Consider the following 56694-nt stretch of genomic DNA (forward strand, 5'->3'; position numbering starts at 1 on the left):
AGCGATCGAAAACATCGAGAACTCCGTGCTGGACGAACTGGTGGTGACTAACACCATCCCGTTGTCCGCCGCAGCTCAAGCCTGTGCACGTATCCGCCAACTGGATATTGCACCGGTCGTTGCCGAAGCGGTTCGCCGCATCAGCAATGAAGAATCGATCAGCGCGATGTTCCGTTAAGGGTCAAACCAACGGATCACCTCACTGACGAAAAGCGCCCCGCCCCAGCATTCCGCTGGGGCGGGGCTTTTTTGCCCATATCGAGTTCGGCGCTGGTCGCAAACGCCCCTCGATGATGGCTATTTTGGAGATACAACATGAACGAATTTACTCTGAACGCCCAAGCGCGTACTGACCTGGGGAAAGGTGCGAGCCGCCGCCTGCGTCACGCCGCCAACATCCCAGCCGTTGTCTACGGTGGTAACAAGCCTGCTGAATCCGTGACCATCCTGGCCAAGGAAATCGCCAAGCTGTTCGAAAACGAAGCTGCCTACAGCCACGTTATCGAGCTGAACGTCGACGGCGCCAAGCAGAACGTCATCGTTAAAGCGATGCAGCGTCACCCTTCCAAGCAGTTCATCATGCACGCTGACTTCGTTCGCGTTGTAGCTGGCCAGAAACTGACCGCCATCGTGCCTGTGCACTTTGTGGGTGAAGAAGCTCCGGTCAAGAAAGGCGGCGAGATCTCTCACGTCCTGAACGAAATCGAAGTGACCTGCCTGCCGAAAGACCTGCCTGAGTTCATCGAAGTCGACCTGTCGGCTCTGGAAATCGGCGCCATCGTTCACCTGTCCGACCTCAAGGCCCCTAAAGGCGTTGAGTTTGTCGCACTGGCTCACAGTGATGACAAAGCTGTTGCCAACGTTCACGCTCCACGCGTTGCTCCAGAAGAAGCTGAAGAAGGCGCTGCAGAGTAATTCACTCTGTATTGCCGGAGCTTGAGGAAACATCGCGGACCGAAACGTAGCGAGAAAGCGGGCGATAACGCGGCGTTTACTCTTGAGTAAATGATGTAGTGTCGTCCACTTTCGCCGCACCTGGGTACGGCGATGTTATCCACAACTCCAAAGGAAGGGCTCCTGTCGTGACTGCCATTAAACTGATCGTTGGCCTGGGAAATCCAGGCGCCGAATACGAACAGACCCGGCATAACGCGGGGGCCCTTTTTGTTGAGCGCATCGCCCACGCCCAAGGCGTCAACCTGGTGGCCGATCGCAAATATTTTGGCCTGACCGGGCGCTTCTCGCACCAGGGTCAGGATGTTCGTCTACTGATTCCCACCACCTATATGAACCGCAGCGGCCAGGCTGTCGCGGCGCTTGCGGGCTTCTTCCGGATCAAACCCGAAGAAATCCTGGTGGCCCATGACGAACTGGACTTGCCACCCGGCGTAGCCAAGCTCAAGCTCGGCGGCGGGCATGGTGGGCACAATGGCCTGCGTGACATCATCGCGCAGTTGGGCAATCAGAATAATTTTTACCGTCTGCGGCTCGGCATTGGCCACCCAGGCGTTGCCAGTATGGTTTCAAATTTCGTCCTGGGTCGTGCGCCACGCGCCGAACAGGAAAAACTCGATGCCAGCATCGATTTTGCCCTCGGCGTGCTGCCGGATATCTTCGCCGGTGAATGGAACCGTGCGATGAAAAACCTGCACAGCCAGAAGGCCTGACTCTTATCCGAGGGGAAACACCATGGGATTCAATTGCGGCATCGTCGGCCTGCCCAACGTCGGCAAGTCCACCCTGTTCAACGCCCTGACCAAGTCCGGTATTGCGGCGGAGAACTTCCCCTTCTGCACCATCGAACCCAACAGCGGCATCGTGCCGATGCCGGACCCGCGTCTTGACGCACTGGCGGCCATCGTCAATCCCAAGCGCATCCTGCCGACCACCATGGAGTTCGTCGACATCGCGGGCCTCGTCGCCGGCGCCTCGAAAGGTGAAGGCCTGGGCAACAAGTTCCTGGCCAACATCCGCGAAACCGATGCTATCGCCCATGTGGTCCGCTGCTTTGAAGACGAGAACGTGATTCACGTCTCCAACAGCGTCGACCCCAAGCGCGACATCGAGATCATCGACCTGGAACTGATCTTCGCCGACCTCGACAGCTGCGAAAAGCAACTGCAGAAAGTCGCGCGTAACGCCAAGGGCGGCGACAAGGATGCAGTGGTCCAGAAGGGCCTGCTGGAGCAGCTGATCGCGCACTTCACCGAAGGCAAGCCTGCGCGCAGCCTGATGAAGAACATGGGGGCCGATGAGAAGGCCGTGATCAAGGGCTTCCACCTGCTGACCACCAAGCCTGTGATGTACATCGCCAACGTTGCCGAAGACGGCTTCGAGAACAACCCGCTGCTCGACGTGGTCAAGGCTATTGCCGACGAAGAAGGCGCCATCGTTGTTCCGGTGTGCAACAAGATCGAAGCGGAAATCGCCGAGCTCGATGACGGCGAAGAAAAGGACATGTTCCTCGAGGCCCTGGGCCTGGAAGAGCCTGGCCTGAACCGCGTGATCCGCGCAGGCTACGAAATGCTCAACCTGCAGACCTACTTCACCGCCGGTGTCGAAGAAGTCCGCGCCTGGACCGTCAAGGTCGGCGCCACCGCGCCACAGGCTGCTGGCGTGATCCACACCGACTTTGAGAAAGGCTTTATCCGAGCTGAGGTGATCGCCTACAACGACTTCATCCAGTTCAAGGGTGAAGCCGGTGCCAAGGAAGCCGGTAAATGGCGCCTGGAAGGCAAGGACTACATTGTTAAAGATGGCGATGTGATGCACTTCCGCTTTAACGTGTAAGCACCACCGCAGTATTGACTGCGAACAAAAAGCCGATGCATTGCATCGGCTTTTTTGTGGCCGGCATTTAAGCTTACAAATAAAAACACATATCCAAATACTCAACTATCTCAGAATTCTCCTACTTACCTTTTTCGACGCTTTAACCAAACTAAAGCCGAGCACATTAAAAACTTAAACTTACAGTCATTTTCCTACATTATTCCGGCACATAACTACCTCTTCGCCGGGTGACAACTTTTATATTCTGCGTTCTACTGAGTTGGCGCTTGCACACCGTCCTTCTACAGTGAAGTACTAGCGAACAGGGAGTACACATCGATGTCGGCCTACGTCCAGAAGGATAATACAACAGACGTTTCACTCATCGATGGTCAGGAAATTGAAACCACACTTAACAACACTGCCGCGCTTAACGTTGACATCCTGCTGTTGGGAGAAACGGGTACCGGCAAAGATACGCTTGCACAACGGATTCATCGCTTATCGGGTCGACGAGGTAATTTTGTCGCCGTGAACTGTGCGGCCATCCCTGAAAGCCTGGCGGAAAGCCAGCTGTTCGGTGTCAACAGCGGCGCCTACACCGGGGCAGTGCAATCAAGGGCTGGATTTGTCGAAGCCGCCCACTTGGGTACTCTGTACCTTGATGAGATCGACAGCATGCCCTTGAGCCTGCAAGCCAAGCTACTGCGTGTGCTGGAGTGCCGCGGGGTGGAGCGCCTGGGTTCGACTCGGTTCATTTCCGTGGACATGCGCGTCATTGCATCGGCCCAGCAATCCCTGCAAATCATGGTCGACCAAGGCGCCTTCAGGCGTGATCTCTACTTTCGGCTGAATGTCGTGAACATCGAACTGCCCGCCCTGCGCGATCGGCGCGAGCGCATCATCCCGTTGTTTCTGCAGATGATTCAGGAAGAAGCAGACCAGTTCAATTGCACACCTCCATCGCCTTCTGACGGCCTGTTGCATGAACTGCTCTGCCACCCCTGGCTGGGTAATGTTCGCGAGCTACGCTCGGCGGCGAAACGGTTCGTCCTGGGCCTCCCGCCGCTCTCAGCGCCCGCCTGCCGTCAGCCGCCCCCTCAGACGGACCTGAAGGCACGCCTTCAACAAATTGAAAAAGCGTTGATTGAAGAGTCGATGTACCGTCACCAACACTGTGTGGATACCGTAGCCATTGAGCTGGGGGTTGCGAAGCGCACGCTGTATTACAGAATGAAACAATTGAACATATCATTGGCATAAGCTTGATCACGCCCGGTTCAAAAATCTTATAGTCAAAACCTCAATGATACGAGCCAGCACATGAAGAGCTGATAGTTTCTCAAATATTGAGGATCATATTTCGTTACACCTCCGCTCAAAACTTTTGGAACGCATCCGTTTTATAGGCCACACAATTATAGCTGCAAAATATGTCAACAGCGTCATATCTATGATGATGTTACGGGCAGCGAATACAATTCTTAATTCACAAAGGACCCTTATATGTCAACTATTACCTCAGGTTCGATCTATTCACAAGCGTTGGCAAACACGTCTAACCCATTCACTAAATTTAACGGAGGCACAGGAGACGGATTTGCTGGAGGTGGCGAAGATGGCGCCGAAGGCATCTTCGAAAAGATGAAGGCTGATGCCATAAAAAACGGCTGGAGAAGCGCTGAAGTGAAAAACATTCAAGGGTTGATCCGGTCGGGGTCCGGTCAATAATTATCGGGTGATCGATTACCTTTCAGGCTCTCTAGTCCGAAAGGTAATCATCCCCCCTCCCGACAGGCCAGTGTGTACGCCTGTAAAGCTGCGCCCACTTTGATCGAGTAAACCGCCATGCGAATAGCAAACGACCCTTTCTCACAGAAAGGCAGCAGTACGGAACATACCCGTGCAGCCCAGGAACAGTCGCCAGACGGTATGGATGCCAGTTTTTTCACATCGATGCTTGAACGCCCCACCAACACGACTTCTGCCAAGCCTGAAGTCTCGCTCCTTTTGACAGAGGCCTCAAAGCACCTCAGTCACTCAAGAGATGGCTTCGCAAAAATAATCCGCTCAACTAAAAAAGGTATAGATGTTGAGGCCATCAGTACTTACCCACGAGAGTTATATAGCGCACAACTCACATCACAACTCATGGTGAAATGTCTGGCCAAGACAACACAGTGCATCGACAAGATCAGTAACATGCAGTCCTGAGCATGAATAACTCTCTGCGTGTCGTTTTAGTTTTGATCATGGCTTTTATACTGAGCGGATGCGGTGACCGAGTGGAACTTCATCGCCAATTGTCCGAGCAAGAAGCCAATGAGGTCGTCGCCGAATTGGCTGATAAACATATTCGTGCGCAAAAGACCCCGGCCAAAGATGGCGTCGTCGTAACGGTCAATACAAACGACATCGGGCGCGCCGTACGTACCTTGGAAGCGGCAGGCCTTCCTCGACTTGCCCGGACCACCATGGGGGATACATTTCGCAAGGAAGGGGTCATTTCCACCCCCCTGGAAGAGCGTGCCCGCTACATCTATGCCTTATCCCAAGAGCTTGAAACCACCTTGTCCAAGATCGATGGCGTTATTGTCGCACGCGTGCATGTGGTGTTGCCCGAGCGCATTGCGCCAGGAGAGCCGGTCCAACCTGCATCTGCCTCCGTGTTTATCAAGCATGATCCACGCCTGGATCCCGACAACATCCGTGCGCGGGTCCGCAGAATGGTGGCAAGCAGTATTCCCGGGATGACCACAGCGGTGGATAACCCGCAAAAACTCACTGTGGTGTTTGTACCTGCCTCCACTTATCAGGAACAGCAACGCCTGGTGTATTTCGGCCCCTTCCTGGTGCCTGGCGACGATCTCGGCTTCTGGCGAACCAGCATAATGATTGTGCTGCTCGCTCTGGTTTCGGCCGTGGCCGCCATGATCTTCCTCCAAGCGCGGCGCAAGCGTCACTCCCAGGAGCCGGCCATTAAAGGCGACTCAGCGGGGTCAACGCATGGCACCTAGACCCGACCCCCTCATGCGTGAACAACTGGCCTGGGCTCAGTGGTGGGCTTTTCCCTGGAAGCAGGCCCACGAAGACTGGCGAGGTGAGGAGTATCGTGCGATTGAAAGGCTTTTTTACAACGGCCGGTCAGTGCCCGACAACCTGACGGGTTTTAAAGCCTGCTTGCCTGCTGCGCCTCACGCTACCGTGCTTCGGTTGGCCCTGGCCACGACGGATCAACTGAACCTGGGGCTGGCATTGGTCACGCACATATTCAATCCCGAAGCGCCATCACCATTGAGTGAAAGTCATCACCAGTGGTGCATGCGCCTCTCCATGGCGCTGCACCCCTCCATGCTGCCCCCACATTCCGATCCACTGCGACTGCTTCATAGCTGGGTTGAACCGGCTATCTGGCAGCGTCTTCGATTGCGCTTTCCCCGTACACGTGTGAGCGAGGCTGAAATAGCAAACGCCCCACTCGAACATGCAAGCGGCCGATTGAACACTCTCTGGCAGGCCGTCGTCTGGCGCGTCACGACCATGGCGAGCGGCAACACGCCCCTGTCTCGCACAGGTGAGGAAAACAGTAATGTTATGCCGACATACTATTGAGTTACGCAATGACGCATCCGGCGCACGAGGAAGCCTTATCAAGCGCGAAGAGCTTGCCCATTGGGAACACGCCAACCACCTCTTGAGCCACGCCAAGGCCCAGGCCGACGAATTGATAAGTATGGCCGAGAAAAAATGCGAGGCCATGCTTGAACAAGCCTCATTGGAAATCTGGCAACGCGCAGATGCACAACTCAAGCAATGGGAACGCGACCGTCAAACGATGCGCGACAACCTTGAACACTATGCGACCTCCATAACCAACCAGGCCATTCGCTGCTTGCTCGGCGAGACGACTGCCCCGCAAAGGCTCGCAGCACTGTTAAAGCACTTGCTGGAGAGCCAAGTTCAGGAAGTCAGCGCGACGCTGCTCTGTCATCCCCTTGATCTTGAGGAAATAAGGCAGAGCCTTGCACGCCACAAGAGCAACGCCTGGAAGTTAAGCGCCGACGACACAGTTCATCTTCAGACCCTCGTACTGAAAACAGATGAGGGCGACTTCCGTATCAGCTGGAACGCCATGCTCGACACTTTTTTCAAGCAGGATAAAGAGTACTTGATCGAGATTTAATCCTACGAACATAGAGACTTTCTTTATGTTAATCACTCAGAGCTGACTGTTTAAATTCATCCATCGACAATAGAAAACCGAGGAAAAATCATGGATTTTTTCAAAGAACTGACTCATTCGATTGCCCGAAATAAAACATCGACATACAAGGAGTTCAAAGCCGGCTTCGAAGAAAGCCTGGCCGCCGAAGACAGCGAACTATTTCACAACTTGGTAACGCGTAGAGAGGTCACCTTTGCGCTTTATAACGAGCACGGTAAAACCGTCAACCAAATGCTTAAAACAACTATTGAAAGCTTCCAGTAGATGAAGGCGCTCGTAAGTGACTGGTTGAGCAGCGGAAAGGAAAAAATCGCTCTATTTGAGGGCGACGACGAAGTCACCCTGCAACGTCAGGGAGACACCGTTTTATTGGGGGCTCAACTGACCTCTTCTCTACCCGATAACTCAGCCTTGCAAGGCTGGCTGCGCCTGGGCGCGGCCAGCTTGAATCATTTTCAAGGTGCATTGGCTCAAAAAGCCGACACGGGAGCGCTATGGGTGATTAACAGCCTGCGCGCCGACCGTGGAGAAGCCGGCCTGCTTGGCTGCCTTGAAGCCCTGCTCAACCAACGCGACACATGGCGCGCAATCAATGCACGACTTGCTCGCCCAGTTCAAAACCTCAAACCCACCCCGCTAAGTTCACGTTCGTACTAATCAGAGAACTGTCTATGTCTAACAAGACCCATAAGGGCAATCGCTCGTACCTTGGCTCGCCTGCCGTTACAGCCAAAAGAACCCACTGGCGGAATGTGTTTTTGTTTTCCTGGTTGCTGGTTTCAGCACAAAGCGCGCTGGCCGCCATCCCTTCGGAATGGAAAAACACCGCCTACGCTTATGAAGCCGAGCATAAGCCGGTGCGCGAGGTACTCGAAGATTTCGCCCAGACCTTCGGTACACAGCTGCAGATCGAGGGCCTGCTGGAAGGCATCGTCAATGGCAAGATACGCGCTAACACCCCGCAGTCATTGCTCGACCGCCTGGGGGTAGAGCATCGCTTCCAATGGTACCTGTACAACAACACGCTCTACGTCAGTACTCTGGACCAGCAAGAGTCAGCGCGCCTGGAGGTCTCCTCCGAGACCATTGCCGACCTCAAGCAAGCCCTCACTGATATCGGCCTGCTCGACAGCCGCTTCGGTTGGGGTGAGTTGCCCGACGATGGCATCGTGTTGGTCTCAGGGCCTCGGCGCTATATCGAGCAAGTCAAACAGTTCAGCAGCCAACGCCGCTCGGTGGACGAAAAACAGAGCGTGCTGAGTTTCCCGCTGAAGTTTGCCAATGCAGCGGATCGCCACGTGGATTATCGCGGCCAGAAGATCACCATTGCCGGTGTTTCCAGCATTGTGCGGGGCTTACTGGAGCCACGCTCCAACGCGACCCCCCCTGCGTTAGCCCAGCGCCCCGCCTCACAGCCCGCCCCTCTCGTACCCAACGTTCCCCGCTTGAGCAACCCGTTGCTGGGGCAGATGCTCGCTACAAACAGCACTCCCATGCCAATGGATATTGGCGCCACACTCACCCCGCGGGCGCCGGCCCCCACCAGTCGCATTCGCGTCGAAGCCGATATGCGCAATAACGCGGTGCTCATTTATGACCTGCCAGAGCGCCAGGCCATGTACCGCGAGTTGATCGCTCAACTCGATGTGGCGCGCAAGTTGGTGGAAATCGATACGATCATTCTGGATATCGAGCGCACCCAATTGCGTGAATTCGGCGTGAACTGGGGGTTTCAGAACAGCCGTTTCCGTGGTGGTGCAAATATGGCGCCCGGCACATCGCAGCAGTTGTCGATCGAGAATCGCGACCGTTTCTATGCTGACATACGCGCCCTGGAAGCCAAGGGGCTGGCGACCATGGTGTCCAACCCCTCCGTGCTCACCCTGGAAAACCAACCGGCGGTGATCGACTTCAACCGCACTCAGTACCTGACACCCGGTCGTCAGAACGCAACCATCCTGCCGGTCACCGTGGGTACCAGCGTGCAGGTCGTGCCCCGCGTCATCACCAGCCGAGGCAGCCATCAGATTCACTTGGTGGTGGATATCGAGGACGGTACGTTCGATGAGTCCAACCCCAATCGTGACCTCAATAACTTGGATGTGCGCCGCGGTAACGTCAGTACCCAGGCGGTCATGGCGGAAAAACGCTCAATGGTGGTGGGCGGATTCCATGTCACGGAAAGCACCGACAAGCACAACAAGGTGCCGCTGCTGGGCGATATCCCACTGCTGGGCAAGGCGTTGTTCTCTTCAAGCGAACGGCAGAACAATCGGCGTGAACGCCTGTTCATCATCACCCCACGCGTCATCGGCGACCAGGCCGATCCGTCCCGCTACTTGCCTCAGGCAGACCAGGCCGAGTTGCAGACGGCCCTTGCACCACTGGCCAGGCGCAACGCCCCTCACCAGCCCGAGATCAAGCGTAGCGACATCATCAGCACGTTGGCGCATCTGGTGACGGGAGAAGTGCCCAAGGCCTTCAAGTTGGCGCCCATGCCCCTGGGATTGAACACGCTGTGCAGCCCCCGCGACTTGCTGGCGCTGAACACCGAGCGCAGCCAATGGTACGCAGGCCCCGAGTACAACGTCGCCGTCGTGGTGATGCGCAACCAGTTCAACCGCAATGTGCGCATCGATGAAAAAGAATGCAGCAACTCGCAGACTTTGGCCGTCACCGTGTGGCCACGCGCCTGGTTGAAGCCGGGAGAAGAAGCCGAAGTCTTTATCGCCATGCGCCCGGTGAAGAAGGATGAACACCTCAGCGTACCGCGCCCTACCTTGATTACTCCTGTCAAAAAGGCCCGACCATGAAGCATCAATTGTTGTGCGTCACCCTGATCGGTGCGGCGCTGCTCGTCAGCGCTTGTACCCCAACATGCAAAGGCGACTCCTGCTCACGCCCGCAGTCGACCGCGCAGAAGATGGTGATCTGGTGGCCATCGCACATGCGCGTCCAGCCTGGACCGTCCGGGGAGCGCGCGGACTACCAGACGGTATCGCTGGAGCGATGAGCACGACGCAAATGCCCGGCAACCAACCCCAGGTAGTGCTGAACGACCTGGTGAGCGGCGCTGCCGCTCACCAGTCCCTCGCGCCCGGTATCAAAGTGTGCACGTTGCAGGCGGGCAATCGCCCGGGGCTGGCTCTGCATGTCGCTCGCGAAGCGTTGCAAGCCGGGCAATTGCAACGGATATTACAGCGCCGCTTTGAGCAGGCCCTGGTCTTCGAGGGGTGCTTTGTCTACCTCGATGCCCAGGGCGCCATGGTGATCTGGCACGCGCTGCCAACACCGCCCGGCAATCTGGACAGGATGCTGAGCCGGATGCTCTCGCTGGCAGGTCTCAGTGTCCTGGACCCAGGATCCATTCGCTGATCAGCGCTGGTCAAGCTCCGGGAGCTCCAGCGTCTCGCGTTTGGCGTCATCGTCCAGCTCGCGCAAGGTGCGATAGATCAACGCCACGGCCTGCAGGGTTTCGCGAGGAATGCTGGCTCCCAACTTTTTGGTGTAGATCGTACGCGCCAACCACACACACTGAATCACGGGCACCTCGGCGGCCTTCGCGCGCGCGATCAGTTTTCGCGCCTCGTCGTCCGTGCCTTTACTGATCAGCAGGGGCAGAGGCGTCTTGCCAGGACGGTAATACAGGGCGACCGCAAAGTGCGTCGGGTTGACTACCAGCATGTCTGCCTCTTCCAGCTTGGGCAGTTTGACCTTCGGTTCCTCCTGGGCCAATTGCTGCGCCAACTGACGGCGCTGCCCCTTCACATGAGGGTCGCCTTCCATGTCTTTGTATTCTTTGACGACCTCAACCTGTGTCATGCGCATACGCTTGGCGAAGAAGTGCTTCTGCAACGTCAGATCGATCAACGCCAACACCAGCAACAGCCCCAGGCAGGCATGCAGCAAGTGACGGAACAACGCGATCAGCGCCAGTAGGTAACTCTGCAGATCGCTGTTGGCAAGATTGATCAACGCCCCCAAAGAGGGCCAAACCACCACGTACACAATCAGGCCCAGGAGGAACGCCTTGGCTATGCTCATCAACAGATTCATCAAAGACTGGGCAGAAAACATCTGCTTGATCTGGCTGATAGGGTTGAGGCGATTGAAATCCAGCTTGAGCGTTTGCGGGGCGAACAACAAGCCGAACTGCATCCAGCTGCCAATCAGCTTCGCAGCAATTGCAAGCCCGGCCATCAGCAGAGAGAACGAGAAAAACATGACCAGGCCCTCCACCAGTACTTCTTCCAGCACTCGCACAAACGGCTGGCTCAAGCGCGACATCGGGAACACCATCAGTTGCTGAAAGCGCTGCAAACTGGTCTCGGCAGTGAACAAGGCGACTTCACTGATAGCCGTCAGTGCCAACAGCTTGCTCACATCCTGGCTTTGCGCGACCTGACCTTTCTTGCGTTGGTCACGCAGTTTCTTGGCGGACGCCGGGTGCTTTTTTTCCCCCGAATCACTCACGATGCCGAGACCGAGAACAAAAGCCCCAGATAGTGCTTAAGGTCACCCAGCTGGCTCATACGCCCGACAATAAGATCCTGCAACAATGCAAAGTACAGCAACAAAATACCGATTCCCGCCAGGCATTTGACCGGTGGCGCCAAGGTACTCACTTGCAATTGCTGGCTGTAGACGCCCAGCAACGCGATGCCAAACTCCAACAGCAACAACACGGCAATAAAGGGCGCAGCGTAAAGCATCATGTGCATGAACGTGTCACTCAGCATCCCGACAAATACGCTCATGCCATCAGCCGCTGGAAACGGAAACCACACGGTGGGTGGCCAGATCAGATAACTGTCCCAGATCACCTGGGTCAGCGTGCCCAACCCCAGAACGGCCATCAACAGGTAAATCGCCAGTTGCTTGAACATGTGCCCGATCGGTGTCGCGTCCGGCCCCAGTGACGGGTTAAGTTGGCCACCTGCCAAGGCTCCACGCTGGTTGTCCAGCAGTGCCCCGACCGACTCGAACATCCAGAACGGCATCGCCAGCAACACCCCGAGCAGCAACCCCAGGACCACTTCCTTGATCATCAGCGCACCGAGCATGATTGCTGAAGGGTCCTGCCCTGCCAAAGCTGCGTGAATACCCGGCGCGGGCAGCAGCGCCAGGACCATCACGATGGTGTGCCGAGGCAGGCCTCGCACGTGCTGAAAACAAAACGCCGCCACCAAAATGCCACAGGGGTAAATACGCGCCATGCCAATCACCAGGCTGGGCAGGTAGTCAAGATAAAGCAGCACAGGCAACGCCTCAGTTCAGGGCCGAACGGCCGATCATTTCAAACGTCAGGTTGATCAGCTGGATCAACTCAACGCCAATCCAGCGGCCCGTCAGGATCAATGTGACACCCACCGCCACCAGCTTGATACCAAAGGGTAATGTCTGGTCCTGGATCTGCATCAGTGCTTGTACCAGGGAAGTCAGTACCCCCACCACCACCGCCACGATCAGCGGCGGCGCCGACAGTACAACCACCAGCAACATGCCCTGCTTGAACAGCACGATAGGTTCCATACGCCACTCAGAGATAAGAAAGGAACAGGCTGTCGAGCAACCGCGACCAGCCAGACACCAGCACGAACAGCAGCAGCTTGAGCGGCAGGGAAATGGTCATCGGCGAGACCATCTGCATACCCAGCGCCAGCAGCAGGTTGGAAACAATAAGGTCGATCACGATGAAGGGGATGTAGATCAGGAACCCGATCTCGAACCCCGCCTGCAATTGCGAAAGCACAAAGGCCGGAATCAGCAGGATAAGATCCTCACGCTGCACCTCCTGCGCCATTTTCGCTGGCCACAGACGTGCGGTATTTTCCAATAGATGGGTCAGCACATCCGGGTCCACATTACGCAGCATGAAGGCACGCAAGGGGTTGATGGCCTCATTGCCGGTACTCAGAAACGTTTGCACGTTGGTCATGTCCAGAGGCGAAGCCTTGAGGTTCTCGGCGATCTCATACCCCACCGGTGCCATGATGAACAAGGTGGCAGCCAGGGCGATTCCGTTGATGGCCATGCTTGGAGGCACCTGTTGTACGCCGATGGCATTGCGGGTAATCATCAGCACAATCACGATTTTCAAGAAGGCTGTGCAGACAACCAACAGCATGGGCATCAACGACAACGCCCCCAGAAATACCGCCAGGACTACCGGGTCCAGCCCCTGAAGAATCATCGACCGAACACCACTCGGGACAACTGCAACCCCAGACGCCCGTCAACTTCCACCAACTGTCCCTGGCCGATGGGTCGATCACCGTAATACAGTCCCGCCGTGCCCGGGGCGAAACCGGCAATGCCCAATACCGAGCCGGGCACGAGGTTACGCAGCTCCCCCAGGGTAAGGTTCAGTGTTCCGCAGCGTACGTTCAGCGTCATGCTCAACTCATCGAACGGCTCGGGGCCGAATACGTCCATGACAGGTTCATCGTTTTCATGCCCCGAGTAATGAGGTACAGCTAAATCTTCGTCCACGGACATGTCCTCGATAGAAGTAAGAATGAAACGTAACCGCCCGTTGTCATCGTCAATGCCCCCGTGCAGGCGCTCTCTGCCAACCTGCACATAGCCGCTGCCCAGGGCCTGGAAAAAGGTCTGTTCAAGCACCAGCACATCACCGGTCCGCAGGCTACTGGCCTGTACAATCGGTAACCGCAGCCGCCCAAGGGTCACGGCAATTGCCAATTGAAACGACAACGGCAGTGGCGCAGCCGTGGCCCGCCAGGAACTCGCCTCGTGCAAGGCCAAAAAGCTTTCGGGGCTCAACCAGGCATAACCCTCAGCCCAGGATGCCCCCAGGGTCACGGTGAGGCGGCAGCCAAACCCCCTTGGTCGCTCGGTGTGCAGCAATCTCACATAACCCAACAACGACCGCACTTCGGGGCTCAGGTAATACTGGAACAACGCCCAGAACCAGGAGTCTGGTTCGTTGTCGGCCCCAGCGAGGGTCACCGGACACTCGCCCATCAGGCTGAGCAACGGCCCTGCCTTAGCGAGCGCCAGCACGCCGCACTGCGTGTCAAAGCACACCGCTTCACTGCCAACTGGCGCACGTCCAGGCTCAAGCCGCAGCTCACCGGCCTGACCCGCGACATGGAACGGCAGGTACAGGCCGCGCCCCAGTCGGTTGCGTGCGGCAACCAAGTCGCTCTTGATCGACGGGAATGTCAGTAGCGGTACGATCATAGGTTGCCGACGCTTGGCACAAGTACGCTGACTGGCCGCCCCAGCGCTTGCGCAAAACGTTCCTCACACTGCTGTCGTACGCCACTGAGCCACCGTGCCGTGGCGCCCTGTTCTGCTTCCAGCTCAATGGTCCAGGCGCTCTGTTCTCGGCGCACGCTGGCATTGATCCGTCCCAGACGTGGCAAGTACAACACTGCCTGCAACGGCCATTGCGAACCGGCCAATACACGCGGCGCCAGCTGTTCGGCGAGCGCCTCGATCATGGCGATACCGGATGCTGATTTTTTTCCCGATAAGGAGGCTCCCGTCCCTGTGCCCTCACGCTCATCAGCAAACAGCCGCGCAAACAGTCGCCCTTGCTCCCAGGGCACCACGCCCGCTGTTCCCGGCTCACGTTCTTCCCGTGGCTCACGCAGGGGCGGTCTTTGAGGGGGTTTATTAGCAACCTTAGTCATGCCGGCTCCCGTGCCAGTAAAAGTGATAACTCCTGTAACTTTTCGACCTGTCGCAAGCATTCGGTGGCTTGCCTCTGGGCTTTGCCAACGTGGCTTTCTTTTACTGGCCGTTGGCTGCGCAACGCCTCAAGCTGCCCCTCTTCTCGCTGGGTGCTGGCGGATAAGGAGTGTTCCTGCGCGCGCCAGGATTTCAGCCCCTTCAAGGTCAGGGTCTGGCCCTGATGCTGACTGAGCAACTGCGCACTTTGCCGGGCTTCCTCCTGCCGAGTCTGTTCAAGTGCTTCCTGGGCCTGCTGGATGTGCGCAAGCAGGGCCTGCTGCGCACGCTTGGCCTCACGCAGGGCACGCTCGGCCCGATCGGCCCGGTGCCTGCGCAGGCGCCGCAGCGTCTCCACCTCACCGAGCAGTACGTCAGAATGGGACATGGGCGGTCAGCTCCTTGAGTTGCTCCAGCGTGACAGCCATCGGTGTCGGCTCACGCAAATCCTGGCGCAGGAAACCATCCACCGCTTGGCGACTGTTCACCGCCAGGTCCGTCAGGGCATCGCTGCCAGGCTGGTACTCGCCCAGCTTGAGCATCAACTCAATCTGCTGGTACGCCGATAGCAAACGCCGCAACGCCGTGCCCGCCTGGATATCCGCAGGTTCTGCGACGTTGCTCAATATTCGTGAAAGGCTCGCCAGCACATCCACCGCCGGATAGTGCCCACGCTCGGCCAATTTGCGCGACAGCACGATATGGCCGTCAAGCAACGAACGCACTTCGTCGGCCACTGGGTCGTTCATGGAGTCCTGCTCGATCAGCACCGTGTAGATCGCTGTGATCACACCGTCACGGGTCAACCCGGCGCGTTCCACCAGACGCGGCAGCAAGCTGTACACCGAAGGCGGCAGACCACCGCGTCCCAGGGGCTCACCGGCAGCCAGGCCAATTTCGCGCTGGGCCCTGGCGAAACGAGTCAGGGAATCAATCAGCAACAACACCCGTTGACCCTTGCGCCGGAAACCTTCAGCCAACGCCGTGGCGGTGAATGCAGCGCGAGCGCGCTCCATGCTGGAGCGATCAGACGTAGCACACACCAATACCGCTTTGGAGCGCAGTTGCTCATCCAGCTCATGGTCGAGAAACTCACGCAACTCGCGGCCTCGCTCGCCGATCAGGCCGAACACGATGACGTCGCATTCGACGTTACGGGCGATCTCGGCCAACAAGGTCGTCTTGCCGCAACCGGCCCCGGCGAACAGACCGACGCGCTGGCCTTCACCCAGCGTCATCAAGCCATCAATGGAACGCACCCCAGTGGCCAGGGCACGGTTGATCCGCGGGCGCTCGGTGGGTAACGGCGCTTCACACAGCACCGCACTGGTATCGGGCAGTTCAGCTTCGACAAACGCACTGGCGCCCTGCCCCGTAATCGGTCGCCCGAAACCATCCAGTACTTGGCCCAACAGCGCCTCGCTGACCTGCACACGATGCGAAACGCCCAGGCGCTCAACGCCAGCGCCCACTCGTACGCCTTCCAGATTACCCAGGGCACTGAGTACTGCATCCTGCTGATCAAAGCCGATGATTTCGGCGAGCATGAAATCGCCCGGCCCTTTTTCCACTTGGCACAAATCGCCGATGCGCGCCTGAGGCAATCGGCATTGCAGCAACATGCCATTGACGCGCTGGATGCGACCACGCATCGCCACTGGCGCAAAGCTGCTCAGCGCCTGGGCCTGGCGCTGTTGCCAGGCGTCGAGACGCGCTTGCAATTGCGTACTCACCAAAGCACCTCATAACGCTGCGCACCGTCGAAAACCACCTTGCTGTTGTCGATCAGCACCAGGCGCAGGCCGTCTATCTGATCCCCCAGAAAAAGCCGGCTGCCCTCTTCCAGAACCACGTGGCCGTTCGGTCCGCCCACTATCTGCACAATCCTGAACGGCAAGGCCTCATCGCGCACACGGACACGACTGATCACCGGCACCGCACTGTCGAATTGCTCACCAAAACGGCTGAGCATCCGCGACACCAACTCCACATCCTCCTGGGAAACATCCCCGCTCAGCACGACTTGGCCGTTGATCACCTGCAAGCCGATGCGCGGGCTCAACTCACGCTCGCCAAGCATCTTCACCAACTGTTGGCGCACATCAATCGGTGAGGCCAGTTCCTGTTTGCCAGCCACCGCAGGCATCAGCGAAGCCTGGGCCTCATGCTCCCCTGTCGAGACCATGCCCACTACGGCGATGATGATCGCCATCACCAGCACCAGGCTGATCAAGCGCTTTTGCTGCGAGGGCGCAATGGCGGACAACATCAGTGCCTGCGCGGGTTCATCCGGCGATGGCACCGCTGCGGCCGCCGGCGCCACAGGCTCGGGCCACGGTTGATCCGCCAGGGTGACGCACAACCTTACGCTGCCCACCAGAAAGGGCACGTTCAATGCCAGATTCGGGATCTGCGCCATGGCTTGCCCAGCAGCCCCGTACAACAGTTCCGCCTGGGCCTGCACCGACCAGTTAGCCTCAAAAAAGCGCAGCAACGCATGCTGCTCGGCAACCCCTGGATCGTTCAGCACCAAGTCAGCATCTGCCTGGGCGCCAATGCTCCATTGCTCGCCAAACAACGGCAACGCAGCGCCCTGGCGCTGGCCATCAAGCACCCTTAGCTCATACATTATCGAGCCCTCTTTCGTATTAACCATGGCCGCAGGCTCATGCCGCCGCCCCCCGCATCAAGGCTTCCTGGCCCAGGTCTATGCGCCCCAGGACCTTGACCTTGGATGTGCTTCCCAACTCAGCGAAAGACAGCACCGGTACATGGTTGAACTCTTCCAGCAGCAAGGTCCGCAATGGGCTGCGCAAGTCTTGCGCCACCAACATCACACTTTTGCTCTTGGCCCTTAGAACAAAGGCTTGGTTGAGCAAACTGATAAAGGCCGCGCTGTGGTTCTCGTCCAGCGCGAAAAACACGCCGGTCTGGGTCTGGCGCAGCGCCTCGCGCAGGATGTTTTCGCTCTGCGGAGATAACAGCCAGGCATGCAGGCCATCGGCCTCGCTGTACTGGTGGTAGATCTGTGCCTTGAGGGCAATGCGCGCATAGTCGGCCAGGGCTTCCGGCTCACGCTCATGCTGCCCGTACTCGATCAGCGACTCGACAATCAGCCGCACTGCTCGCAGCGGTACGCCTTCACTGGCCAGGCGTTGCAACACCGCCGAAAAACGCGAGAGCGGCATGATGCGCTGCAGTTCCTGCACCAGTTCCGGCTGGTTATGCTCAAGCCAACTCAAGATCGACTTGCTCTCCTGAATCCCCAGGAACTGCGGCCCGCTGAGCATCATTGCCTGCCTCATGCGTTCCAGGATCAGGTGCGTAGCCGTGAAGCGCTCCAGCTCTGGGTCCTCCAGCAGCGGGTCATCAGGAGGCAACCAGAGCCAATCCTGTTCATCCCGCTCAGCCAGCCCCGGTATGGCGTGCTCAGGCTCAACCGTCAGCGCCTTGCGCTCAACAGCCACATGGTTGACCACTGACGCCCTGACCATGGGCACCTCATGCACGCAAAAGCGCATTTCATCGGCGGCCAGGGAATCATCGAGTTCAACTTCGAACGGCGGCAATGTCAGGCCGATATTGGCGACCAGCGAGTTTCGCGCCTGGCGAATCCCATGAATCAGGTCCGTCACCTCAGGCGTTCCGCGCAGCACGGGGGAAAACTGCAACAGGTAGGGGCGCGACGGATCAAATCCGCGCAAGTCCTCTTTACCGTTCTCTTCAGGTCGAACGACCTCGGCGGCTTCGTTGGCGGGCTCTGCCTGTCGTTGACGCTGGCGTACCAGGTAGTAACCCACACAGCCGGTGATCAGCGCGATAAGAATAAACACCAGGGTAGGCATGCCCGGCACTAGGGCAAACGCAAGCATTCCCACCGAGGCAATCACCCAGCTCTTGGGCTCGCTGGTCATTTGCCGAGCAATTTCGACGCCCATGTTACTGACGCCTTTGCGTCCATCCGGCGCCACGCGGGTGATGATCATGCCCGCAGTCAGAGAGATCAGCAGCGCTGGAATCTGTGCTATCAGGCCATCGCCAATCGTCAGCACCGAATACAACGAAATGGAATCGGCAGCGCTCAACCCGTGCTGGAACATGCCCGTGGAGAAGCCGCCCAACAGGTTGACCACGACGATGATCAAACCGGCGATGGCGTCGCCTTTGACGAACTTCATGGCGCCATCCATGGCCCCAAACAGCTGGCTTTCACGCGACAGCTGATCGCGTTTGTCGCGCGCCTGCACACCGTCAATCAACCCGGCACGCAAATCGCTGTCGATAGACATCTGCTTACCCGGCATTGCATCCAGGCTAAATCGCGCCGCGACCTCGGCAACCCGCTCCGAACCCTTGGTGATCACCAGGAAGTTGACCAGGGTCAGGATCAGGAAGATCACCATCCCCACCGCCAGGTTTCCCCCCACCACAAAATTGCCGAACGCCTCAACGATGTCACCGGCGTCCTGTTCCAACAAGATCAGGCGCGTGGTCGCGATCGACAGCGCCAATCGAAACATAGTGGTCAACAACAGGATCGACGGGAACGACGAGAACGCCAAAGGGCCCGGTAGATAAAGCGCCAGTACGATCAACAGGCAAGATATGCAGATATTGAGAGCAATCAGAATATCTACCAGCCAGGTCGGCAGTGGAACGATAAAGATAAAGATAATGGCCATGACCACCACAGCGCCCAGCACTTCAGCTCGCTGTGCCACTTTGAGCAGTAAGCCATTGATGGTCGACAGCAGGGTCACGTCATAGCCTCGGCCAGCTCAGGAGAACGCTGGGTTCCGCCATCGATCCGGTTCAGTTCGTCCATCACCGCTACAAACTTGAACAAGGTTTCCTCACGGACTCTGGTGTCAGGCCACAAGGCCAAAGGTAACTGCCGGATCAGAGGGTAAAGCGCGTTGAGAGCTGTCAATTGCCTGGTAGGCGAACCACTCCCCATCTCATTCCCCAACCGCAGAATTTCATCGGCGCCTATGCCGCTGCTGGCATATCCGAGCAGGCGCTGCAGCAGCGTAACGGCCTCATCCTCCATCTCCAGGCGCTGCTTGCACGTCACGCAACTGGCCAGCACTGCGCTCAACTGCCCGCAGCTTCGCAGCCCCACCAGCAAGGAGCGCAGCAATGGTGTAGGCACCGAGGACACCAAGGCGGCAATATCGTCTGCCAGGGCTTTACGCATCACGTTAAGCCCTTCTTGAAACCCATCACCGCCGTATACACCCAGCAGGGCTTGCATCATTGTTGCCAGGGATTGGCGCGTGACCACGCTGGCGTAGTAGAGCGCACGTAGGGCCTGGCGCTCCTCGGGGTCCACGCTGGCGGCTTGCAGTGTTAAGGCGATGTTCAGGCCGGCCTGGATTTCGCCCTTGAAACGCGCCTCCAGCTTGGCGATGGCTGCGTGTGCCAGGGCCGCTTCGGATTTACGGACTTCAGCGTCCGCCTCGCTCACCACATGCTTGAGCACCACGAAAGCACGCGCCGGGTCGCCTCCGGCGAGGTCGAGCAATTTTTCGAGACTGGCGCTTTGCAGCAACTGCATCCTGATTCGGCGCGAAACCGAAGCCATGCTCGCCTGGGCCGGGTGACCCAACTGGTCATAAAGCTCCACCAGCTTTTCAGCCGCAGGCACGCGCACGCCCATTTGCCGATGGGCCAGCGGGAGCTTATTGAGCTCCACTTCCTGATTGAACAGATGGGCCAGTTCGTCGACACCCTTCGCAGGTGCAGGCACGGAGCCAGTGTTGATAACAGGTTGATCCGAGCTTTGGACCGTTTGCACATCGTTGCGAGATTCGACTTTCATGGACAGGCCAGTTCAGGAAGAGTGTTTTCCCTGTGTGGCGAGGCCCACCCATACGGTTCCATAGAAATTTGAGGCTGAGCCGGGTTTGAAAAGACTTGCACAGGCACCTGTTCCCCCGTGCAAAAGTCTGCGTAAAAACACCTCCATTCAAAATATTTATCTATGTATATCAAGCTATTAAACGATTTTTTCTCTTTGGCACACGCAGTGCAATCGGGTTCCTGTCGATACGTTTTCGACTGCGTCTACCTTAAGGAAAAAATCATGAATATCCCTATTGAAGCCTTAGTTCACCTTGGTGGCAATTCGCCTCAATTCATGCTCCATCTGACAGACGATCAACAGAAAAAACTGCGGCGCTTCATTCACAAACGGGTCCTCAACCCGGAAGACGCGGATGATCTATTGCAACTGACTTACTTGGAGGCCTGGCGCAATCGCGAGCGCTTCAGTGGTACCGCGACGCTCAGCACCTGGATGTGCGGTATCGCGCAGAACCTGATCCGCAATCACTTCCGGCGCCTGTATGCCAAGCCCTCTCATTGCGAATTCGACGAGTCGCTGTGGCATGGCCATGAAGAAAACCACAGCCTGGATTGGGAATTCGAGGTCAACCGACGCCTGGAAAATACCCTGAGCGCAATTGATCACTTGCCCACAGAGATGCGCAGAACACTGTATGCCTCCCTGGAAACCGACGGCAGTTACCAGGACACCGCCGACGTACTGGACATTCCTATCGGCACCGTGCGCTCGCGCCTGTCACGGGCACGCGAACAGCTCAAGCGCGTCACCCACACCCCACTGCATCAGTAAGTTGAACTAGCCAGTCAAGCGTTGGGCGACAGGGATATCTGCCCAACACTGTCGGACTGGGCCCGTGAGTAGACCCTCGAAGACGCTTAGCGCTTGCGCTCCCCTCATGCACGGTGCATTCGCCACCGCCCGTCGCCAAAATCAGCGCTTTGGCTTAAACAGTTGAAAGCGTAGAAAAATTTTCAACAAAAACGCTTGACGCATTGCCGTTCCAAGCGAATAATGCGCGCCACTTGGCTACATAGCTCAGTTGGTTAGAGCATAGCATTCATAATGCTGGGGTCCGGGGTTCAAGTCCCTGTGTAGCCACCAAGTACTAAAAACGGCTTACCGAAAGGTAGGCCGTTTTTTTATGCGCGCAAAAAAACTCCCCAACTGTATTTTGACGCCCCCCAACCCCACTGTTAGTGTCCTGCCTCCCCTAAACACGGAGTGCCCCGATGCAACTGGACATCTACCAAGTCGACGCTTTCAGCCACCATCCCTTCGGCGGCAACCCGGCAGCGGTGTGCCCACTCACTGAGTGGCTGGCCGACGAGCAACTGCAGCAGATTGCAGCCGAGAATAATCTTTCGGAAACCGCGTTCTTTGTACCCCGTGGCGAGTTCTATGAGTTGCGTTGGCTCACGCCGGAAGTTGAGGTGGACCTGTGCGGCCATGCCACGTTGGCAGCCGCGTGGGTATTGATCCACAAGTTGGCGGACGCCCCGCAGGTTCTGCGCTTTGCCACCCGTAGCGGCGAGTTGCGGGTAACGCGCAACGGCGATGAGCTGGCGATGGATTTTCCGGCCAAAAAACCCGAACGCTGCGAGCCGCCCCACGGCATGTTGAGCGCCCTGGGGCTTGAAAACGCCGAGGTGTTTGGCACCGACGACTACATCGTGCTGGTGGAAGATGAAGCACAGGTGGCGGCTCTCACACCGGACTTTGCGCGGCTCAAAGGCCTGCCTAAACGCGGGGTTGCGGTGACCGCTAAAAGCACTCGGTTTGATTTTTTCTCGCGCTGGTTCGGCCCGAATGTGGGCGTTAATGAAGACCCGGTTACCGGCTCGGCGCACACGTCGCTGGCACCTTTCTGGGCCGAGCGCCTGGGCAAATCGCAATTGAGCGCCGAGCAAGGCGGCCAGCGTAAGGGCCAGCTGCGCTGTGAACTGCAGGGTGACCGGGTGATTATTTCCGGCAAGGCCGTGCTGTACATGCAAGGCACGATTTACCTGTAAACAACGCAGTAGCCCAAGGACCACAGCACCTTCTCAACATGAACGGAGTTCAGCGCGTGTTTTTGATTTCCCGCCGCAGTCTGACAGTCATCGCCGCAACCCTGGCCCTCGCCGCCTGCCACACGCCCGTCAACGAACAGCCTCCGGCGCCAGAGCTGGGCTCGGGCTACCGCACCGACCTGAGCACCCGCCACGCCGAGCGCCATATGGCCGCCGCCGCCAACCCGCTGGCCGCTGAAGCCGGGCGTGAAATGCTGCGTCAAGGCGGTTCAGCCATTGATGCGGCGATTGCCATGCAAGCGGTATTGACCCTGGTGGAACCGCAGTCTTCCGGCATCGGCGGCGGTGCGTTCATCATGCTGTGGGATGGGCACAACGTGCAGGCTTATGACGGCCGCGAAACTGCGCCGGCCGGGGCCACGGAGCGTCTTTTCCTGAAGGCCGACGGTACGCCGATGGCGTTCACGGATGCGCAGATTGGCGGGCGCTCGGTGGGCACTCCAGGGGTATTGCGCGCCCTGGAGATGGCGCACCAAAAGAGCGGCCGCTTGCCATGGGCCAAGCTGTTTGAACCGGCGATTCGCCTGTCGGAGCAAGGCTTCGCCATTTCCCCACGCTTGCACAGCTTGATCGCGACTGACCGCTTTATCGCGCAATCGCCCGACATGGCGGCGTACTTCCTGAATGCCGATGGCTCGCCAAAAGCCACCGGCACGCTGTTGAAAAACCCGGCTCTGGCCGCGGTGTTCAAGCGCATCGCCAAGGAAGGGCCGGATGCGTTGTACCAAGGATCGATTGCCGATGAGATCGCACGCAAGGTGCAGGGTCATCGCAATGCCGGCAGCCTGTCCCAGGCTGATCTCAAGAGCTACACCGCCAAGCAACGCGCACCGCTGTGCACCGACTACAAACAATGGAAGGTCTGCGGCATGCCACCGCCGTCCTCGGGCGGGATTGCCGTGGCGCAGATCCTCGGGACACTGCAGGCGCTGGAAACCCGCACCCCGCGCCTGGCCATCGCCCCTATGACACCGGTCAAGAGTGCCTCGCCGGCCGGGCTTGAGCCGACACCCGAGGCCGTGCACCTGCTCGCCGAAGCCGGGCGCCTGGCCTTTGCCGACCGCGCGCTGTACGTGGCCGATGCAGACTTCACCCCCGTACCCGTCGCCGGCCTCGTCGCACCGAGTTACCTGGCGCAGCGCGCCACGCTGATCGGCGAACGCAGCATGGGCATCGCCAAGCCCGGCCAACCCGCCGGTATTCAGGTAGCGTATGCGCCAGACCGCTCGCCGCTGCGCATCTCCACCTCACAGGTGGTGGCAGTGGACGACCAGGGCGGCGCCGTGTCGATGACCACCACGGTTGAAGCAGCATTCGGCTCTCATGTGATGGTCCAGGGCTTTTTGCTCAACAACCAGATGACCGACTTCTCGTTCATCCCCGCAGAAAACGGCCAGCCTGTAGCCAACCGCGTACAACCGGGCAAACGCCCACGCTCGGCCATGGCGCCGACCTTGGTGTTCGACCGCAACTCGGGCGAACTGCTGGCTACCGTCGGCTCCCCCGGCGGCTCGCAGATCATCGAGTACGTGAGTAAATCCCTGGTGGCCATGCTCGACTGGAAGCTCGACCCGCAGGCGGCCATCAGCCTGCCCAACTTCGGCAGTCGCAATGGTGCTACCGAGTTGGAAGCTGGGCTGTTCAGCCCGGCGCTTAAACAGGCGCTCAAGGACAAGGGCCACGCCCTGAGCGAGATCGAGATGACCAGCGGCGTGCAGGCCATCGTGCGCACACGGGATGCCCAGGGTAAGGTGACGCTCAGTGGTGGCGCGGACCCTCGGCGTGAAGGTGAGGCGTTGGGTGATTAAGGTGTTGATCTATCCGTACAGGCTTATAAAAAAAGACCTGCACCCTTACGCCTTAAATCCTACGCGGAGCGCCAGAACTCAAAGTGCCATGTCATCTTTTGCGATAAAAACCTTCTTGAGCAGCCCCATCTCACCTGCGATTTTCTGGCCCGCCCTTTCTTGCCAGAGGCTACGTCAAAGACGTAGAATTTCGCGTGTTCACTCTCATAGAATCCCCTCTCTTCAGCAGGCAATGGCCTGACTATTGGACTGAAGATGAAAAAGGTATCTTCATGGCGTTTCTCGCCAGCCATCCTGATGCTGGAAATGTCATTCCGCGCTCGGGAGGTTGCCGAAAGATACGCTGGAGCATGGAGGGCCGGGGTAAAAGTGGATCAGTGCGGGTCACCTACACCACACAACTGGAGTGCGGAGCAGTCGTCGCGCTACTGATTTATGGCAAGAGCGCCACGGAGAATATTCCGGCACATATCCTGTACAAAATCGCAAAGGAAATGAACCATGCCACTCACTGATAAAGAACTGAAGGAACGTGACGCCAAACGCAATATAGGCGAAGAACTACTCACAGCCATTCAGGATGTCAAAGCGGGACGTTACGGTGCCGTGCAGCACGTTGAGGTCACTCAGGCTGCCGAAGCAAGAAGCAAGACAGGGCTCTCACAACCCAAATTTGCCGAGCTTCTGGGCGTGTCAGTAAGAACCCTTCAAGAATGGGAGCAAGGGCGTCGCGCACCTTCCGGAGCAGCACGTTCGCTACTGCATATTGCGGCCATAAGGCCGGACGTTTTTCGCGAAGTACTCAGTAACGCCTGATCGCGTTACTGCTTCGGGCCAATCACTGGCGGTTGATCTTCAAGCCCTTGCGCCCCGCATGCCGCTCCAGCGCCAGCTCGATCAACCGGCTCACCAGCTCGCTGTAGCTCATGCCCGCTGCCTGCCACAGCTTGGGGTACATGCTGATGCGGGTAAAACCGGGCAGTGAGTTGATCTCGTTGATCAGCACTTCGCCGTCCTGCGTCAGGAACACATCCACCCGCGCCAACCCGGCGCAGCCCAACACTTCAAACGCCTCAATGGCCAGGCTGCGGATCCGCTCGCTGGCGTCATGACTGATCGCCGCCGGCACCACTACCTGGGCGGCCTGGCCATCGATGTATTTGCTGTCGTAGGAATAGAAACCACTGCTCACCACGATCTCGCCACAACCGCTGGCGATGGGCTGGTCATTGCCCAGCACGGCGCATTCGATCTCACGGCCCTGGACGGCGGACTCCACCAGCACCTTCTCATCAAACCCCAACGCCAGTTCAACGGCAGCGCGGTACTCGGCTTCGCTGCCGACTTTGCTTACCCCCACCGACGAACCCTGGTTGGCGGGCTTGACGAACATCGGCACACCGAGCTTGCCAGCGGCCGTTTCAAAAGAGGTGCGCGCCGCATTAGCTCGCGTAAGGGTGATGAACGGCGTGACCGCAATGCCCGCGTCGCGCAGCAAGCGCTTGCTGATGTCTTTGTCCATGCACACCGCCGAGCCGAGCACGTCGGAACCGACGAAGGGCAAGTCCGCCATGCGCAGCAAGCCTTGCAGGCAACCGTCTTCACCGAGGGTGCCGTGGACAATCGGGAAGATCACGTCGATGTGTTCCAGCATGCCCTGCCCGGAAGTTTCCACCACTTGCTGGCTGGCCTTGCCGGGCACCACGGCCAATTCACGGTTGGACTGGTTGAGGGCGATGAGCGCCGGGTTTTCCTGGTTGAGCAGGAAGTTCGAGGTGTCATTAAGGTGCCAGTGACCGGCCTTGTCGATACCGATCAAAACCGGCTCGAAGCGTGAGCGATCAAGGGCATCGACAATGTTGCGCGCCGATTGCAGCGAGACCTCATGCTCAGCCGAACGCCCCCCAAAAATAATCCCTACCCGCACCTTGCTCATGACCCGGCCTCACTGTTGAAAGTAAGGCTTCTTACCATGGGTGGTCAGCGATTCGCTACCCGATGTGCATTGCCCAATACCTGCACAATCGTACAAGACCCCAGCAGACAACCGGTGCAGACTCAGTTAACGTGTTTCCACCTCCTTTTGTGACAAGTCACCATGGGCAACCCCATCCACTCCCTCGACTGGCTGCACCGCGCGCCCCACGCCAGTGGCCTTGACCGTATCGAGGCGTACTTTGCCGGCTTTGCCTTCGACCCTCATCGCCATGACACCTACGCCATCGGGCGCACGTTGTTCGGCGTACAGAGTTTTCATTATCGCGGCGGCACGACCCACAGCCTGCCTGGCACCACCATGGTGATCCACCCCGATGAAACCCATGACGGTCGCGCCGGCAGCGACGAAGGCTTCAAGTATCGGATGATTTATGTGGAACCGGCGCTGATCCAGCAGATCCTCGGTGGCCAGCCGTTGCCGTTTATCCCCGGCGGCTTGTCCACCGACCCACGGCTGCACCGCGCCAGCGAAGTGTTGCTGCAGAGCCTGGATTGCCCGATAGACCCGATGCAAGAACAAGACGCTATGTTCGACCTGGCCCACGCGCTGAGCGCTGCGTCCGGGGCCCTCATTCGCCCTAAATCCTTCGACTACGTCGCGGCCGAACGCGCCCGTGAATTCATCCACAGCGCCCTGGGCCGCAGCATCACCCTCGATGAAATTGCCGACCATGCCGGCCGCGACCGCTGGGCGTTATCGCGGGATTTTCGTCTGTTGTTCGGCACCAGCCCCTACCGCTACCTGACCATGCGCCGGCTGGACCTGGTGCGCCACTTATTGGCCCAGGGCCAATCGTTGGTGGATGCGGCGATGACCGCAGGCTTTACCGACCAAAGCCACATGACCCGCCAATTTCGCAGCACCTACGGCATGCCGCCATCGCGTTGGGTGAAAATGCTCGGACGCTGAGTACTGGGTTGGACTGTGGGAGCTGGCTTGCCTGCGATGCAGACACCGCGGTGTATCAGACATACCTTATTGATGCCATCGCAGGCAAGCCAGCTCCCACAGTTGGATGAGGTGGCGTTGCTGGCATTTGGTCATGGTTTGTAAAGGGCCAGCAAGCTGCGTCCCTTTAAATTGCAGGACGTTTCCGAGACAATCCCTGCCGCCTTGTGCCTGTTGGAATCGATGGCTAGTCTTCGGCCCGTCACTGCCTTTTCAGTGATCGGGTTTAGTCGCCCGGACTCTAATCAGGCGCATGGTCCTCCATGAGGTTTTATGGTGGCTGTGCGCAGGGCACCCTCGGGTGCGCCGGATTTTCCTGATTAGCCGGTCGACTAACCTGCGTACAGCCGCCACCCTTCGTTTAGTCGCGACTGGGCCGGCTTCTGCCTTAATCAGGAGTTACACCATGACCAAAGCACTTCCCGATCCACCCATGGATTGCCTAGTCGTCAATGAAGAACTCAGCTTCGAAGACGCTCAACTCTATATTTCCCATCTGATCAACAGCGCATCGGCCACGGTGTGGGACTGTTGCGATCACCTGCAACCCCACGACCGCGCCCGAATCCATGCCGCATGGCACTTGCTGGAGATGGCCAAGACCGTAGTAAACCGCACCCTCGAGTGCATGCCACGAACCTGAAGACACCATAAACCCCATGTGGGAGCTGGCTTGCCTGCGATGCAGACACCTCGGTACATCAGGTACACCAAGATGATGCCATCGCAGGCAAGCCAGCTCCCACAGTTGATCTTCGTGGCTTTGCGCCTCTGTCAGAGCTGGCGCCCGACAACCGGTTGACCAATGGCCAGGAAGTTTCCGCCCGCCACATGGTGCAACGTGCGCAGTTCATCATGCCCCTCAAAATGCCAGCGGCCCTCGCTGAATACCCGCTCATCAGCATAGGCCGCGACCACTTCGCCCAGGAACAGGTCATAGGCCTGCTGATTATGCGGCTCGGGCAGCAGGCGGCATTCCAGCCAAGCCACGCAGCCTTCCAGCATCGGCGCCCCGGTGTGCTCACCGCTGAAAGTGTGCAGGCCGTAGGCTGCGAATTTGTCGGTTTCAACGCCGCGGGTATTGCCCACCGTCTGCACCAGATCAGCCTGCACAACACAAGGCACCTGCAGCACAAAAGTGCCGGCGCCTTCCAGTAGTTGGCGGGTCCAGGTGGCCTTGTCGAGCACCACCGCGACTTTCGGTGGTTCGAAATCCAGCGGCATGGCCCAGGCAGCGGCCATGATATTGCGCTGGCCGTTGTGGGCTGCACTCACCAACACGGTCGGCCCGTGGTTGAGCAAACGGTAAGCCTTGGACAGTGGTACGGGGCGACGGAACGTAGGGCTCATGGTCGATCAGCTCTGCAAGCGAGAAAAGACCTACGATACCTCAAGCACAAGCCCGACAGGTCAGCTCGACAGCTGATTGGCAAACTGCCCGACCGCACTCACCACCTTTTGCGCACCGTCCTGAATCTCGACGATCACGGTACCCGCCTCCGCCGCCAGGGCCAGGCCCTGCTCGGCTTGCGCACGACCGTCGGCCATCAAGGCCACCGCGTCGCGGGCCATGTCCTGGTTCTGGCGCACCACACCGACAATTTCCTCGGTGGCTTTGCTGGTGCGTGACGCCAATTGCCGCACTTCATCGGCCACCACCGCAAAGCCCCGCCCCTGTTCACCGGCACGCGCCGCTTCGATGGCGGCGTTGAGCGCCAAAAGGTTGGTTTGCTCGGCAATGCCGCTGATGGTCTTGACGATGCTGCCGATCACTTGGGACTGGGCATTCAGCGCCTCGATACCTTCGCCGGCCTGCTGCATGTGCTGGGCCAGGTCGCGCATCACGTCCACGGCCTGGGTGACTACAGTGGTACCGCGCTGGGCGCTGTCGTCGGTTTGCAACGAGGTGCTGTAGGCAATATTGGCGGCCTCGGCCACCGCCTGCTCGCGGTTGACCTGGTCGGTAATGACCGTGGCGAACTTGACCACTTTGTACAACCGCTCATTGGCGTCCAGCACCGGGTTGTAGGTGGCCTCCAACCACACCAGGCGGCCGTGGCTGTCCACGCGTTTGAAGCGCGCGGCGACGAACTCACCGGCGTTCAGGCGCTTCCAGAACTGTTGGTATTCGGCACTGTTGTATTCCTGTGGTTCACAGAACATACGATGATGTTTGCCTTCGATCTGCGCCAGACTGTAACCCATGGCGCCGAGGAAGCGGTCATTGGCGGTGAGTACATGCCCCTCCAGATCGAACTCGATCAACGCAGTAGAACGCATCAGCGCGGTGATCAGGTTTTCATGTTCACGCGAACTCTCGATGGTGCGAGTAAGGTCGCTGGAGAACATCGAAAACTGCTTGATGCGCCCCTCAGAACTGCGCACCGGCTGCACGATTGAGCGCAACCAGGCTTCCTTGCCATTGCCGCGCATCAGGCGCACGGCGCCGGCAAAGTGTTCGCCGCGGGCCAGCGCGTGCTTGAAGCGCAGCTGGAACTCGTCCTGGCGCACGTGGGCCGGCACCAAGTCTTCGATCGCGCGCCCGACAATCTCGCCCAGCGAGTAAGCCAGCTCCTGCAGGAAGTTGGCATTGGCCCACTCCACACGGCCTTCAGGGTCCAGCGTCAGGCAGAGCATTTCGCTTTCCAGGCTCTCTTTCACCTGAAGCAAGCTCGACAATTCTTCGCGCAGAGCGGTCAGCTCCTGCTTCAGGCGGGTATTGAACATGGGGCACCGTTAGGCAAGTGAGGTGGGTGTACTCCCTTGCATCGGCGCTGCCGGGGTTTTCTGAAGAGCGCTTGAGCCCTGGGCCGAACTATATTTTCAACCGCCATTGTTACGGCATACGCCCATGACCTGATATTCCAGGGTATTGAGCTTGCCGCTGGAGTCTTCATAGGTCATGCGCGACGGCACGGCGTTGCACGAGCGGATCGGCGGCGTCACGTTGACGACCTTGGCAATGTCCAGGTCCATGCCATAGCGGTACGCCTGGACTTCGGGCACCGGCTTGCCTTTTTTGATGGCGTAGGCGGCCATGGCTTTCTCATTGCGCTCCATCATCAGGGCAAAGGTGCGATCCCCACCCCCTTCGGCCAGTGCGCCGAATGACAACACAGCCGTTAATACAGCCAAACCTGCTTTATAAAAGTTCATCGCGGTTTCCTCGACTGAAAAGTTCAGTGTCGAGATTAACCAACCCACCCTGACGCCAGGTTCACCAGAACATTACTTATTTGTTAGATGGCCGTTAGTTTCCAGAATTGTAATCTTCGCGCCATGCAGCTGTTATCCGTCGTTTGCAACTATCAGCCAGGGCCAGATCAATAAAAACGCCCGCCTCTATAAGAAGCCGATAACTGCCATCACCGAGGAGCGCATCATGAGCATTCGTCATTACACCCTTCCCTTTTCACTGATGGCTGCACTGCCCATGGCCGCCATGGCGGTGGAGGACAAGCCCGAGGGTTTTATCGAGGGCAGTCGCATCAACGTGCTGGCACGCAATTTCTACTTCAACCGCGATGACCGCAAAGGCCAGTCCAGCCCCACTGGCAATGGTTACTCCGAAGCCTGGGCCCAGGGCTTTATCGGCAAATTCGAATCCGGTTTTACCCAGGGCACCGTGGGTTTTGGCCTGGACGCGTTCGCCATGTACGGCCTGACGCTTGACTCGGGCAGCGGCCGCAGCGGCGGCAAAGGCTCGTTCGGCGTGCTGCCGGTGAACAGCGACAACCAGCCGGAAGACAGCTACAGCAAAATCGGCGGCGCGGCGAAACTGCGCGTGCTGGACACGGTGATCAAGGCCGGCGACGTGTTCCCACTCACCCCGGTGGTGGCCTACGGCGACTCTCGCCTGTTGCCCGAGAGCTTTCGCGGCGTCACCCTGCAAAACACCAGCGTGGAAGGCTTGAGCCTGCAAGGCGGGCGCCTGAGCGGCATGAGCCAGCCCAGTGAAAGCGGCATGAAAAAAGGCTTTGCCACCTTCTATGCAGGCAAGGTCGACTCGCCCTGGATCGCCTACTTCGGCGGTGACTACCAGCTCAACAGCCATCTGGGCTTTAGCCTGTACAGCAGCCGCTTGAAGGACGCCTGGGATCAGTACTACTTCGGCAGCAATGCCAATTACGCATTGACCGACGACGTGTCATTGTTCGGCGACTTCAACTACTACAAGGCCGTGGACGAAGGCCAGAAACGGCTCGGCGAGTTCGACAACAACATCTGGAGCGCCAGGCTCGGGGTCAAGGTCGGTGCCCACAGCCTGGCCGTGTCGCACCAGCGTAACAACGGAGACGATGACTTCGACTACCTGCGCCAGTCTGATTCGATCTTCCTCAACAACTCCATCCAGTACAGCGACTTCAACGCGCCCAAGGAGCGCTCATGGATGCTGCGCTACGACCTGGACATGCAGGCCTTCGGCATTCCCGGCCTGTCGTTCATGACCCGCTACGGCAAAGGCACCGGCGCCGACTATAGCAACGCCAATGCCGTGTATATGCGCCGCGATGCAGCGGGTAACCCCTTGACCGATCAACGCCGCTGGGAACGGGATATCGAGGCCAAGTACGTGGTGCAAAGTGGGCGTTTGAAAGATTTGTCCCTGCGCTTGCGCCAGGCCACCGTGCGCTCCAGTGCGTTCGAGTCAGACCTGGAAGAAGTTCGTCTGATTGCCGAATACCCATTGGTCGTGCTGTAGCCCTTACATTCGCTCGCGATTAACTAACATCTGCTCACAAATAGCCAGTTATCAAAATTGTAATATTGGCCTCAGCTTCTCGTTAAGTGGAACTTTCTATACTCGCTTCAACTTATTCACCCGAGCACATTCATCTCTGAAGCTTTTGTGTAGCTCCTTTGGAAAGAGATGAATTTTTAACGCCCCGCTTGGGGCGTTTTTTTTGCCTGCGGTGCGGTGCGACCGACGGTCGCAGTTGACCCTAGAGTTACTTCAGCCTTCAGACTTTTCCCACTTCCGAACCGCCGCCATAGGGACATGGGCGCCTTCTCTCCCCCTAATTCAAGAGGTAACCCCCATGCGTATTCTTGTGGTTGAAGACGAGCAGAAAACCGCCGACTACCTGCAACAGGGCCTGAACGAAAGTGGCTACGTGGTCGACTGCGCCGCCAATGGCGTCGACGGCCTGCACCTGGCAGGGCAACACGCCTATGAACTGGTGATTCTGGACGTCAACCTGCCGGGCAAGGATGGCTGGCAAGTACTGGAAGAATTGCGCCGCAACGGCACCCAGCGCGTGATGATGCTCACCGCCCGTGGCCGGCTGGCTGACAAGATCAAGGGCCTGGACATGGGCGCCGACGATTACCTGGTCAAGCCGTTCGAGTTTCCCGAACTGCTGGCCCGCGTGCGCACCCTGATGCGTCGCAGCGAGCACATTCCACAGCCGGAAGTGTTCCGCGTCTCGGACCTGGAACTGGACCCGCGCCGCCACCGCGCTTATCGCGGCACCCGGCGCATCGACCTGACCACCAAGGAGTTCGCCCTGTTGCAAGTGCTGATGCGCCAGGCCGGCGAAGTGCTGACCCGCACACAGATTATTTCCCTGGTCTGGGACATGAATTTCGACTGCGACACCAACGTGGTCGAAGTCTCCATCAGCCGCCTGCGCGCCAAGGTGGATGACCAGAGCGAGGTCAAGCTGATCCACACCATTCGCGGCGTGGGCTACGTGCTGGAAGCGCGCCCATGAAGACCGGCAGCCTGTCGATGCGCCTGGGCTTGACGGTCAGCCTGATGGGCGCGGGCCTGGTGTTGCTGCTGGCGACCCTGGCCTACCTGGCCCTCACCCATGAGCTGGAAAAACTCGCGCGCAAGAACCTGGAAAGCAAGATGGAACAGATCCAGCACAGCCTGGCCCTGGGCCTGGACGCCCATGCCATCCGCGCCCGCCCGCACTCGCTGATGGACCTGGTGATCGGCCACGACAATTTCCACCTGACCATCGTCGGTACCGCGCCCGATAACAGCGTGCTGCTGAACGTCGGCAGCAAGCCCCAGGAGCCACTGCTCACCGACTTCAAGCCACGGGAAACCCTGGGCTATCTCAATTGGGTCGACAGCTACGGCAACCAGATACTCAGTGCCTCCAGCTTGATGCGCCTGGCCAACGGTGAACGCGTGCGGGTGCTGCTGTCCCTGGACCGCATGGACGACCAGGCATTGCTCAGTGCCTACCTGCGCGCCACGCTGATTGCGTTGCCGCTACTGCTGATACTGATTGGCATGGGCGCCTGGTGGCTGGTGCAACGGGGCCTGGCACCGTTGAAGCAGTTCAGCCAGGTGGCGGCGAAAGTCACCACCCAAGACCTCACCCATCGCTTGTCTGTGGACAACCTGCCCCACGAACTGGGTGAACTGGCCCACGGCATCAACGTGATGCTCGACCGCCTGGACGCCGGGGTGCAGCAACTCTCGCAATTCTCCGATGACCTGGCCCACGAACTGCGCGCGCCCTTGACCAACCTGATGGGCAAGGCCCAGTTGACCCTGTCGCGCCAGCGCCCGCCGCAGGAATACAAGGCGGTGCTGGAATCCAACACCGAAGAGCTCGAACGCCTGGCGCGGATTGTCAGCGACATGCTGTTTCTGGCGCAGGTCAGCCACCCGGCGGCCCGGGCCTCATTCACCGAGGTGTCCCTGGCGCAGGAAGCCCAGCGGGTGATGGAGTTGTTTGCCCTGAGTGCCGAAGACAAACACATCACCCTGAGCCTGCGCGGCGATGCCTGGGTGACGGGCGATCGGCTGATGATCCAGCGGGCGATTTCCAACTTGCTCTCCAATGCCATTCGCCACACACCCGAGGCCTCTACCGTGTTGCTGTTGGTGGAGACCTACGAGCAGAGCGTATCGCTGTCGGTGGGCAACCCGGGGCGAGGCATTGAAGCGCACCACCTGCCGCACCTGTTCGAACGTTTCTACCGCGCCGACAGCAGCCGTACCCGTGCCGAGGGCGGCACCGGGCTGGGGCTGGCCATCGTGAAATCGATCATGCATTTGCATCAGGGGCATGCTCATGTCACCAGCCAGCCTGGGCGTTTTACGCGGTTCAGCCTGGTGTTTCCCCAGGCTCTGGAAGCACCGTTGGCCCCCTGTGGGAGCGGGCTTGCCCGCGAAGGCGGTGTATCCGTCAGTAAAGGTATCGACTGACCCGGCGCATCCGCGAGCAAGCCCGCTCCCCCAGGGGGGTTGCGGCGTTTTCACGGTTGTCAGGCGGTCTCTTCATCGCGGCGATGAGCCCATTGGTACAACGCCGGCAGCACCAGCAAGGTCAGCAAGGTCGAAGAAATAATCCCGCCAATCACCACTGTCGCCAATGGGCGCTGCACTTCGGCACCGGTGCCGGTGGCGAGCGCCATGGGGATAAACCCCAGGGACGCCACCAGCGCGGTCATCAGCACCGGGCGCAGACGGGTCAACGCGCCTTCGTGGATCGCCACCGATAATGAGCGACCTTCCTCGCGCAGGTTTCGGATGAAGGCGATCATCACCAGGCCATTAAGCACCGCAACGCCCGACAAGGCGATAAAGCCCACCCCCGCTGAAATCGACAACGGAATATCGCGCAGCCACAGCGCCATGATCCCGCCGGTGAGCGCGAATGGGATGCCGGTAAACACCAGCAGACCGTCCTTGAGGTTGTTGAACATCATGAACAGCAACCCGAACACCAACAGCAAGGCCACCGGCACCACGATGCGCAAGCGTTCAGAAGCCTCCTTCAACTGTTCGAACTGGCCGCCCCAGGTGGTCCAGTAACCGGCAGGGACTTTCACCTGGGTGGTGATGGCGGCTTCGGCCTCCTCGACAAACGAGCCGATATCGCGCCCGCGCACGTTGGCGCTGACGATCACCAGGCGCTTGCCGTTCTCGCGGCTGATCTGGTTGGGGCCCAGCACCAGGTCGAGGCTGGCAACCTGGGACAAGGCGATAAAGCCCAACTGCCCCGAGGTACTACTCGCCAGCGCCGGCACCGGGATCAACAGGCGTGACAAGCCGTCGATATCGGTGCGCAACGTATCGGACAAGCGCACCACCATATCAAAACGCCGATCACCCTCGTACAGCGTACCGGCCTGGCGCCCACCGACCGCGACGGCGATGGTGTCCTGCACATCACCTACATTCAGGCCAAAGCGAGCGGCCTTGTCGCGGTCGATATTGATGGTCAGCACCGGCAGGCCGGAGGTCTGTTCCACCTTCACTTCCGAGGCGCCGTTGAGCTTCTGCAAGGTCTCGGCGATTTCCCCGGCAGTCTGGTTGAGCACCGCCATATCATCGCCAAACACCTTCACCGCCACATCGCTGCGCACTCCGGAAATCAGCTCATTGAAACGCAACTGGATCGGCTGCGACAGCTCATACACGCTGCCCGGCACAATCGCGCTGGCCCGTTGGATGTCTGCGATAATTGCCTCGCGGGACTTCTTCGGGTTCGGCCATTGGTCCTTGGGTTTGAGCATCACGTAGCTGTCGGAAATATTCGGCGGCATCGGGTCGGAGGCGATTTCCGCCGTACCGGTGCGCGCAAACACCCGCTCGATTTCCGGCACTTGGGCCAGTAAGGTTTTTTCCAGTTGCTGCTGCATCTGCACTGATTGGGTCAGGCTGGTGCCAGGCACACGCAGCGCCTGTTGGGCAAAGTCGCCTTCGCTGAGGCTGGGGATAAATTCACTGCCCATGCGGCTGGCAACCAGACCCGAGACGACGATGGTGAGTGCGGCCAGGCCGAACACCAAGGGCCGACGCACCATCACCCAGTTGAGCACCGGGTCATACACCCGGCGTGCACTGCGCATCACAATGTTTTCTTCTTCCTTGACCTTGCCGGTGACAAACAACGCAATCGCCGCCGGTACGAAGGTCACCGACAGAATCATCGCGCCGAGCAAGGCAATCACCACCGTGAAGGCCATGGGGTGGAACATCTTCCCGGCCACGCCCGTGAGGGCGAAGATCGGCAGGTACACCACCATGATGATCAACTGCCCGAAGATCAGCGCGCGTCGCGCCTCCTTGGCCGCGGCGAACACTTCGTGCAGGCGTTCACTGCGGGTCAGCAACCGGCCATGACGGTGTTGCGCATGAGCCAGACGGCGGATGGCGTTCTCGACGATCACCACCGCACCGTCAACGATAATGCCGAAGTCCAGCGCGCCCAGGCTCATCAGGTTGGCGCTGACTTTGTTGGTGAACATGCCGGTGAAGGTGAACAGCATCGCCAGCGGAATCACCATCGCCGTGATCAGCGCTGCACGGATATTACCCAAGAACAGGAACAACACCGCCACCACCAGCAACGCACCTTCGAAGAGGTTTTTCTTCACCGTGGCGATGGCTTTTTCCACCAGGTTGGTGCGGTCGTAGACGGTGACGGCCACCACACCTTCGGGCAGCGAGCGGTTGATCTCCTCAAGCTTTTTCGCCACCGCCTGGGACACGCTGCGGCTGTTCTCGCCGATCAACATGAACACCGTGCCCAGCACCACCTCACGGCCGTTTTCGGTGGCAGCGCCGGTACGCAGCTCACGACCAATGTCGACCTGGGCCACATTGCGCACGCGGATCGGCGTGCCGTCCGAGGTGGTGATGACAATGTTGGCGATGTCGTCGATAGACGCCACCTGGCCCGGCGCGCGGATCAACAACTGTTCGCCGCTGCGCTCGATGTAACCGGCGCCGACGTTGGCATTGTTGCGCTCCAGCGCCGTGACCAGATCGTTGAGCGTCAGGTTGTAGGCGGCCAGGCGCTTGAGGTCTGGCGCAATCTGGTATTCCTTGGCGAAGCCGCCGATGGTATTGATCTCGGCCACGCCTGGCACGTTGCGCAGCTGCGGTTTGATGATCCAATCCTGGATCACCCGCAGGTCGGTGGGGGTGTAAGGCGTACCGTCCTCTTTGCGCACACCGTCCTCGGCTTCGACGGTCCATAGGAAAATTTCCCCCAGGCCAGTGGAAATCGGCCCCATCGCAGTTTCGATGCCGTCGGGCAATTGCTCGCGCGCCACTTGCAGACGCTCGTTGACCAGTTGGCGGGCAAAGAACAGGTCGGTGCCGTCCTTGAAAATCACCGTGACCTGGGACAAACCGGAACGCGACAGCGAACGCGTCTGCTGCAGGCCCGGCAGGCCGGCCATGGCCGTCTCGATGGGAAAGGTAATGCGCTGCTCGGTTTCCAGCGGCGAAAAACCGGCCGCCGCCGAGTTGATCTGCACCTGTACGTTGGTGATGTCAGGCACTGCGTCGATGGGCAGTTTCTGATAGCTGGCGATGCCGACACCGGCCATCAACAGCACCGCCAGCAACACGATGATGCGCTGCTCGATGGCGAATTGGATAAGGCGCTCAAACATGGGGAATCACTCGCAGGATCAATGGGCGTGTTCGGCCGAGCCTTTGCCCAGTTCGGACTTGAGGATGAAGCTGCCAGCCGTCGCCACCTGCGCGCCGGCCTCCAGGCCTTTACGCACTTCGACGTAGCCGTTTTCACTGACGCCCAGTTCAAGATGGCGGGTGATAAAGCCGTCCGCCGTGCGCACAAACACCGAGGGTTTGTCCTCGACGGTCTGGATAGCGGTTTGCGGCACGGTCACCTTGGCCTGGTAGGTATCGGTGGCCACTTGCACGGCCACGAACAAGCCCGGGCGCCAGGCGTCGTCAGGGTTGGGGACCGTCACCCGCACGGTAGCGGTGCGCGTCTGCTCACCGAGCAAGTTGCCCACATAGGCCACGGTACCCAGCACTTCGGTGCCCATTTCCGTCGAGCTGACTTTCACCGGTTTGCCCACGCGAACCTTGTTCAAGTCTTTGGGAAATACGCCGAAGGTGACCCACACCTGGGACAGGTCCGAGAGGGTGAAGGCATTGCTGGTTTCACTGACCACCTCGCCCACCCCCAGGTGTTTTTCCACCACCACACCGGCGAAGGGCGCACGCAGTTCATAACGATTGCCGCCGGCCAATACGGCGCTGCCGCTGAGGGCGGTCATCTTTTGCCGCGCATTGTTCAGGGCGATTTCGGCTTCTTGCAGGGTCTGCCGCGCCAGCAGGTAATCCTGTTCGGCAGAGATTTTGTCCTGCCACAACTGACGCTCGCGCTGGAAGGTGGTACGCGCCAGTTCGACCCGGCGCTCACTGGCGGCCAATTCGCTGCGCTGGTCGGAAATCTGCTGGCTGGCGATCACCGCCAACAGTTCGCCCTTCTTCACCGACTGGCCCAGGTTGACCTTCACCGCCTCCACCACGCCCGCCGCACGGGGCACGATGTGGGAGGTACGGTCTTCATCAAAACGCACCTCGCCCGGCAGCGTCAGCACGGTGCTGATGGCGCGCGGTTGCGCCTGGGCCAACTGGATGCCGGCGGCTTGAATCTGCTGCTCGGTGAGTTCGAGCTTGCCTTCTTCTTCCTCGGCGTGGGCGAAGCCCGACAGCATCAGGCCCAGGGCGACGGCGAGCGCCATGCCATGTTTTTTGTTCATCAGGAGACTCCAGGAAAAATCAAAAGCGGGCGAGGTCGCCGTAAATGCGTTCGATGCGTACCCAGGCCTCGGTGGCCTGGGCGGTGGCAGCAAGGTATTGGGTACGGGCCGCGATCAAGGTGCGCTGGGCGTCGAGCACGTCGAGGAAGTTGAACTTGCCCATCTCGAAGCCACGGGTGGCGCTGTCTACCGCACTTTGTGCGGCGGGCAGGATCTGCTGGTTGAACGCGCGCACTTCGGTGTTCGCGGTTTGCCACAGGTCCAGGGCCTGGCGGGTTTCGGTGCGCAGGCGCAGTTCGGCGGCGTTGCGCAGGTCGCGGGCCTGGTCGGCGCGTCGAGTGGCCGCGAGGATGTTGCCCTGGTTGCGGTTGAACAACGGGATCGGCATCGACACGCCCACCAGGTTCACCCGTTCGCGCACGCTGGCGTCGTATTGGCTGCCGATGGACACGTCCAGGTCCGGAATGCGCTGGGCTTTTTCCAGGCCCACGCTGGCTTCGTTCTGCACAATGTTGAGTTCGGCCAGGCGCAATTCGGCGGTCTGCTCAAGGCGTGCCAACAATGGCGCGGCGGCGGGTAACGCCGGTACGGAAGTGCTTGGCGTGGCGACGACCTGGAAGTCGGTGGCGGCGCTGCCGGTGCTGGTGGCCAGACGACGGTAGGCGTCAGTGAGGCCGATCTGTGCGCGGTTCAATTCCAGACGGATTTGCGACACCTGCACCTGGGCGCGAGTGGCTTCCACGGGTGACGACTTGCCAGCAGTGACGCGCCCGTTGGCGACCACCAGGCCGCGTTCGGCAAGCGTCATGGAGCGTTGCGCCAGGTCGAGGCGTTCCTGGGCACGCAGGGCGCCGTAGTAGCTGTCGATGACCTCGGCGCGCAACAAGTTGCGACGCTGCTCCAGGGTCAGCGCGGCGGCATCCTGGGCGCGGGTGGCCACTTCGATACGCGCACCGCGCTTGCCGCCCAGTTCCAGGGTCTGGCTGAGTTTGATGCTGGTGGTGCGGCTGTTGCGGCGGGTGTCTTCGGCGTCCCAGGAGGCCACCGGATTGGGGATCAAGCCGGCCTGTTGGCGGCCGCCTTCGGCGATGTCGATTTCCCATTGTGCGGCCGCCAGGTCCGGGTTGTTGGCGAAGGCGGTTTGCAAGGCAGCATCGAGGGTGAGGGGTTGTGTCTGGGCGGCGTTTGCGGATATCCACACTACCAATGCCGCCGCCCCCAACAGTGTTCTAACAAAAATTGCCATAACGAGAGTTCCACGCCCATGAAGTCGCTGAGGTTTCCCAGCGGGGGCAATGTAGCTTTCGGTACTTATCAGGGCCGTGGGCGAAAGATTACAAATCCGTTAGCCAGGCTCAGGCATGCACTTCGTCGTGATCGTCATGTTGAAAACCCTCGCCCTCGACCTGGATCGTGGCGTGGGAAATATCGAACTGTTCGTGCAGTAACTCCGTCACTCGGCTGAGGATCTGTTGCTCAGTGCCCTGGGACGCATCCGCGACCAGATGCGTACTCAGCACGTTCTTGCCACTGGTGAGGGCCCAGATATGCAGGTCGTGCACGTCCCTGACCCCCGGCACGCTGCGGATGGCCTGCTCCACCTGCTCGATGTCCACACCCTCCGGCACACCTTGCAGCAGGATGTTCATGCTCGCCTTGAGCAACGTCCAGGTGCGCGGCAATACCCAAAAGCCGATGGCGGCCGCGACCACGGAGTCAACCCAACCCCAGCCGGTGAACATGATCACCAGCGCGGCAATGATCACGCCGACGGAGCCCAGCATGTCGCTCCAGACTTCCAGATAGGCTCCCTTGACGTTGAGGCTCTCGCCGCTGGCGGCGCTGAGCAGACGCATGGAGATCAGGTTGACCACCAGCCCCAGCAGCGCAATCACCAGCATGCCGGTGGACTGGATCTCGGCGGGCGCCTGCAGCCGCTGGTAAGCCTCGTACAAGATGTAGAACGCCACGGCAAACAGCAGTAATGCGTTGAAGGCGGCCGCCAGGATCTCGAAGCGCGCATAACCGAAGGTGCGCTTGCGGTCTGCCGGGCGCTTGGCGACCTGGATCGCCACCAAGGAAATCGCCAGGGCCAGGGCGTCGGTCATCATGTGCGCCGCATCGGACAACAACGCCAGGCTGCCGGTGACAAAGGCACCGATGACTTCGGCCAGCATGAAACTGCCGGTCAGCCCCAGGGCGATCCATAACTTGCGTTCGTGGCCGGCGCGTACTTGGGCGTGGCTGTGTCCTGCGCTCATGAAATGTCCTCGTGGGTTGGGATGGGGCGGATCATAGAGCTATAGGCCAGTTCCACTGGCATGGTTTGCAAAATTGTCATCTGAGCGCCAGAGCGTCGTTAGCTTCGGGCGCACCAAAATCGTTCATGCACGCGTTGGGGGAGCGCTATCAGGTATGCTTTTCAGGCTGAAACAAAAAGAAACATATTAGCCAACCTGCTCGATAAGGAGTCCCGTCTTGGAGTTATCGACTGCCGCGTGGATGGTTCACGACACCCGCCTCATGCTCTGCGTGCTGTTGGCGATCGCCAGCATCATTGTGCTAATCAGCGCGACCAAACTGCCGCCATTCCTGTCGATTTTGATCGGCACCTTTATCGCCGGGGTCGGCGCCGGCCTGCCGCCGGAAGAAGTGGCAAAGGCGTTCAGTAAAGGCGCCGGGGCGATTCTCGGCGAAGCCGGGATCATCATTGCCCTGGGTGCGATGCTCGGCGCGCTGATGGCCGAATCCGGCGCGGCCGACCGTATTGCCACCACGTTGCTCGGGCTGGGCAAAGGCAAGTCATTGCCCTGGGTGATGGCGTTGGTTGCCATGGTGATCGGCCTGCCGCTGTTCTTCGAAGTGGGCCTGGTGATGATGGTGCCGATCATCTTTGTGATGGCCAAGCGTTCAAACCAGCCATTGCTGAAAATCGCCATCCCTGCGCTGGCGGGCATGACCACCCTGCATGCCTTGATGCCGCCGCATCCGGGGCCGCTAATCGCCGTGGGCGCATTGCACGCCGACCTGGGCCTGACCATGTTGCTGGGCTTTTGCCTGGCGGTGCCGGCCGTGATCCTGGCCGGGCCGCTGTATGGCAACTGGCTGTCCAAGCGCCTGCACGTGGATGAACCGGCGGATATCGGCGCCTTGTTCAGCGCACCGCCCAAGGCCCCGCGCCAGCCGAGCTTCGGTGTGTCATTGCTGATCATTCTGTTGCCGGTGATCCTGATGCTCGGCAGCACCTTGGCCAAAGTCGCGTTGGCGCCGGAAAGCACCCTCGCCCTGACCTTGAAATTCCTCGGTGAACCGCTGGTCGCCCTCGGCCTGGCCGTAATCGCCGCGGTCGTCTGCCTGGGTTGGGCGGCGGGCATGCCACGCGCCGACGTCGGCAACACCCTGCGCAAAGCCCTGGCGCCTATCGCCGTACTGCTGCTGACCATCGGCGCCGGCGGCGGCCTCAAGCAAACCCTGCTGGACGCCGGCGTCAGCCAGACCATCAGCAAAGTCGCCGAAGGCGCGCACATGCCCTACTTGCTGCTGGCCTGGCTGATTGCCGTGGCCCTGCGCCAGGCCACCGGTTCGGCCACCGTGGCCACCACCACGACCGCCGGCATCCTCGCGCCGATGATGGCCGGGTTGGCGGCGACTCAAAGCTCATTGGTCGCCCTGGCCATCGGCGCCGGCTCGGTGTTCTTCTGCCACGTCAACGACGCCGGATTCTGGATGGTGCGTGAGTACTTTGGCTTGCAGTTGAAGCAGACAATCTGGGTGTGGTCGGTGCTGCAGACGATTGTTTCGGTGGTTGGGTTGGCGGGTACCTTGTTGCTCTGGCACTTCCTGACCTGACCCTCAGGCGGCCAAGGTGTGGCGCTTGCCAAACAGCGCCACACTCGCTACCCCAACCGCCCCCATCACTACGCAATACCCCACGCAGATCCACGGGCTGGTTGGCATCAGCGCGATCAACAACAACGGTGTAGTACTTGCCCAGAGTGCGTAGGCAATGTTGTAGGTGAAGGAAATGCCCGACACCCGCACCTGCGCCGGAAACAGCCCGACCATCACCGACGGCACCGCGCCCACCACGCCGCAACTCAGGCCCGCCACGGCATACGCCGCGCCGAGCCACACGCCGCCGGCGATCAGGCTGGCGTACAGCAGCGCAATGCCCACCGGCAGCAACAGGCTGTAGACCAATACCGCGCGCCACGCGCCGATGCGGTCCACCAGCAGGCCGGCGAGGACGCAGCCGATATTCAGGAAGACGATGCCCAGGGCACTCAGAGCGAAGGTATGGCTGGGGCTCATGCCGAAGGTTTTCTGCATCATGGTCGGGGTGATGACCACCAGCACCACCACGGCAGACGTCAGCACGCAGGTGAGGATCATCGCCGGCAGCAGCACGGCGCGATGGTCGCGCAGCACGGTGCGCAAGGGCATTTCGGCAGCGGCCTGGCGACGCGCCTGCATCTCTAGGAATACCGGGGTCTCGCTGAGCCAGCGGCGCAGCCATACGCCGATCACGCCGAATACCCCGCCGAGCAGGAAGGGGAAGCGCCAGGCGTAGTCGAGGATCTCGGCGGGGGTGAAGACTTGCGCGAGCAAAGTGGCGGTCAGTGCCCCCAGCAGGTAACCGAAGGTCAGGCCGGCCTGCAAAAAACCCAAGGCATAGCCACGATGGTGACGCGGCGCGTGCTCGGCGACGAAGGTCCAGGCGCTGGGCACTTCGCCGCCCACCGCTGCGCCTTGCAGCACGCGCAGCGCCAGCAAGATCAGCGGGGCGAAATAGCCGATTTGCGCATAGGTCGGCATGACGCCGATCAGCAGGCAGGGCAAGGCCATCATGAGAATGCTCAGGCTGAAGACGCGCTTGCGTCCCAGGTGGTCGGCAAAGTGCGCCATCAGGATGCCGCCCAATGGACGGGCGAGGTAGCCGGTGACGAAAATGCCGAAGCTTTGCAACAGGCGCAGCCACTCGGGCATTTCCGGCGGGAAGAACAGTTGGCTGAGGGTCAGCGCAAAGAACACGAAGATAATGAAGTCGTAAATTTCCAGGGCGCCGCCGAGGGCGGCCAGGCCCAGGGTTTTGTAGTCGGAGCGGGAAAAACGCTGCGCCCGTGGGGAAAAGGTGGCAGTCATGTGCAGGCTCGGCAGACAAACAAAATGGCGTGCAGGTTATGAGCTGAGCCCATTGATGGCAATCGTGACGGATATATTTGTTTTACTCATTGATCGTTGAAGATAACAACATTCCCAAATCAATGGCCGTAGAGGAACATGCCGTAAAACTGCCAAACCCCATAATAACTACAAGAGGAAAGACTCGTGGCCGATGCTATCGAAGACAGCCGCTATGCCCGATTTGCCCTGCGTTGCTCCAACTTCGCCGAGCGCTGGTTTCCTGACTCCTGGGTGTTTGCCGCCCTCGCCGTGATTATCGTCGCCGTCGCGACCCTGGGCATGGGCGCCGCACCGGCCGAAGCGGCCAAGGCATTTGGCGATGGGTTCTGGAGCCTGATCCCGTTCACCATGCAGATGGCCTTTGTGGTGATCGGCGGTTACGTGGTCGCCAGCTCACCACCCGCAGTGAAGTTGATCGACCGCCTGGCGCGCATTCCCAAGAATGGCCGTTCGGCCGTGGCCTGGGTAGCGTTGATTTCCATGGTGGCTTCATTGCTTAACTGGGGCCTGTCCCTGGTGTTCGGCGGTTTGCTGGTGCGGGCATTGGCCCGGCGCACGGACTTGCGCATGGACTACCGTGCCGCTGGCGCTGCAGCGTACCTGGGCCTGGGGGCCGTATGGGCGCTGGGGCTGTCGTCGTCGGCCGCGCAGTTGCAGGCCAACCCGGCCAGCTTGCCGCCGTCGATCCTGTCGATCACTGGGATGATCCCGTTCACCGAGACCATTTTTTTGTGGCAATCCGGCGTGCTGTTGCTGGCGCTGATCGTAGTGTCGCTGATCATCGCCTACGCCACCGCGCCTGGCCCCAACAGCGCCCGGGATGCCAAGGCCTGCGGCATTGACCCGGCCTTCAACCTGCCCAAGCCGCAGGCGCCGACGCGCCCCGGTGAATGGCTGGAACACAGCCCGTTGCTGACGATTCTGCTGGCGTTGCTGGCGGCCGGCTGGCTGTTCCATGAGTTCTCGACCAAGCCGGCGATCAGCGCCATCTCGGGGCTCAATACCTATAACTTCCTGTTCATCATGGTGGGCGCGCTGCTGCACTGGCGCCCACGCAGCTTCCTCGATGCCGTGGCCCGTGCGGTGCCGACCACCACCGGGGTGCTGATCCAGTTCCCGCTGTACGGTTCGATCGCCGCGCTGATGACGGTAGTCAAGGGCGGCGACGGCCAGACCCTGGCGCACCACATCTCGACGTTCTTCACCTCCATCGCCTCACACGACACCTACGCCCTGCTGATGGGTGTGTACTCGGCAGTGCTGGGCTTCTTCATCCCCTCGGGTGGCGGCAAGTGGATCATCGAAGCGCCGTATGTGATGCAAGTGGCCAATGACCTGCAATACCACCTGGGCTGGGCGGTGCAGATCTACAACGCCGCCGAGGCGCTGCCGAACTTGATCAACCCGTTTTATATGTTGCCGTTGCTGGGTGTGCTGGGCCTGAAGGCGCGGGATTTGATCGGGTTTTCGTTTGTGCAGTTGCTGGTGCATACGCCGCTGGTGTTGTTTTTGCTGTGGGCGTTGGGGACGACGCTGAAGTATTTGCCGCCTGTGATGCCTTAAAAGGGGTCGGTGCGGGCTTGCTCGAGAATGCGGAGTGTCAGTCAGCGGATTCATTAACTGATCCATCGCATTCGCGAGCAAGCCCGCTCCCACAGTTTGTTTTGTAGCGCTCTTAAACCTGTCTTTGTTCCGTCACATTCCGTTGCTACCGTCCTGCGAAATATCTTGCAACATCTCGCCAAGGACTCCCCCGCAATGAGTGATGAGCACGAAGACCTTCCCTCCTCCGATTCCGCCATCCAACCGACGGTAGACACCAGCCGCCGGCGCTTCCTCGGCGGTGCGGCGGTGTTGGGCGTGGGTGCGACTTTGAGTGCCTGCGGCAATACCAGCGAAGCACCGAGCCCACCCGTGACCCGGCCGCTCACGCCTCAGGAGTTGGATAAGGCATTGCGCGAGCAGGTGAAGACCGTGGTGGTGATCTACGCCGAGAACCGCAGCTTCAACAACCTGTTTGCAGATTTCCCCGGGGTGGAGCAACCGCTGTCGGCGTTAACCGCCAAGGACTTCCAGCAGCGCGACCGCGATGGCAGCGTATTGCCTGCCCTGCCACCGAGCTGGGGCGGTGTGTTGCAAGTCGGCCCACAAACGGTGGACGGGGTGACTTACCCCAGCGAAGTGCAATTCCAGCAAAACCTGCCCAACGCGCCGTTTGCCCTCAAAGGCCCGCAGGGCGAAGACCTGCCATTGAGCCTGGTGACTCGCGACCTGTGGCACGTGTTCTACCAGAACCAGATGCAGATCAACGGCGGCAAGAATGATGGTTTTGTCGCCTGGGGCGATTCCGGTGGGCTGGTGATGGGCCATTACGCCCAAAGCCGTTATGCCCTGCGCCTGTGGGACGTGGCCAAGGAGTTTGTGCTGTGCGATAACTTCTTCCAGGGCGCGTTTGGTGGTTCGTTCCTTAACCACCAGTACCTGATCAGCGCCACCGCGCCGTTTTATCCCAATGCCGCGCAGTCGGTGGCCAAAGCGCAGATCGCCACGCTGCAAAGCGATGACCCTCGCGGCACACGCCTCAAACCCTTGGACACGTCACCGGCCAGCGCCATGTCCGGCCCGCCGCAATTCGGCCCCAGCGCACTGACACCCGATGGTTACGGGGTAAACACCCTGGCCCCGCCCTACTGGCCCACCTGGATCCGCGACCCGCAGAACCCGGATTATTCCAAGCCCGACCTGCCCAATGTGCTGGTGCCGCAAACCCACGAGCATATTGGCGACAAGCTGTCGAAGAAGAACATCGACTGGGCCTGGTACGCCGGTGCGTGGCAAGCCACCCTGGAGCAGTTCAAGGACTCCGGCGGCATCCCCAAGATCCCGAATTTCCAGTACCACCACCAGCCGTTCAATTACTTCAAACAGCAAGGGCCGCAAAACCCCGCAGAACGTGCCAAGCGCTTGCGCGACGGTGGCTTGGGCGATGAGTCGAGCACCAACCGGTTCTTCGCCGACGCCCAGTCCGGCAAGCTGCCCGCCGTGAGCTTCTACAAACCCCAGGGCAACCTGAACATGCACGCCGGTTATGCCGACGTGGCCTCGGGCGACCGCCATATCGCCCGCGCCTTGAAGGTGCTGCAAGAAAGCCCGCAGTGGAAAAACATGGTGGTGGTGGTGACCGTGGATGAAAACGGCGGCTGGTGGGACCACGTGGCGCCGCCCCAGGGTGACCGCTGGGGCCCAGGCTCGCGGGTGCCGGCGCTGGTGGTGTCGCCGTTTGCCCGCAAAGGCACGGTGGACCATACGGTGTACGACACGGCATCGATCCTGCGTTTGATCACCCGGGTGTTCCAATTGGAGACCCTGGACGGCCTCAAGCAGCGTGATGACGCGATGATCGCGCGCGGCCAGAAGCCCATGGGCGATCTGAGCAATGCTCTGCAGTTCAGCCTGTAGGGGCTTATCCAATAACGACATGCCGGGCGATTTAACACGCGATTTTCCTGGTCAGCCGCTACTGTGTGCAGGTGGGCTTCCATCCCGCGCAGACGGGCTTCGCTGACAAGGAATTGACTATGTTTAAACCGACCAGGCTGTCCTTCACCCTCGCCGCACTACTGGCGAGTGCGGTCGTACAGGCCGACATCGAGGTGCCACTGGGCAGCACGCAGCGCGTCACCCAGTTGTTCGCGTACCCCAATAACTGCAACGTGATCTGCTTTCGGCCATGGTCACTGGAGCAGACCGCCGAACACTATTTGAACCAGAGCCTGCAACGTGACGGTTACAGCCGGGCCAAGGTCAGTGTGAAGACCCACGACGGTCAGGTCATGGCGACCTTCAGCGGCGTGCCAGACGGTTACGGCCAGCCACTGACCACGCTGCTCAATACCGCCGACCTGGCTTACCAAGGTGCGCGCCAGCTCAACAGCGATGGCAAATGGGCCTACAACTGGTACCTGTTCCTGCCGTTAGGCATGGCCTTGGAAAACCGCAAAAGCATTGAGCTGTTGCACTTCCCTCCGGATTACTCGCTGACCCAGGCTCAGGATTACCTGGAATCGGCCACCACCGACCGCTGGGCCACCTTGTTAAGCGAAAATGGCGTACCGGCCACGGAAACGCCGGCGTACCAGACCATCATCGATATCGCGCCCATCGCTGCACCGTCCAATGCCGGCAAAGACTTGGAAACTGTCTACGGGTATTTCACCGACTACCAGACCCGCATGGTCAAGGAACTGAGCCTGCGCCCTGGCGGCGCGTTGCCGATGGTGGCCTTCGGCGCGCCGGTGCGTAGCTGGATCCAGCAACAATACGGGCAAACCGTGGGCGTGCTGAGCCTGGCGCAGATCAGCCCGGAGCCTGGCAAAACCGTCGCGGTATTGGGCGCCAACCACCCCAGCTACATTTGGTATGCCGCCAGCCCCGACAGCTATGACGGTGACGAGCAAAAAGCCGACGACGCCGGCTTGAAAGTGATGGGCCAGGACTTGAGCGCCGCCTGCTGGCAAGCCGGCATGGGCCAGAAGCCCGCCAGCGATGCAAATGTATTGCTCAAGGCCTGCCAGAACACGTGGCAGGTCACGCGCAAGGAGCAGACGTGTGAGTTGTTCTACACCTCGGTGCGCCACCTGACACCCGAGCAGGCCAACGCCAAGTGCGCCACAGCGCCCATCAAGGCGCAGTTGAAACAGCTGAGAACTGCCGCCCCCGCCCCCACCGTCACGGCCCCTGCGCTTTAAGGTGAATAAACCGTTTCTACTGTCAACTTTGACAGTAGAAATCGGATCCCACTTCGGCGAATCTTGGGCCGCGCCCATTTGCTGCAAGACTGGCCGCCAGGTCCGCAGGTCCATGCAGCCCCGTTCAGGAGAGTAATGAAAACTCGAGCCATGGATAAGGCTAAAGCGGCTGTGAATGACGGCCTCTATCCCTTTGAAACGCTGCAGGTGGAACAGGGTTACCCCTCGACCGCACAATTCAAGGTCGTGCGATACCCTAATGGCAAGAGGGGTGGAATCAAAGCGCGCATCGACTTTGACAGTCGAGTACGCATCGCCCTGGTTTCAGGCTACGCAGTCAGCGAGCGCCGCTCGCATACGCTGCAACTGTCGTCGCGTATCCACTTGTACGATAGCTGGTTCTGCGGCCTGATACGGCACTCCTGCAAGCCGAACGTGCTTCTGGACACCACGTACATGGAACTATGGACCCTGAACACCATTACCGCAGGCAGCCTGCTGACCCTGGATTACGCCATAACCGAAGACGCGCTGTACCGGCAGTTCGCTTGCCATTGCGGCGAGCTGAACTGCCGGGGTTGGATCACCGGCAGCAAAGAGCCGTTGAACGCCCAAGGCCTGGCCTGGTGGCACGAAAACAAACGGCTCTAGGCTTCGCCCAACGGACGCAGACGGTATTGCGGCGGCAGTTGCTCGAAGCCACTGATGGTGGTGTTCAAACTCTTCCAGCGACCGTCCTTGATGCCATAGATGCAGCCATGGATCGACAGGCTCTGCCCACGATGCCAGGCATTTTGCACAATGCTGGTGTGGCCGACGTTGGCCACCTGCTGGATCACGTTGAGCTCGCACATGCGGTCCACACGCTCTTCTTCGGTCGGCAACTGGGCCAGCACATCGCGGTTTTCGTAGTAAAGGTCGCGAATGGTGCGCAGCCAGCCATCGATCAAGCCGAACTGACGGTCCTGCATCGACGCACGCACGCCACCACAGCCGTAGTGGCCAGTGACGAGGATGTGTTTGACCTTGAGCACGTCCACCGCGTACTGGATCACCGACAGGCAGTTGAGGTCAGTGTGCAGCACCACGTTGGCGACGTTGCGGTGCACGAACAGGTCACCAGGCAACATGCCGACGATCTCGTTGGCCGGTACACGGGCATCGGAACAGCCGATCCACAGGTATTCCGGGGTCTGCTGGCGGGCGAGCTTGGCGAAGAATTCGGGATCTTCCTGTTTGATCGCATCCGCCCAGCGTTCGTTGTTATCAAGCAGGTCTTGTAGTTCGTTCATCAGGGAAGCCTCAGGAATGATGCGCAGGTTTGTGACTGACAAGCCCTCGTCCGGGTCACGCCAGGCGCTAATTAGCTTGAATTTTTTGGCTGCCATGCCTGTCCACACACTATAAGCCCCACAGTATGAGGATTGGCCATGACTGAATCACGACGTCCCTACGGCGCAACACAGCCGGAACCGATCGATGACAACGAAGACCGCATGGGTGAGATGCGCGAGCTGGATTTTGACGAGCAGGACCAGACTGCGGAAATCGGCGACGAGTTGCCGCGCCGTGAGCGCGACCATCTGATGCCCGACGAACGGGTGCGCGAAGCCGGGCTGACCGGCGCTTCGACGGATGATCATGAATCCACCGATGACGATATGAGCCCGCAGACGCTGATCCGTGAGGACGGCGCACGAGATGCGCAGGAGGAAGGCGAAGACAATGCCGCCGACTATGACTTGAGCGTCGTGGGAGAAAATGACATTGGCGGCGGGAGTGGGCTGGATGAGGCGGAACTGGCTGATCTGGACCCACTGAACGGCAAGCGCTGACCCTATGGGAGCTGGCTTGCCTGCGATGGTATCACTGCGGTGTTACTTGAAAACCGAGGTGCCTGCATCGCGGGCAAGCCCGGCTCCCACAGAGGCTCTGCACATAGGGGGCTGTGTATTTAATCAACCAGGGTGCAGGCCATCACGACTGCATCTTCGCGGCCACCCACAGCGGGGTAGTAATCCCGGCGACGGCCGATCTCGTTGAAGCCATAACGCTCATACAGGCGAAACGCGCCGGTATTGCTGTCCCGCACTTCGAGGAAGCATTCTCGCGCATTGGCGGCATAGGCGCGCGACATCAAATGCTCGAGCAGCGCCAGGCCCAAACCACGGCCCTGGTTTTCCGGTTTCACGGTAATGTTCAGCAGGTGCGCTTCATCGAGGATGATCTGCACCACCCCATGCCCCACTTGCTGCTCGCCTTCGAACATCAGCCAGATCTGGTACTTGCCCAGCCCGTCGAGAAAAATCCCGCGGGTCCAGGGGTGGCTGAACGCCGCGTATTCGATTTTCAGCACGGCGTCGAGGTCAGCCTCGGTCATCGGGCGAAAGGATAAAGCCTCACTCATCAGTTGTTTTCCAGCGCGCCATCAGCCGGCGCATGGCTTGCCAGACATCAGCCTTACGCTGTGGCTCTTCCATTAATAATTCCAGGCCCGGCAGGGCCCACACCGACCCCAGGCCTTCAACCTGCAGCTCGCGGTACCAGGCCTCAGCGTTGGCTTCACCGGCAAACCGCACGGCGGGCAGGCCAATCAGCCACAGGCACACGCAGGGCTCGTCTTCCAGGCGTGCCGAGACAAACCCCTGGACGAAATCTCGTGCGGCCTCCGGGCCCTGGTCCATGGTGCCGCGCACCAGCAGCGGCCAGCGCACCGGCTCACCGACGATCTGAGGACTGTCAGGCAGGCCGGCGGCGCGCAGCATGTCCTTGAGCAACAGGTAGGCCGGGTCGCGGGACTGGAAACGCTCGCCGGTCGGCAGTTCCACCAGCAACAGGCAACGCCCGGCCCGCAGCAATTGCAGGGCAAAGCGTGGCGGCGGCACCACGGGCGCCTTGGCCACCGGCGCAGCCTCCTCCACCACCTTGGCAGCCTTGGTCGCCGGCGCAGGGCGCGGCACTTCGATCTTGGCCCGCTCGACCGCCGGGCGCGTCTCTGGGGTGGGTTTGACCACCGCCACGGGCGCGGCCGCCTCTTCTCCCGACGACTCGAACGCCTCGTAGGGCTCAAGCGCCTGCAACAACTCGGGCCGCGATGGTGCGGCAAACGGCAGTTCGGTGCGGGGCAGCCAGTTGACCACCTGCATGGCGGTCAAGTAAGCGCGACGTCGGGACTCGATAAGCACAGCTCGGCCACTTGTGGATAAGTAAAGAGCGGGGATTCTACCGCTGTTCGGCCACAATCGCCCACTGCGCACTGACCGGCTGTGGATAAATCCCGCGCCTGATGCAGTACAATCGCGACTTTTAATCGCCAACCAGCCGGCCATTCCCATGATCGAACCCAAGCGCGTCCTGCGCGCCCTCGCCGAACACTGGGCCTTACTTGAGCCTCTGTGCGAACACTTCGACCAAGGCACCCTGAGCCTGGGCGAGCTGCGCGCGCAATTGGCCGCCCAACAACTGGACAGCACGCCCCAGGACATCACCAGCCTGCTGGACGTGTGGATTCGCCTGGATATCCTGGTGCCTGTCGCCAAGAGCCCGAACCGTTTCGAGCTCAACGCGCAGATCCACGACTTCCTCGCCTATCTTCGCAAGGAGCACCGGCTTGGCCTGTGCCTGGAAATCGAAGCCTACCTGCGCCACCTGGAGCGCCTGGCCGGTTATATCCAGGACGCCTTCGACATCCGCGACGGCCATGACCTGGCTCGGCAACTGCGCCTGCTGGATATGCGCGTGCGCGACGTGCTGAAAAAACTTGCCAACGACGAACAGGCCCTCGCCGCCGTGGCTGACCGCGCCAAGACCAGCGACCGCCAGATTCCGTTGCGCCAGCGCTACGCCGAAGTACTGGCGACCTGGGACGAATACGTCGAGCCGATGATCCAGTTGGTGAACGCCGACGGCGCCTTCGAGCAAGGCGTGCGTAAGGTGGAAAACGTGCTGCTGCGCATGCTCACCGAGCAACAGCGTCTTGGCCACCTGGTGGACGACGACATGCTGCTGCGCACCCACGCACGCATTCTCGAAATGCAAACCAGCGCCCAGCTGACCTTGCGCCATGCACGGGAGTTGCTGCTGCCGCTGCGTGAAGAAGCACGCCGGCATAACGCCGTGACTCGCGGTGCGGCGCTGGCCCTGTCGGCGATTCGCCGCAAAGGCCTGGACGCGGTGCCGCAAGCGGCGATGCCGATGTTCACGCGGCCGCAAAGTACCTTCCTGGGCAGTGCCAGCCAGGTCGAAGCCTATGTGTACGCCTTGGCGAATTTCGAGCCGAAACCGGCGCGTTTCCCCAAGGCGCACAAGTCGCACAAAGGCGAAGCCCCGCGCGCACCGCGTACGGTCAAGGAAATGCTTGAACGCTGCGAAGACGCGTTGCCAATGCCGGACCTGATGACCTGGCTGCTGGAGCAGGAACCGGACGGCGCCACCGATGAATTGCTGTACTGGTTCTCGCGCCTGTCCCGGGAAAAACGCTTCAAGCGCGAGCGCCTGGAACGTCGCGATTACCACACCCACGAGCACCAGGTCAGCCTGCGCTCCTTCGCCCTGCTCCCGGCCGGCGTCGATGCCACCGAGAATTCTGCGAGCACGCCTTATGCATCTTGATCTATCCGAACTGTCCCAACTGGCGCCGATCTTTCGCGAGCTGTTCAAGGGTTACCACGTCAGCCGCCGCGACCCGGAGCTGTACGCGCAATTGTCGAACTTCCAGGACCAGTACCGCACGCTGTTCAAGGCGCTGGGCTTTGAGCTGGTATGCGATACCCGCGGTTTCTACTACTTCGTCCCGGACACCGCCGTGGCTGCCGCGCAGGTGAACAAAACCGCCCAGCGCCTGGCCTTGTTTACTTTCATCATCGTCGAACACCTGGCCGACCAAGGCCGCGACCCGGTTGCCGTGCTCGACGGCGGCAGCCTGGGCCGTGATGAATTGCCTTCGTTGCTGGAGAAATACCGTGACCTGTTTATCCAGGCCGAGGTGCAAACCCAGGAAGAACTCGAAGAAAAAATCATGCGCCGCATGACCCAACTGGGTTTTGCCAGCGAAGACAACGGTATCTACCGCTTCCTGCCGCCGATGCACCGCTTCCTGGATGTATGCCTGTCGGTGCAGCAAGACCGCGACCTCGCCGCCAGCGTGCACAGCGTACTGCCACTGCCAGCACCGGTGATTATCGACGAAGACAGCGATGAGAAACTGCTGAAGACCGATGACCCGCTGGATTTGAGCGCCTTCACTGAGGAAAGCGAAGAAGATGCCCTGGCCCGTGCCATTGCCGAAGAACAGGAGACCGACGCATGAGTAAGGAACGCTACGGCATCCGCCGCTTCGCCCTATTGAACACCGCCGGTTACAGCCTGGGGTTGTTCCCGCTGGAAGAACCGCTGTCGGTGTACGGCGCCAACAACCTGGGTAAATCCGCCTCGATCAACGCCTTGCAGTTCCCGATCCTGGCACGTATGTCGGACATGAGCTTCGGCAAGTACACCCTGGAACAATCACGGCGCTTCTACTTTGCCACCGACACCAGCTACATCCTGGTAGAAGTCTCGCTGCCCCACGGCCCCCACGTCATCGGCGTGGTCGGCCGCGGCCCGGGCGGCGGCTTTGGTCACCAGTTCTTTGCCTACGCCGGCAAGCTGGACCTGGCCCACTACCAGAAAAACGACACCTGCCTGCGCCAGAAAGAGCTGTTCACCAACCTTGAGCGCGAGGGCCTCAAAGCCTACGAACTCAAGCCTGATGAGCTGCGGCGCTTGCTGGTAGGCGGGCATACGTCGATCCCGCTGGACCTGACCCTGATTCCGCTGCGCTCCACCAGCGAGCAGAGCCTGAAGACGTTCCGCGCGCTGTTTATCAACCTGCTACACATGCGCGAAATCACCGCGGCCAAGCTCAAGCAACTGTTCCTTGATGCCTTCGAACACAGCCTGCGTTCGGGCAGTGTCGATTACATCGCAGCCTGTGAAGAAGCCTTCCGCGATGTGCGACGCATGGAGCAGGACTACAACTCGCTGGTGGCAGCCGGCCCCTTGGTTGAAGCCTTGGCCAATGGCGTGAAACAGCGCGACGCCCTGCGCGGCAAACTGCATCGCCTGTCGCCACTGCTGGATTCATTGCTGGGCACTTGGTCGGACTACGCCAGTGCGCGCAAGGAAGAGCTGACCATCCAGGCCGAACACTACCGCAACGAGCAGGACGCGCTGCAAAACGACCAGCGCGGCGGCACACAGGAGCTGATGCGCCTGGAGCGGGAAATCAGTGGCATCCAGCGTTGGTTGGGCGAGTTGTCGGTGCTCAAGCACCGCTTTGCCCTGGTGGATGACGTCAAGATGCTGGAGCAGCAATTGCTCGCCGCCAAGGATGCCCACGATGAACTGGCGGGCGCCTTGGCGCAGTCGCGGCAGTTCAGCGCCGAGGACCTGGACGAGCGCCTGCGCGACCTGGAAAAGCGCTTGAAGTCGGTCAAGCAGCAGCTCGATCACGCGGACAACAACAGCTACGCCAAGCTGCGCGAAGAGTTCTCGCAGCAGGATGTCGAGCGCCTGATGCGCCTGTTCAACAGCTCGTTGTTCAGCCTGCCGCTGGGCGAACATGGCATCACGCTGGACGAGGACGGCCAGTGGGTCAAATCCCTGGAGCAGATCCTCGATGGCTTCAAGGGCGAGCGTTTTGAAGTGCCGGGGCTGTCCATCGATATCTCGCACATCGAGCCGCCGGCACTGCAAGCCCTGGCGGACCGCGCCGCGTTGCGTGACCAGAAAGAACGTCTGGAAAAAGAACTCAAGCAACTGAAAACCCAGCAGGCCGTGGCGTCCGACCGCGCTGCAAGCAAGACCCAGACCGAAGCGCTGTACCAGCAGGTGCTGGACGCCCAGAAGGCTTTGGAAGACTTCCGCCGCACCCAGACCCTGAGCGCCGAAGAAGGCGAGAAGCTGGAAAACCTGGCGCAGATGGAAGCCGCCCAGGACGAGTTGAAACGTTCCAGCGATGCCTTTACCGAGCGCGTCCAGCAACTGTCGGCCAAGCTGCAATTGGTCGGCCGCCAGATCGGCGATATGGAAGCCAAGCAACGCACGCTGGATGACGCCTTGCGCCGTCGTCAGCTCTTGCCGGCGGACCTGCCGTTCGGCACGCCATTCATGGACCCGGTCGACGACTCCATGGACAACCTGCTGCCGCTGCTCAATGACTATCAGGACAGTTGGCAGGGCTTGCTGCGCGCCGATGGCCAGATCGAAGCGCTGTACGCCCAGGTGCGTCTCAAGGGCGTGGCCAAGTTCGACAGCGAAGATGACATGGAGCGTCGCCTGCAGCTGCTGATCAACGCTTATGCGCACCGCACCGATGAGGCGTTGACGCTTGGTAAGGCACGTCGTGCGGCGGTCACCGATATCGCCCGTACCCTGCGCAATATCCGCAGCGACTACGACAGCCTGGAACACCAGCTGGCGCTGTTCAACCGCGAGATCAACAAGCGCCAGGTGTCCAACCTGCAGAGCTTTCGCATCGTGCTGGCGCCGAACAAGGAAGCCCTCAAGCATATCGACCAGATCATCCACAGTGCCGGTCAGTATGAAGAAGGCGAGACCCTCTCGGTGTTCGACCTCAGCCAGAGCGCCGAACAGGACAACAAGAACGAAGAAGCCAAGGAATACCTGGCTCGCCTGGTAGCCGCCAACCATAACCAGTTGGGCCTCAAGGACTTGTTCGAATTGGCGTTCGAGATCACCAAGGTCAACGGCCAGCCGGTGATCCATACCGACATCGACGGCGCTGCGTCCAACGGCACCACCATGACCATCAAGGCGCTGACCAACATGTACCTGTTGCTGCACTTGATGGACCGCGACCAGGCCGGTCGCGTACGGTTGCCGTACTACCTCGATGAA

56 protein-coding genes and 1 tRNA gene (2 of these 57 only partly in view) are annotated in these 56694 nt (G+C 59.9%); 34 read left to right on the top strand and 23 right to left on the bottom strand.

Going from position 1 to position 56694, the window contains the following annotated elements; all coding sequences use genetic code 11:
- The 14 genes from MHH62_RS12815 to MHH62_RS12880 all read left to right on the top strand — a co-directional run.
- Window positions 1-178: the end of a ribose-phosphate pyrophosphokinase gene (locus tag MHH62_RS12815; protein WP_003171603.1), read on the top strand. Its footprint begins 764 nt before the window's first position; the window shows 178 of its 942 coding nt (coding positions 765-942); the start codon falls outside the window, past its left edge; its stop codon occupies window positions 176-178.
- Between the two features lie 137 nt (window positions 179-315).
- Complete coding sequence (locus MHH62_RS12820; protein WP_339233013.1) at window positions 316-915, top strand: 50S ribosomal protein L25/general stress protein Ctc; 600 nt, start codon at window positions 316-318, stop codon at window positions 913-915.
- A 167-nt stretch (window positions 916-1082) separates the two neighbouring features.
- Complete coding sequence (gene pth / locus MHH62_RS12825; protein ID WP_010213318.1) at window positions 1083-1667, top strand: aminoacyl-tRNA hydrolase; 585 nt, start codon at window positions 1083-1085, stop codon at window positions 1665-1667.
- Between the two features lie 22 nt (window positions 1668-1689).
- The gene (ychF, locus tag MHH62_RS12830) at window positions 1690-2790 is read left to right on the top strand and encodes a redox-regulated ATPase YchF (RefSeq protein WP_014716830.1); all 1101 of its coding nucleotides are present in this window, start codon (window positions 1690-1692) and stop codon (window positions 2788-2790) included.
- A 321-nt stretch (window positions 2791-3111) separates the two neighbouring features.
- Window positions 3112-4035, top strand: a complete 924-nt coding sequence (locus MHH62_RS12835) for a sigma 54-interacting transcriptional regulator (protein ID WP_014716829.1) — start codon at window positions 3112-3114, stop codon at window positions 4033-4035.
- A gap of 243 nt (window positions 4036-4278) precedes the next feature.
- The gene (locus MHH62_RS12840; RefSeq protein ID WP_014716828.1) at window positions 4279-4503 is read left to right on the top strand and encodes a hypothetical protein; all 225 of its coding nucleotides are present in this window, start codon (window positions 4279-4281) and stop codon (window positions 4501-4503) included.
- A 485-nt stretch (window positions 4504-4988) separates the two neighbouring features.
- The gene (gene sctJ, locus MHH62_RS12845; protein ID WP_014716826.1) at window positions 4989-5789 is read left to right on the top strand and encodes a type III secretion inner membrane ring lipoprotein SctJ; all 801 of its coding nucleotides are present in this window, start codon (window positions 4989-4991) and stop codon (window positions 5787-5789) included.
- A 13-nt stretch (window positions 5790-5802) separates the two neighbouring features.
- Window positions 5803-6384, top strand: coding sequence for a type III secretion protein (locus MHH62_RS12850; RefSeq protein WP_224796991.1), 582 nt, complete (start codon window positions 5803-5805; stop codon window positions 6382-6384).
- Complete coding sequence (sctL, locus tag MHH62_RS12855; protein WP_014716824.1) at window positions 6362-6955, top strand: type III secretion system stator protein SctL; 594 nt, start codon at window positions 6362-6364, stop codon at window positions 6953-6955. Before MHH62_RS12850 ends, sctL begins: the two co-directional genes overlap by 23 nt.
- A 90-nt stretch (window positions 6956-7045) precedes the next feature.
- Complete coding sequence (locus MHH62_RS12860; protein WP_014716823.1) at window positions 7046-7261, top strand: hypothetical protein; 216 nt, start codon at window positions 7046-7048, stop codon at window positions 7259-7261.
- Window positions 7262-7654: a hypothetical protein gene (locus MHH62_RS12865; protein WP_014716822.1), complete on the top strand. Its 393-nt coding sequence runs from the start codon at window positions 7262-7264 to the stop codon at window positions 7652-7654.
- A 14-nt stretch (window positions 7655-7668) separates the two neighbouring features.
- Entirely contained in the window at window positions 7669-9810 is a 2142-nt protein-coding gene (gene sctC, locus MHH62_RS12870) for a type III secretion system outer membrane ring subunit SctC (protein WP_014716821.1), read from the top strand.
- Window positions 9807-10010, top strand: a complete 204-nt coding sequence (gene hrpT, locus MHH62_RS12875; RefSeq protein WP_014716820.1) for an HrpT family type III secretion system protein — start codon at window positions 9807-9809, stop codon at window positions 10008-10010. The genes sctC and hrpT overlap by 4 nt, the downstream gene beginning before the upstream one ends.
- Window positions 10007-10372: a transcriptional regulator gene (locus tag MHH62_RS12880; RefSeq protein WP_233086067.1), complete on the top strand. Its 366-nt coding sequence runs from the start codon at window positions 10007-10009 to the stop codon at window positions 10370-10372. The genes hrpT and MHH62_RS12880 overlap by 4 nt, the downstream gene beginning before the upstream one ends.
- Here the strand turns inward: MHH62_RS12880 and sctU are convergent, their stop codons facing one another.
- Genes sctU through MHH62_RS12935 form a run of 11 tightly spaced genes read right to left on the bottom strand, consistent with a single transcriptional unit; the run spans window position 10373 to window position 20513 of the window.
- Window positions 10373-11470 (bottom strand): type III secretion system export apparatus subunit SctU, encoded by a 1098-nt coding sequence (gene sctU, locus MHH62_RS12885; RefSeq protein WP_020301452.1) that lies wholly within the window; start codon window positions 11468-11470, stop codon window positions 10373-10375.
- Window positions 11467-12255 carry a type III secretion system export apparatus subunit SctT gene (sctT, locus tag MHH62_RS12890; RefSeq protein ID WP_014716817.1) on the bottom strand — a complete coding sequence of 263 codons (789 nt, stop codon included), beginning with the start codon at window positions 12253-12255 and terminating at the stop codon, window positions 11467-11469. Before sctT ends, sctU begins: the two co-directional genes overlap by 4 nt.
- Before the next feature lie 10 nt (window positions 12256-12265).
- Window positions 12266-12529 (bottom strand): type III secretion system export apparatus subunit SctS, encoded by a 264-nt coding sequence (gene sctS, locus MHH62_RS12895; protein WP_014716816.1) that lies wholly within the window; start codon window positions 12527-12529, stop codon window positions 12266-12268.
- Window positions 12530-12536: 7 nt separating this feature from the next.
- Window positions 12537-13190 (bottom strand): type III secretion system export apparatus subunit SctR, encoded by a 654-nt coding sequence (sctR, locus tag MHH62_RS12900; RefSeq protein WP_014716815.1) that lies wholly within the window; start codon window positions 13188-13190, stop codon window positions 12537-12539.
- Window positions 13187-14200: a FliM/FliN family flagellar motor switch protein gene (locus MHH62_RS12905; RefSeq protein ID WP_014716814.1), complete on the bottom strand. Its 1014-nt coding sequence runs from the start codon at window positions 14198-14200 to the stop codon at window positions 13187-13189. The genes sctR and MHH62_RS12905 overlap by 4 nt, the downstream gene beginning before the upstream one ends.
- Entirely contained in the window at window positions 14197-14655 is a 459-nt protein-coding gene (locus MHH62_RS12910; RefSeq protein ID WP_014716813.1) for a type III secretion system HrpP C-terminal domain-containing protein, read from the bottom strand. Before MHH62_RS12910 ends, MHH62_RS12905 begins: the two co-directional genes overlap by 4 nt.
- A complete protein-coding gene (locus MHH62_RS12915; protein ID WP_014716812.1) occupies window positions 14652-15080 on the bottom strand; it encodes a YscO family type III secretion system apparatus protein in 429 nt (142 codons plus the stop codon). Before MHH62_RS12915 ends, MHH62_RS12910 begins: the two co-directional genes overlap by 4 nt.
- Window positions 15067-16425 carry a FliI/YscN family ATPase gene (locus tag MHH62_RS12920; RefSeq protein WP_014716811.1) on the bottom strand — a complete coding sequence of 453 codons (1359 nt, stop codon included), beginning with the start codon at window positions 16423-16425 and terminating at the stop codon, window positions 15067-15069. The genes MHH62_RS12915 and MHH62_RS12920 overlap by 14 nt, the downstream gene beginning before the upstream one ends.
- The gene (locus tag MHH62_RS12925) at window positions 16422-17321 is read right to left on the bottom strand and encodes an FHA domain-containing protein (RefSeq protein WP_032903971.1); all 900 of its coding nucleotides are present in this window, start codon (window positions 17319-17321) and stop codon (window positions 16422-16424) included. The genes MHH62_RS12920 and MHH62_RS12925 overlap by 4 nt, the downstream gene beginning before the upstream one ends.
- Window positions 17322-17358: 37 nt before the next feature.
- On the bottom strand, window positions 17359-19452 hold the full coding sequence (gene sctV, locus MHH62_RS12930) for a type III secretion system export apparatus subunit SctV (protein WP_014716809.1): 2094 nt from the start codon (window positions 19450-19452) through the stop codon (window positions 17359-17361).
- Window positions 19449-20513 (bottom strand): TyeA family type III secretion system gatekeeper subunit, encoded by a 1065-nt coding sequence (locus MHH62_RS12935; protein WP_014716808.1) that lies wholly within the window; start codon window positions 20511-20513, stop codon window positions 19449-19451. The genes sctV and MHH62_RS12935 overlap by 4 nt, the downstream gene beginning before the upstream one ends.
- A 264-nt stretch (window positions 20514-20777) precedes the next feature.
- Here MHH62_RS12935 and MHH62_RS12940 point away from each other — a divergent pair, with 264 nt between their 5' ends.
- The 6 genes from MHH62_RS12940 to MHH62_RS12965 all read left to right on the top strand — a co-directional run bounded on the left by MHH62_RS12940 (window position 20778) and on the right by MHH62_RS12965 (window position 25233).
- Complete coding sequence (locus tag MHH62_RS12940) at window positions 20778-21329, top strand: RNA polymerase sigma factor (protein WP_014716807.1); 552 nt, start codon at window positions 20778-20780, stop codon at window positions 21327-21329.
- Window positions 21330-21564: 235 nt separating this feature from the next.
- Window positions 21565-21641: transfer RNA gene (locus MHH62_RS12945), tRNA-Met, on the top strand.
- 128 nt (window positions 21642-21769) lie between these two features.
- A complete protein-coding gene (locus tag MHH62_RS12950) occupies window positions 21770-22549 on the top strand; it encodes a PhzF family phenazine biosynthesis protein (RefSeq protein WP_339233014.1) in 780 nt (259 codons plus the stop codon).
- 38 nt (window positions 22550-22587) lie between these two features.
- Entirely contained in the window at window positions 22588-24417 is a 1830-nt protein-coding gene (gene ggt / locus MHH62_RS12955; protein WP_339233015.1) for a gamma-glutamyltransferase, read from the top strand.
- 272 nt (window positions 24418-24689) lie between these two features.
- Entirely contained in the window at window positions 24690-24932 is a 243-nt protein-coding gene (locus MHH62_RS12960) for a hypothetical protein (RefSeq protein WP_239688367.1), read from the top strand.
- On the top strand, window positions 24919-25233 hold the full coding sequence (locus tag MHH62_RS12965; RefSeq protein WP_019817027.1) for a helix-turn-helix domain-containing protein: 315 nt from the start codon (window positions 24919-24921) through the stop codon (window positions 25231-25233). The genes MHH62_RS12960 and MHH62_RS12965 overlap by 14 nt, the downstream gene beginning before the upstream one ends.
- 22 nt (window positions 25234-25255) lie before the next feature.
- Here MHH62_RS12965 and ddlA read toward each other — a convergent pair whose 3' ends face one another.
- Window positions 25256-26353: a D-alanine--D-alanine ligase gene (gene ddlA / locus MHH62_RS12970; protein ID WP_020301445.1), complete on the bottom strand. Its 1098-nt coding sequence runs from the start codon at window positions 26351-26353 to the stop codon at window positions 25256-25258.
- A gap of 162 nt (window positions 26354-26515) precedes the next feature.
- Here ddlA and MHH62_RS12975 point away from each other — a divergent pair, with 162 nt between their 5' ends.
- Window positions 26516-27325 carry an AraC family transcriptional regulator gene (locus tag MHH62_RS12975; RefSeq protein WP_060766646.1) on the top strand — a complete coding sequence of 270 codons (810 nt, stop codon included), beginning with the start codon at window positions 26516-26518 and terminating at the stop codon, window positions 27323-27325.
- A gap of 445 nt (window positions 27326-27770) precedes the next feature.
- Window positions 27771-28007 carry a hypothetical protein gene (locus MHH62_RS12980; protein WP_050587211.1) on the top strand — a complete coding sequence of 79 codons (237 nt, stop codon included), beginning with the start codon at window positions 27771-27773 and terminating at the stop codon, window positions 28005-28007.
- A 131-nt stretch (window positions 28008-28138) separates the two neighbouring features.
- On the opposite strand, the gene MHH62_RS12985 is transcribed toward MHH62_RS12980, so the two are convergent.
- The 3 genes from MHH62_RS12985 to MHH62_RS12995 form a co-directional block, all read right to left on the bottom strand.
- Entirely contained in the window at window positions 28139-28714 is a 576-nt protein-coding gene (locus MHH62_RS12985) for a flavin reductase family protein (RefSeq protein ID WP_032902213.1), read from the bottom strand.
- Between the two features lie 60 nt (window positions 28715-28774).
- Window positions 28775-30091, bottom strand: a complete 1317-nt coding sequence (locus tag MHH62_RS12990; protein WP_014716800.1) for a PAS domain-containing methyl-accepting chemotaxis protein — start codon at window positions 30089-30091, stop codon at window positions 28775-28777.
- 96 nt (window positions 30092-30187) lie between these two features.
- On the bottom strand, window positions 30188-30520 hold the full coding sequence (locus tag MHH62_RS12995; protein WP_014716799.1) for a DUF2790 domain-containing protein: 333 nt from the start codon (window positions 30518-30520) through the stop codon (window positions 30188-30190).
- Between the two features lie 226 nt (window positions 30521-30746).
- Here MHH62_RS12995 and MHH62_RS13000 point away from each other — a divergent pair, with 226 nt between their 5' ends.
- The 3 genes from MHH62_RS13000 (at window position 30747) to MHH62_RS13010 (ending at window position 34535) form a co-directional block, all read left to right on the top strand.
- Window positions 30747-32066 carry an OprD family porin gene (locus MHH62_RS13000; protein WP_339233016.1) on the top strand — a complete coding sequence of 440 codons (1320 nt, stop codon included), beginning with the start codon at window positions 30747-30749 and terminating at the stop codon, window positions 32064-32066.
- A 337-nt stretch (window positions 32067-32403) separates the two neighbouring features.
- A complete protein-coding gene (locus MHH62_RS13005) occupies window positions 32404-33078 on the top strand; it encodes a heavy metal response regulator transcription factor (protein ID WP_014716797.1) in 675 nt (224 codons plus the stop codon).
- Complete coding sequence (locus tag MHH62_RS13010; RefSeq protein ID WP_122299625.1) at window positions 33075-34535, top strand: heavy metal sensor histidine kinase; 1461 nt, start codon at window positions 33075-33077, stop codon at window positions 34533-34535. The genes MHH62_RS13005 and MHH62_RS13010 overlap by 4 nt, the downstream gene beginning before the upstream one ends.
- Window positions 34536-34594: 59 nt before the next feature.
- On the opposite strand, the gene MHH62_RS13015 is transcribed toward MHH62_RS13010, so the two are convergent.
- The 4 genes from MHH62_RS13015 to MHH62_RS13030 form a co-directional block, all read right to left on the bottom strand.
- Window positions 34595-37738 carry a CusA/CzcA family heavy metal efflux RND transporter gene (locus MHH62_RS13015; protein WP_032902210.1) on the bottom strand — a complete coding sequence of 1048 codons (3144 nt, stop codon included), beginning with the start codon at window positions 37736-37738 and terminating at the stop codon, window positions 34595-34597.
- 18 nt (window positions 37739-37756) lie between these two features.
- Complete coding sequence (locus tag MHH62_RS13020) at window positions 37757-38863, bottom strand: efflux RND transporter periplasmic adaptor subunit (protein WP_098949645.1); 1107 nt, start codon at window positions 38861-38863, stop codon at window positions 37757-37759.
- Between the two features lie 19 nt (window positions 38864-38882).
- Complete coding sequence (locus MHH62_RS13025) at window positions 38883-40109, bottom strand: TolC family protein (RefSeq protein ID WP_014716793.1); 1227 nt, start codon at window positions 40107-40109, stop codon at window positions 38883-38885.
- A gap of 109 nt (window positions 40110-40218) precedes the next feature.
- Window positions 40219-41124 (bottom strand): cation diffusion facilitator family transporter, encoded by a 906-nt coding sequence (locus MHH62_RS13030; RefSeq protein WP_014716792.1) that lies wholly within the window; start codon window positions 41122-41124, stop codon window positions 40219-40221.
- Window positions 41125-41341: 217 nt separating this feature from the next.
- On the opposite strand from MHH62_RS13030, the gene MHH62_RS13035 reads away from it, so the two are divergent.
- Window positions 41342-42712: a gluconate:H+ symporter gene (locus MHH62_RS13035; protein WP_014716791.1), complete on the top strand. Its 1371-nt coding sequence runs from the start codon at window positions 41342-41344 to the stop codon at window positions 42710-42712.
- A gap of 3 nt (window positions 42713-42715) precedes the next feature.
- Here the strand turns inward: MHH62_RS13035 and MHH62_RS13040 are convergent, their stop codons facing one another.
- Window positions 42716-44005, bottom strand: a complete 1290-nt coding sequence (locus MHH62_RS13040) for an MFS transporter (RefSeq protein ID WP_020301437.1) — start codon at window positions 44003-44005, stop codon at window positions 42716-42718.
- A 186-nt stretch (window positions 44006-44191) separates the two neighbouring features.
- Here MHH62_RS13040 and MHH62_RS13045 point away from each other — a divergent pair, with 186 nt between their 5' ends.
- The 4 genes from MHH62_RS13045 to MHH62_RS13060 all read left to right on the top strand — a co-directional run bounded on the left by MHH62_RS13045 (window position 44192) and on the right by MHH62_RS13060 (window position 49446).
- On the top strand, window positions 44192-45610 hold the full coding sequence (locus tag MHH62_RS13045) for a TIGR00366 family protein (protein WP_003188294.1): 1419 nt from the start codon (window positions 44192-44194) through the stop codon (window positions 45608-45610).
- A 195-nt stretch (window positions 45611-45805) separates the two neighbouring features.
- Window positions 45806-47506 (top strand): acid phosphatase, encoded by a 1701-nt coding sequence (gene acpA, locus MHH62_RS13050; RefSeq protein ID WP_020301436.1) that lies wholly within the window; start codon window positions 45806-45808, stop codon window positions 47504-47506.
- A gap of 119 nt (window positions 47507-47625) precedes the next feature.
- Entirely contained in the window at window positions 47626-48795 is a 1170-nt protein-coding gene (locus MHH62_RS13055; protein WP_198833890.1) for a hypothetical protein, read from the top strand.
- Window positions 48796-48930: 135 nt separating this feature from the next.
- Window positions 48931-49446, top strand: a complete 516-nt coding sequence (locus tag MHH62_RS13060; protein ID WP_014716787.1) for a hypothetical protein — start codon at window positions 48931-48933, stop codon at window positions 49444-49446.
- Here MHH62_RS13060 and can read toward each other — a convergent pair.
- Window positions 49443-50087: a carbonate dehydratase gene (can, locus tag MHH62_RS13065; protein ID WP_003188288.1), complete on the bottom strand. Its 645-nt coding sequence runs from the start codon at window positions 50085-50087 to the stop codon at window positions 49443-49445. The genes MHH62_RS13060 and can overlap by 4 nt on opposite strands.
- Before the next feature lie 138 nt (window positions 50088-50225).
- On the opposite strand from can, the gene MHH62_RS13070 reads away from it, so the two are divergent.
- Window positions 50226-50630: a hypothetical protein gene (locus MHH62_RS13070; RefSeq protein WP_014716786.1), complete on the top strand. Its 405-nt coding sequence runs from the start codon at window positions 50226-50228 to the stop codon at window positions 50628-50630.
- A gap of 119 nt (window positions 50631-50749) precedes the next feature.
- On the opposite strand, the gene rimI is transcribed toward MHH62_RS13070, so the two are convergent.
- Together rimI and MHH62_RS13080 are read right to left on the bottom strand one after the other, a co-directional pair.
- Window positions 50750-51202 carry a ribosomal protein S18-alanine N-acetyltransferase gene (rimI, locus tag MHH62_RS13075; RefSeq protein WP_003188286.1) on the bottom strand — a complete coding sequence of 151 codons (453 nt, stop codon included), beginning with the start codon at window positions 51200-51202 and terminating at the stop codon, window positions 50750-50752.
- Entirely contained in the window at window positions 51195-51941 is a 747-nt protein-coding gene (locus tag MHH62_RS13080; RefSeq protein WP_014716785.1) for a hypothetical protein, read from the bottom strand. Before MHH62_RS13080 ends, rimI begins: the two co-directional genes overlap by 8 nt.
- 187 nt (window positions 51942-52128) lie before the next feature.
- Here MHH62_RS13080 and mksB point away from each other — a divergent pair, with 187 nt between their 5' ends.
- The 3 genes in view from mksB to mksF are tightly spaced (each overlapping or abutting the next) and all read left to right on the top strand, a layout consistent with a single transcriptional unit that may run on beyond the window.
- A complete protein-coding gene (gene mksB, locus MHH62_RS13085) occupies window positions 52129-53406 on the top strand; it encodes an Mks condensin complex protein MksB (RefSeq protein WP_014716784.1) in 1278 nt (425 codons plus the stop codon).
- Window positions 53396-54103, top strand: coding sequence for an Mks condensin complex protein MksE (gene mksE / locus MHH62_RS13090; protein ID WP_014716783.1), 708 nt, complete (start codon window positions 53396-53398; stop codon window positions 54101-54103). Before mksB ends, mksE begins: the two co-directional genes overlap by 11 nt.
- Window positions 54100-56694 carry the 5' portion of an Mks condensin complex protein MksF gene (gene mksF / locus MHH62_RS13095; protein ID WP_014716782.1) on the top strand. Its footprint extends 246 nt past the window's final position, so only the first 2595 of its 2841 coding nucleotides appear in the window; its start codon is at window positions 54100-54102; its stop codon lies beyond the right edge, outside the window. The genes mksE and mksF overlap by 4 nt, the downstream gene beginning before the upstream one ends.

Source organism: Pseudomonas sp. FSL L8-0168 (genome assembly GCF_037976155.1).
Classification (GTDB): domain Bacteria; phylum Pseudomonadota; class Gammaproteobacteria; order Pseudomonadales; family Pseudomonadaceae; genus Aquipseudomonas; species Aquipseudomonas paracarnis.

What these genes read in the sequence shown, in the direction of transcription:
- MHH62_RS13000 (WP_339233016.1), top strand. Translation starts at nt 30,747, where the DNA reads ATGAGCATTCGTCATTACACCCTTCCCTTTTCACTGATGGCTGCACTG.
- MHH62_RS12960 (WP_239688367.1), top strand. Translation starts at nt 24,690, where the DNA reads ATGGCGTTTCTCGCCAGCCATCCTGATGCTGGAAATGTCATTCCGCGC.
- MHH62_RS12850 (WP_224796991.1), top strand. Translation starts at nt 5,803, where the DNA reads ATGCGTGAACAACTGGCCTGGGCTCAGTGGTGGGCTTTTCCCTGGAAG.
- MHH62_RS13015 (WP_032902210.1), bottom strand. Translation starts at nt 37,738, where the DNA reads ATGTTTGAGCGCCTTATCCAATTCGCCATCGAGCAGCGCATCATCGTG.
- MHH62_RS13025 (WP_014716793.1), bottom strand. Translation starts at nt 40,109, where the DNA reads ATGGCAATTTTTGTTAGAACACTGTTGGGGGCGGCGGCATTGGTAGTG.
- MHH62_RS13030 (WP_014716792.1), bottom strand. Translation starts at nt 41,124, where the DNA reads ATGAGCGCAGGACACAGCCACGCCCAAGTACGCGCCGGCCACGAACGC.
- MHH62_RS12975 (WP_060766646.1), top strand. Translation starts at nt 26,516, where the DNA reads ATGGGCAACCCCATCCACTCCCTCGACTGGCTGCACCGCGCGCCCCAC.
- MHH62_RS12950 (WP_339233014.1), top strand. Translation starts at nt 21,770, where the DNA reads ATGCAACTGGACATCTACCAAGTCGACGCTTTCAGCCACCATCCCTTC.
- ychF (WP_014716830.1), top strand. Translation starts at nt 1,690, where the DNA reads ATGGGATTCAATTGCGGCATCGTCGGCCTGCCCAACGTCGGCAAGTCC.
- MHH62_RS13060 (WP_014716787.1), top strand. Translation starts at nt 48,931, where the DNA reads ATGAAAACTCGAGCCATGGATAAGGCTAAAGCGGCTGTGAATGACGGC.
- MHH62_RS13055 (WP_198833890.1), top strand. Translation starts at nt 47,626, where the DNA reads ATGTTTAAACCGACCAGGCTGTCCTTCACCCTCGCCGCACTACTGGCG.
- mksE (WP_014716783.1), top strand. Translation starts at nt 53,396, where the DNA reads ATGCATCTTGATCTATCCGAACTGTCCCAACTGGCGCCGATCTTTCGC.
- ggt (WP_339233015.1), top strand. Translation starts at nt 22,588, where the DNA reads ATGAACGGAGTTCAGCGCGTGTTTTTGATTTCCCGCCGCAGTCTGACA.
- MHH62_RS12990 (WP_014716800.1), bottom strand. Translation starts at nt 30,091, where the DNA reads ATGTTCAATACCCGCCTGAAGCAGGAGCTGACCGCTCTGCGCGAAGAA.
- rimI (WP_003188286.1), bottom strand. Translation starts at nt 51,202, where the DNA reads ATGAGTGAGGCTTTATCCTTTCGCCCGATGACCGAGGCTGACCTCGAC.
- sctS (WP_014716816.1), bottom strand. Translation starts at nt 12,529, where the DNA reads ATGGAACCTATCGTGCTGTTCAAGCAGGGCATGTTGCTGGTGGTTGTA.
- MHH62_RS12980 (WP_050587211.1), top strand. Translation starts at nt 27,771, where the DNA reads ATGACCAAAGCACTTCCCGATCCACCCATGGATTGCCTAGTCGTCAAT.
- MHH62_RS12860 (WP_014716823.1), top strand. Translation starts at nt 7,046, where the DNA reads ATGGATTTTTTCAAAGAACTGACTCATTCGATTGCCCGAAATAAAACA.
- MHH62_RS12935 (WP_014716808.1), bottom strand. Translation starts at nt 20,513, where the DNA reads ATGAAAGTCGAATCTCGCAACGATGTGCAAACGGTCCAAAGCTCGGAT.
- MHH62_RS12915 (WP_014716812.1), bottom strand. Translation starts at nt 15,080, where the DNA reads ATGTCCCATTCTGACGTACTGCTCGGTGAGGTGGAGACGCTGCGGCGC.
- MHH62_RS13080 (WP_014716785.1), bottom strand. Translation starts at nt 51,941, where the DNA reads ATGCAGGTGGTCAACTGGCTGCCCCGCACCGAACTGCCGTTTGCCGCA.
- hrpT (WP_014716820.1), top strand. Translation starts at nt 9,807, where the DNA reads ATGAAGCATCAATTGTTGTGCGTCACCCTGATCGGTGCGGCGCTGCTC.
- MHH62_RS12880 (WP_233086067.1), top strand. Translation starts at nt 10,007, where the DNA reads ATGAGCACGACGCAAATGCCCGGCAACCAACCCCAGGTAGTGCTGAAC.
- MHH62_RS12820 (WP_339233013.1), top strand. Translation starts at nt 316, where the DNA reads ATGAACGAATTTACTCTGAACGCCCAAGCGCGTACTGACCTGGGGAAA.
- MHH62_RS12905 (WP_014716814.1), bottom strand. Translation starts at nt 14,200, where the DNA reads ATGATCGTACCGCTACTGACATTCCCGTCGATCAAGAGCGACTTGGTT.
- mksB (WP_014716784.1), top strand. Translation starts at nt 52,129, where the DNA reads ATGATCGAACCCAAGCGCGTCCTGCGCGCCCTCGCCGAACACTGGGCC.
- MHH62_RS12940 (WP_014716807.1), top strand. Translation starts at nt 20,778, where the DNA reads ATGAATATCCCTATTGAAGCCTTAGTTCACCTTGGTGGCAATTCGCCT.
- MHH62_RS12995 (WP_014716799.1), bottom strand. Translation starts at nt 30,520, where the DNA reads ATGAACTTTTATAAAGCAGGTTTGGCTGTATTAACGGCTGTGTTGTCA.
- MHH62_RS13005 (WP_014716797.1), top strand. Translation starts at nt 32,404, where the DNA reads ATGCGTATTCTTGTGGTTGAAGACGAGCAGAAAACCGCCGACTACCTG.
- MHH62_RS13020 (WP_098949645.1), bottom strand. Translation starts at nt 38,863, where the DNA reads ATGAACAAAAAACATGGCATGGCGCTCGCCGTCGCCCTGGGCCTGATG.
- sctJ (WP_014716826.1), top strand. Translation starts at nt 4,989, where the DNA reads ATGAATAACTCTCTGCGTGTCGTTTTAGTTTTGATCATGGCTTTTATA.
- MHH62_RS12925 (WP_032903971.1), bottom strand. Translation starts at nt 17,321, where the DNA reads ATGTATGAGCTAAGGGTGCTTGATGGCCAGCGCCAGGGCGCTGCGTTG.
- MHH62_RS12840 (WP_014716828.1), top strand. Translation starts at nt 4,279, where the DNA reads ATGTCAACTATTACCTCAGGTTCGATCTATTCACAAGCGTTGGCAAAC.
- MHH62_RS13010 (WP_122299625.1), top strand. Translation starts at nt 33,075, where the DNA reads ATGAAGACCGGCAGCCTGTCGATGCGCCTGGGCTTGACGGTCAGCCTG.
- MHH62_RS12985 (WP_032902213.1), bottom strand. Translation starts at nt 28,714, where the DNA reads ATGAGCCCTACGTTCCGTCGCCCCGTACCACTGTCCAAGGCTTACCGT.
- MHH62_RS12910 (WP_014716813.1), bottom strand. Translation starts at nt 14,655, where the DNA reads ATGACTAAGGTTGCTAATAAACCCCCTCAAAGACCGCCCCTGCGTGAG.
- acpA (WP_020301436.1), top strand. Translation starts at nt 45,806, where the DNA reads ATGAGTGATGAGCACGAAGACCTTCCCTCCTCCGATTCCGCCATCCAA.
- sctR (WP_014716815.1), bottom strand. Translation starts at nt 13,190, where the DNA reads ATGATTCTTCAGGGGCTGGACCCGGTAGTCCTGGCGGTATTTCTGGGG.
- MHH62_RS13070 (WP_014716786.1), top strand. Translation starts at nt 50,226, where the DNA reads ATGACTGAATCACGACGTCCCTACGGCGCAACACAGCCGGAACCGATC.
- sctC (WP_014716821.1), top strand. Translation starts at nt 7,669, where the DNA reads ATGTCTAACAAGACCCATAAGGGCAATCGCTCGTACCTTGGCTCGCCT.
- MHH62_RS12835 (WP_014716829.1), top strand. Translation starts at nt 3,112, where the DNA reads ATGTCGGCCTACGTCCAGAAGGATAATACAACAGACGTTTCACTCATC.
- MHH62_RS12965 (WP_019817027.1), top strand. Translation starts at nt 24,919, where the DNA reads ATGCCACTCACTGATAAAGAACTGAAGGAACGTGACGCCAAACGCAAT.
- ddlA (WP_020301445.1), bottom strand. Translation starts at nt 26,353, where the DNA reads ATGAGCAAGGTGCGGGTAGGGATTATTTTTGGGGGGCGTTCGGCTGAG.
- MHH62_RS13040 (WP_020301437.1), bottom strand. Translation starts at nt 44,005, where the DNA reads ATGACTGCCACCTTTTCCCCACGGGCGCAGCGTTTTTCCCGCTCCGAC.
- sctL (WP_014716824.1), top strand. Translation starts at nt 6,362, where the DNA reads ATGTTATGCCGACATACTATTGAGTTACGCAATGACGCATCCGGCGCA.
- MHH62_RS12865 (WP_014716822.1), top strand. Translation starts at nt 7,262, where the DNA reads ATGAAGGCGCTCGTAAGTGACTGGTTGAGCAGCGGAAAGGAAAAAATC.
- can (WP_003188288.1), bottom strand. Translation starts at nt 50,087, where the DNA reads ATGAACGAACTACAAGACCTGCTTGATAACAACGAACGCTGGGCGGAT.